The following is a 57671-nucleotide window of genomic DNA, read 5'->3' as shown; positions in this document are numbered from 1 at the left end:
GGAAAGCGTCTGTTATCGCCACGGCCTTAAATCCGCCAAAAAATGTATAAAACACAACGATACAAATCGTCGCAATCGCGCCGTAAGCGAAATTTAGCCCGAAAAATGTCTCAAAGCTCTTTCCGCCTGCGATGATTCCGCTAGAAACATAGAGTGTGAAAAATACGATAATCAAAAGTCCAGAGATTATGCGAAGAGATTTTGTTTTATCTTTAAAACGATTTTCCAAAAAATCAGGGATTGTAATGCTATCGCTTGCGACTTCGGTGTAAATTCTAAGCCTTTTTGCGAGAAATTTATACGCGCACCACGCACCGATACAAAGCCCGATTGCAATCCAAATCGTGCTAATTCCAGTAGCAAAAAACGCCCCAGGAAGCCCTAGAAGCATCCAGCCGCTCATATCGCTAGCACCTGCGCTAAGTGCGGTTACAAAGGGATTTAATCTGCGATTGTCGATGAGGTATTCGCTCAGGCTTGCGTTTTTGTCGTAGTAGTGTCTGCCGATGATGACGAGGGCTAGGAAATACATAGCGATCGAGGCATAGATCCAATAACTCATTTTCCACTCCTTAAAAGGTGCGATTTTATCAAAATTTACTTGAAATTTATCAAAATTTTAGTATGCTTTTAGGCTAAATTTTAATTTAAAGGCTGGGGATTGAACGAGAGAATTTTAAAGATTGTTTTTTCGTTGATTATCATCTGCGCAGGAATTTATTTTTGCTATCCAGATAACTTAACAGACGCGCGCAAAATGGCGCTTGTAAATGCTTATGGCGTCACGCTAATACTCACAAGTGGCGGTATCGCGCTTGGTATAGTTTTGGGATTTATTTTGGCGTTTTTGAAATTTTTGGATAATAAAATTTTAAATTTTATTATCGACGAGTATGTCGATATCATCCGCGGCACGCCGATAATCATACAGCTTATGATTTTTGTTTTTGTCGTTTTTGCGACTTGGCAAAACAATATTTTTGCAGCCATTGTCGCGCTAGGTCTTAACAGCTCAGCCTATGTTTGCGAGATCGTCCGTAGCGGAATAAACAGCGTCGATCGCGGTCAAATGGAGGCTGCGCGCGCTATGGGCCTGTCGTATTCGACAGCGATGAAAGTCATTGTTTTCCCGCAAGCGATAAAAAATATCTTGCCGGCTTTGGCAAACGAATTTATCAGCCTTTTTAAAGAAACTTCGGTCGTGGGACTTGTGGCGATTACGGATTTGACATTTTATTCAAAAAGCCTGCAAGCCTCGCTATATACGGTTCAGCCGATACTTTTCGCTGGTGTGATTTATTATGCGAGTGTGAAATTTTTCTCGCTTTTGGTTAAAATTTTAGAATCAAGGCTAAATAGACATGATTGAAATTTCAAATTTAAGCAAAAATTATGGCGAGCTTTGTGTTTTGAAAAACATTTCAAAAACCATAAACAAAGGCGATATTGTCGCAATCATCGGACCAAGCGGGAGTGGAAAATCGACATTTTTGAGATGTTTAAATTTGCTCGAAACCCCAAGCGAGGGCAGTATCAAAATCGGTGGCGCAGATATTACTGATAAAAAAACCGATATCAATAAAATTCGCCAAAAAGTCAGCATGGTTTTTCAGCATTTTAACCTTTTTGCGAATAAAAATGTTTTGCAAAATTTAACCCTAGCCCCGGTAAAAGCTGGAATTTATACCCCAGAAAAAGCCAAAGAAAAGGCTATGGAGCTTTTGCGAAAAGTGGGTTTGGAAAGCAAGGCGGAGGCTTTCCCGCACAAACTCTCAGGCGGGCAAAAACAGCGCATCGCAATTGCTAGAAGTCTAGCGATGAACCCAGATGTGATACTTTTCGACGAGCCGACAAGCGCGCTAGATCCTGAGATGATAGGCGAGGTTTTAGCTCTTATGAAAGAGGTTGCCAAAGAGGGCATTACAATGCTTGTCGTAACCCATGAAATGGGCTTTGCGCGCAATGTGGCAAATAGAATATTTTTTATGGACGGCGGAAATATTTTAGTCGATGATACGCCTAAAAATGTTTTTGAAAATCCGCAAAATCCGCGCTTAAAAGACTTTTTAAATAAAATTTTAAACCATTAAAAGGAGCAGAAATGAAAAAATTTCTTAAATTTATGTTGGCAGCTAGCTTGGTTGGCTCAATTGCTTGTGCAAAAGATGTCTATGTAATGGGCACAAACGCCGAATATCCGCCTTTTGAGTTCGTAGATGAAAACTCAACTATCACTGGATTTGATATTGATTTGGTAAATGAAATTTCAAAAAGAGCCGATTTGAAAATCGAAATTTTAAATATGAGCTTTGACGGCTTAATCCCAGCGCTAAAAAGCGGCAAAATCGATCTAGCAGGATCAGGTATGAGCGCGACAACAGAGAGAAGAAACGCTGTGGATTTCACAAACTCATACTATGAGGTCGAAAATTTATATATCAAACACAAAGACGACGATAGCCTAAAAACCAAAGACGATCTTAAAGGCAAACGCCTAACAGCGCAACTTGGCACAATCCAAGAAAACGCAATTCGCGAAATTCCTAGCGCAGATGTCAATCCAGCCGAGACCGTGTTTGCTGGCGTGCTACTAGTAAAAAACAAAAAAGTTGATGCGCTTTGCGTGGATTCATCTGTGGGCGTGGAGTATTTGAAGAAAAACGACGATATCGTGGAGTTTATGAGAGAGTCTGACGGAAGCGACGGATTTGCCTTTGCTTTCGATAAGGGCAAATATCCTGAGCTTGTGGAGAAATTCAACAAAGCAATCGACGAGATGAAGGCTGATGGCTCATACGACAAACTTTTAGAAAAATACAATCTAAAATAATCCAAATTTGGCGCAAAATTTAGCCTTTTAAATTTTGCGCTTTTTTCTATTTAAAGGGCTTTTATGAAAAAACTGATTTTTATATTTTTATCGCTTTTGGTTACGAGTGCGTGTGCGAGAAATGATGTGATGTATGCGAAATTTTTAGCTTATGTTCAAGATGAAAACCTTTTTTTGTTTAAAAAAGGTGATCGCAGATTTGTTTGCACGCCAAATCAAATTTATTTAATAAACGAGAAAGACTTAAATAGATGTAAAGCGAATAATCAAGAGATTAAAAATTTTATTAAAAATCAAAAAAAAATGATAGAAAATATTATTAAACCGGGCGCAAGATATTTCGTAACCATACGCAAGCAAACAGCTAAAAAATTATATTGCGATTTTAGTACAGATAAAAAAAATCTCAGTTTAGAACTTGTAAGACAAGGTGTTGCGAGCTTAAAAAATGATGATAGCGAGGCGCTAATAGAGGCTAGTGTGTATGCTATGGAAAACAAGCGCGGTTTGTTTGGAAAAAAATATGAAAAACTCACCAAATGTGCTCTTGGGATTAAAGATGAGCCAAAAAAAGTAAAAAATGAAGAAGAAAATAATGCTAGTCAAAATTTAACTATCATTAATGCAGAAGAAAAACCAAAAATAGAAATGTCAATCAATGAGTGAAATTTACGCCCTTACCGATGATGTTTTGACGCCAAATTCTAGCGTTTTTTCGCAGGTGCGTGAAATTTTAGATAGTGGCGTCAAACTCGTGCAGTATCGCTCCAAACTCCCGCGCCAAGACGAAACTCTCATCGCCTCGCTAATCTCGCTTTGCGAGGATTACGGCGCGAAGTTAATCATCAATGATAATGTCGCTTTGGCGAAAAAACTCCGCGCTCACGGCGTGCATATCGGCATAGATGACGCAGATCCCGCCACGGCGCGCGAATTTTTGGGCACAAAGGCAATCATTGGCGTGACATGTTATAGCGACATAAAAAGGGCTAAAATCGCCCAAAGTTGCGGTGCAAGTTACGCTGCGTTTGGGGCGATGTTTGCAAGTTCCACCAAAAAAGAGGCCCCGCTTTGTCCGCACGAAATCGTGCAAATGGCAAAGCGTGAGCTTGAAATCCCAGTTGCGATAATTGGCGGGATTAGCGGGGAAAATTTAGCCCAAATTTTGGAGTTAAACCCCGATTATATCGCGCTTGTGAGTGCGATTTACAGACCAAATAGCATTTCGCAAAACATAAAAAATTTACAAGGCATAATCAATGGATATAATTAGTGCGATAATTTTAGGCGTTGTCGAGGGGCTGACCGAGTTTTTGCCCGTAAGCTCGACCGGACACATGATTTTGGCGTCGCATTTTTTGGGCTTGGAGCAGACAGACGCGCTAAAATGCTTCGAGGTCGTGATACAGCTAGGCTCGATTTTAGCGGTAGTTTTTATGTTTTTTGAGAGGCTTAAACAAGATTTTTCGCTTTGGGTAAAGCTTATGGTCGGATTTTTCCCCACAGCAATCATCGGATTTTTGATGTATAAGACGATAAAATCGCTATTTTCGCCCGCCACGACCGCGTATATGCTTGTCATTTGGGGCGTGATTTTTATCGTGGTCGAGCTACTTCGCAAGAAAAATCCGCCTAAAAAGCAGGGCGAACATTTCAGTGAAATTTCATACAAACAAGCCTTTATAATCGGGCTTTCACAGTGTTTTGCTATGGTGCCGGGCACTTCTAGATCGGGAGCGACCATTATCGCCGGGCTTCTTTGTGGGCTTAGCCGAAATTTAGCTGCCAGATTTAGCTTTTTACTAGCGATTCCTACGATGTTTGCGGCGACTTTGTATGATACTTACAAAAACCTCGACACCTTCGCGCAAAATTCGCAAAATATTTGGATTTTTCTGCTTGGTGGAGTGGTTGCCTTCGTGGTCGCGCTAATTGCAATCAAGCTGTTTTTGAGCTTTGTTAGCAAATTTGACTTTATCCCGTTTGGAATTTATCGCATTATCGTAGGAATTTTGTTTTTGTTTGTGATTTTGTGATTTAAATTTCGCCAAATTTCGCTTCGCAAATTTTGGGATACTGCGCCGAGAATTTTGCTTAATCTGTCATAGCGAGCTGATTTATAAAATTTGCTTGATTTGTCATTGCGAGACGGCAACGCCGTCGAAGCAATCTACGAGTTTAAAATTCCAAAACCCAAATTCCGTGTCATTGCGAGAATTTTTGCGAAAGCAAAAATTCGTGGCAATCGCCAAATTTTAAATAATCAAAATCCAAATTTGCAAATTCTTGATTTAAACATTGGCGATTGCTTCGTTCGTTTCACTCACCCGCAATGACAGATTAGGCGTCATTGCGAGAAGTTGTGTATAGAATTGGAATTATAGAGATTGTTTTAAATCATCTATCAATTGATTTAAATTTGCAACTCGGTTGTTGCCGCCAAAAAACATTGTCTTTTTTATACTCATACCGATTTCAAACCATTTTGTTGCTTCATTAAGATCTCCGAGATAGTAATGACAATTCGCTAAACCATAACAAGAGTCGGAAATTTTTAGAGTATTTGTTCCAAGTTTGATTACTATTGTATAATAAAATATCGCGTTCTCGTAATCTCTAATAGCATGCAAACAAAAAGCTAAATTATAATAAAGATCAACAACCTTCTTCAAAATATCAATCGAATCGATTTTTAAAAATTTATCTTTGTATATTTCAAGTGATTTTAAATAATATTTAATTGCTTTTTCATAGTTATCAAAAGAAAGCGAATCAGTTTTTTTAATTTCATTTTTTGTTGTTTCTTTGATTGCTTTTTCATAGTTATCAAAAGCATGAGGAGCAATTTTTTTTATTTCATTTTTTATTTCATTTTCTCTTGTTTCATCTAATTTTGAATCTTCCATTATGGATTCTAGGAATTGATAGCTTTTTGCTTTTATTTGATATCCCATACCGATACTTGTAAAAATATCTTCTAATCTATAATCAATATTGCTATCTGCTACTTTTGTCAAAATATCTATAAAATGATCAGATTTATTATAATTTTCAACTTGTTCTAAAAGCCAGTCTATGGCTTTTTCTATGCCGTCAAAGTTTTCTTTGTGATAAAATGCTTCATTTACATAATTTTCTTGATCCTCATCTACATAAAAATCTTTATCGTGTTGCTTAGCACGCTCGTGTTGCTTAGCACGCTTTTGCATTGCTTTTTCAATTATATGTATCTGATAAGCCGTATCCAACGTTCTAGGATCGGGAGAGTCAGAGATACTAAGTTTGGCATTAAAATAGTCAAAAAGCAATTTATGAACTTCGCTTTTTAACTCAGTGTCGCACTGGTTTTTTAGGCACTCTTTCATAAGCCTTTGTATATAGTATCGTCCATCGTTTGGTGAAATAAACGAAAATTTGGCTAGTTCGTTTATCATCGTAGCGGGGTAGCCAGTGGAGAATTTATCTATGATTAATTTAAAAATTTCCTTGTCAAAGTAGTTTGCTACCGATAGTAACTCCAAAGTCGCTCTTTCGGTTTTATCAAGGTAACGCAAAAGTCTTTCCGTAACATCAATTTGCTTTAAATTTTCGAAATTTTCAGCCCCATTATTGCTCTCGTAAATTTCAACGCAAATATCTAGATAAAATGGCACTCCACAGCTACATTTTATGATATTATCTTGGATTTTTTCATCTGTTATACCACAATGACTTAAAAAATATCTACAATCATCACTGCTTAACTCTTTTAGCCTAAACTGTGTTAAAACTTCCTTCCAATCATTTTCTAAATCCCAGATTAGCTTTTCTCTACCGCCTATGACAAATAGCGTTTTATCATTTTGGGCGATAAAATTTCTAACCCACTCATCTTGTTTTAGTGTGTCGGCATCGTTTGGTTGTTTTTTGCATAAAAGCTCGTAAGTATCGAGAAATATAACGACCTTTTTGTCGGGATTTTTCTCTTTAAATTTATCTAAATCATAGGCAAAAAATCTAGGAAGTTCGGCTTCGATTTCGTAGTGTTCTTTATTTTCAAGCTTTTCTAATTCTGCTTTTAGTGTGGGGTTTATAATATCTGCGAATTTTTTATACAAATATCCCACAAGCTTGGTCGCTAGTCCAGCCACGCTACCTGCATTTTGGCTTAGAAACATAACTGCGCTTGAAATAATATCCCCCTCTTCTAAAAACGGCAAAGTCTCTTTTTTGAACTCAAAATTTGGATTTTGTTTTTTTAGATAAATCAAATGCGCCAAAGAAAAGGCACTAAATTTGACTTTAAAATTTATGCTAAATCTATCTGCTAGTTTTTTATACACTTCGCTTGGTGTGAAATTTTGGTCTTTTTCAAAATCATAATACGAATAAATTATTTCGTTTTTTAGCTTTTCATCTTGTTTTATCATATCCCAAAAATGCTCTTTTAAGCCCGTTTTACCGATACCACCGACACCATAAAAGGCTAAAACAGAATAATCTTTTTGGTTTAAATTTTCCAAAGCTTTTAAAAATGCCTCTTTTGGCTCTACTCTATCTGTGAAAATTCGCTCAGCTCTTGGTTTGGGGTTATCGCTTCCGATTTTATTTGGTTTTGGCGCCATACTAAATTCCTTATAATATTTAAATTTTAAACCCGAAATTATACAAAATCTAATTTAACGCTTGAAATTTATCGTGCGTGCGGTTCGGTGCAGTATTTCCGCCTTGCGGGGGCGATTAGCAACGATATTTTCCGCTTACGAAATTTATCTTTGTGCGGATTTTGACGATTTCTTTGAGCGCGTGGGCGAGGTAGGCGATATCGTCCTCGTCATTGACCCATGAGAAGCTTGCCCGCACCCAGCTTGGTTTGGTCTGATTTACGGGATCTGGCGCAAGCCCCGTCAGATCAAATCCATACGGTGCTGCGCAGTCGCACCCAGAGCGCGTTTGGATTTCGAATTTAGAGCTAAGCACGGAGGCTAGGGCATCAGAGGCTAAATTTTGCATATTAAACGCAAAAATCGGCACCCTTGGCGCGCTTAAATTTCCGTAAATTTTAATCTCTTTGATTTTTGAAATTTCATCGATAAATTTCGCATTTAGCGCGCTCTCTCGCTCTTTTATCGCCGTAAATCCCACCTTACGGCGCAAATCTAGCGCCAAATACGCCCTAATGAGTGCCGTAATCCCCGGCGTGCCTGGCTCTTCTAGTCTTTCTTTGTCGATGACGAAGCTTTGCGTGCTAAAATCAGCGTATTTTACCGCGCCACCGCCCGCAAATGTGGGCTCTGCGCTTTCTAAAAACTCTTTTTTCAGCGCCAAAATCCCGCACGCACCCACTCCGCCGATGAGTTTGTGTGCGCCAAAAAACAGCCCGTCGCAAAAGCCCAAATCCACATTATCGTGCGCCACAAGCGCGCTAGCGTCGATGAAAAGCTTCGCGCCGTGCATTTTCAGCGCCAAAAACACCCGCTTATAATCGACTAAAATCCCAGTGGCGTTCGAACACGCGCTAAATACACCATAAATTTCGCGCCCTTTGTTTGCGCCTAAAATTTCATTTAATTTGCCAAAATCCATAAGCCCGTCTGCACCCAGTGGCACGCGCACGAGCTCGCACAGAGCCTGACGCAGGCTGATTTCAACTGAGTGGTGCTCGTATGGAGAGATCACGATTAGTGGAAATTTCGCGCGCTCATTTGTGGCGAAATTTGTCAAATTTAGCCGTTTTTTGGTATTTGGCGGTAGGTAAATGCCTAAAATTTCCCATAGCTTCTTAATCGCGGCTGTCGCGCCAAATCCGCACGAGATGAGGTAGTATCTGCCAGCGCACCCTAGCATTTCTTTGATTTTAGCGCGCGCGTTTTCGTAGTATTCGCTCGTGGTGTGGGCGTTTTCGCCGCCGAGCGAGTGCGTGTTGGCATAAGTGCGCAAAACCCGCTCGATTTCGCGCTCGACGCTATTGCAGGCTAGCCCAGACGCGGCGAAATCGAAGTATTTGAGCCCCTCTTTTAGTATTAAATCATTTTTTATTTTTTCGATTTGCATTTTTTACTCCAAAATTTTGTAAATTATACCTAAACTTGCTAAAATTAGCCGTTTTAGGAGGGGTGAAATTCTAGGGTTAAAACAGACGGCTAGCAAATTTGGCCATTTAGAACTGGGTGAAATTTTGAAATTTCACTTCGTATTCGACGCTTTTGATATTTGCGCGAAATACGACGATGTATTTAGCGCGATAGAGGCTGAAATTTTGCCGAATTTTAGGGAGATTGGCGAGAGGTTTAGTTTCGGCGGCGAGTATGAAAAAGAGCTAAAACAAGCGTTGATGAAATTCGCCAAATCAGATCGCAAAAAAATCGGTGTCGCAAAGATACTGCCCCGCTTCACCGCGCAAAAAATCACGCAAATTTTGCTAGAAGCTGGGTTTTTAAATTTAGAAAAATCGCACGAAAAACGCCCTGTAAAACTGCATAAAAATGATAAATTACCACGAATTTTAAGACGCTATCAAATCACAGACAAAGTCCATTTTAACGATAATTTCTCGCGGTTTTGGTTCAGGTTTATCGAGCCAAATTTGCAAATTTTGGCGCAGGGCGAATACGAAAAAGTCATCGGCGAGATTAGGGAGGATTTCGATAATTACGCGAGTTTTGGCTATGAGATACTCTGCCGCGAACTGCTCGCAAACTACCTAAATATCGACATTTCGCAAATTTCGAGTTATTGGGATAAAAATAGCGAGATTGATATTTTCGCGAAATTTGAGGGGTTTTTAGTCGTGGGCGAGTGCAAATACAAAGAGCGCAAAATCTCAAAAAATGTCCTAAACGAACTGCTCGTAAAGTGCGAAAATTCCGCGCTTGCGCCTGATATGGTGGCGCTGTTTTCGAAATCTGGGTTCTCAGGCGAGCTAGAAAAAATCAAAAATGATAGAATTTTGCTTTTTGATATAGAGGATTTTAAAATTTTACTTTGATTAAATTTGGCTAAATTTAAAGCTAAATTTAGTATAATCGCAGTTTTATGCAACCAAACTAAGGAGAAAAAATGGCTTATTCAATGGGCGATTTGAAAAAAGGTCTTAAAATCGAAGTTGATGGAATTCCGTTTAAAATCGTAGAGTATCAACATGTAAAACCGGGCAAGGGTGCGGCTTTCGTGCGCGCAAAACTAAAATCCTTCATCGACGGTAAGGTTTTGGAAAAAACTTTCCACGCAGGCGATAAATGCGAGGAGCCAAATTTAGAGCAAAAAGATATGCAATACCTTTATGATGACGGCGAGTATTGCCAATTCATGGATACAGAGAGCTACGAGCAAGTGGCAATCGCTGACGAGGATGTGGGCGAGGCGAAAAAATGGATGCTCGATGGCATGATGGTTAGCATTATGTTTTACAACGGCAAAGCGATCGGTGTGGAAGTTCCGCAAGTAGTCGAGCTAAAAATCGTCGAAACTGCGCCAAATTTCCGTGGCGATACACAAGGAAGCAACAAAAAACCAGCGACCCTTGAAACTGGCGCGGTCGTGCAAATCCCATTTCATGTGCTTGAAGGCGAGATTATCCGCGTAGATACCGTGCGTGGCGAATATATCGAAAAAGCAAACAAATAATTCTTCCTTCCCTGATTAAATTTGGCGAATTTGCGAAAATTGTTAAATTTGCCGAATTTAGCGGGGAATTTTAAATTTAATCCTTAAAATTTATTGTTAAATTTTGTTAAATATTCTTGCGCTTTTAAACACTGCGCCGAATTTTGCTTTGGGTTTTGATTTTGCTTTGGGCTAATACTGCGCCGAAATTTGTGCGATATTTTTAAGCGCGTTTGCGTGGTTTGCGTGGTTTGCGTGGTTTGCGTGGTTTGCGTGGTTTGCGTGGTTTGCGTGGTTTGCGTGGTTTGCGTGGTTTGCGTTGTAATGTGTCGTGATTTGGCGCCAAAATTTGCGTGCGCGGGTTTAATATGAGTATCGCATGGCAAAAAATTTGGCGTTTGGCGAAATTTTGCGCTTTAACTAAAATTTAAGAAATTTTTTGTAAAATTACAGCTTATCCAATTTATTCAATCGGGCTCATAGCTCAGTTGGTTAGAGCATCCGGCTCATAACCGGATGGTCCCAGGTTCGAGTCCTGGTGAGCCCACCACCGCACAATTTCAGCCTTTTTTAAAAGCTTTTTTAAAACGATTATATAAAATTAAAAAATAAAATTCAAAGCCCCGAATTTGGGGCTTAGTGGTTATAAATTTATCGAAAATGTAAAATTCCCATGCAGGTTACAGCGAGAGATTGCTTTTAGGGTTTTGACATCTTTTAGATTTAGTCTTGCGCTCAAAAATCCCCTGCTTGCGACCGGTTCTAACGAGGCTTTGGCTACGAGTTTATCATCTGCGTAAAGCTCAATCGCATAAATCCAGTGATCGGCGTCGCTTGGGTGGATTATACCGCCTTGTCCGATTTTAAATTCGCCAAATTTATGGTGCAAAATTTAGAAAACAAACGAAATTTTAACCTTTCGTTATAAATTCAGCCCTAATTAAATTTGTTCTATGCAAATTTATTGTAAAATCGTAAGAACATTATATTTAAAAGGGGAAAAAATGTCGCAAAGTGACGCTAATGCGCCTAAAAAGCGCGGTATATTTGCATGGTATTTTGAGTCAAGCCTACTTTGGCGCATAATGATTGCGCTTGTTTTGGGTTCGGTTTTGGGTATAATTTTACCGCAAAATGCCACCGTTGGCGATACCACTTGGGTATCGATTTTAACGCCGTTTGGTGATCTTTTTGTGCGAATGCTCAAAATGATTATGGTGCCTGTAATCGTCTGCTCACTGATAATTGGCACAAGTTCGATTGATCCAGCTCACCTTGGTAAAGTTGGCGTCAAAACGATAATTTTCTACGCGATTACGACGCTGTTTGCGATCGCGATAGGTTTGGCGTGCGGATTGATTTTCAGCCCTGGTAGTGGGCTGGAGCTAGACGCTGCCAAAGCTGTGGAAAAGAGCGCAAACGCTCCTGCGATGAGCCAAATTCTACTAAATATTATCCCTACAAATCCGTTTGAAGCTATCGTTAAGGGCGAAATTTTGCCTATTATCGCGTTTTGTATTTTTGTAGGAATTGGCCTAGCGTATTGTAAAAGTAGCGACGATGAGCGCATTGCGCGCAGTGCAGATACTGTGTATGCGTTTTTTGATGGTATGAGCGAGATTATGTTTAAGGTTATCCGCTGGGTTATGCAATACGCACCAATCGGTGTTTTTGCGCTAATGTTCGTTGTGTTTAACAAAGCTGGAATTGGCGCGATTAGTTCGCTTTTGACCGTTACGATTGCGCTATATGTGGGACTTGCGGTGCAGGTGTTTGCGATATACTGCGTGGTTTGTATGCTAATTGGCATAAATCCTGCGAAATTCCTCAAAAAAGTCCGCGCGCCTATGCTTACAGCGTTTGTTACCAGAAGCTCGAACGGCACGCTTCCGATTACAATGAGAACGGCTGATGAGGAAATGGGAATTCCAAAATCAATCTACGGCTTTGTTTTGCCTGTGGGTGCGACTGTGAATATGAACGGAACGACCGTATATTTGGGCGTTTGCACGCTTTTTATCGCTAATGCGTGCGGTATCGATCTCACTGCTCAAAACTATTTTACGATTATTATCACTTCTATGCTAGCAGCTATCGGAACAGCCGGCGTACCTGGTGCTGGCGCGCTAATGCTACTTTTGATACTAGAATCAGTAGGTATCAGCGTAACTGGAACCGTGGCAGTGGCTTATGGTATGATACTAGGCATTGACGCGATACTAGATATGGGAAGAACATCTATGAATGTCACAGGTGATGTCGTGGCTTCGCTATATGTGGCTAAAACAGAGGGCAAACTAGATACCTCAAAATGGGAGAATTAAATGCGTAGAGTCGGAGTAATCGGCGGTATGGGACCGCTAGCAAGTGCTGATTTGTATCTAAAAACGATAGAATTAACGGGGGCTAGAAGCGATCAAGAAAATATTCCGCTTCTAATCGATAGTTATCCGCAAATCGAGGATAGGACGGCGTGCATTTTCGGCGAGGGCGAGGATCCTACGCCAAAGCTAATCGAAAGCGCAACTCGCCTTAAAAATGCAGGTTGCGAGGCGTTTGTCATGGTTTGCAATACAGCGCATTATTTCGCGCCAAGGGTTTTGGAGGCTGTGGATTTGCCACTAATCCATATCGCAAAAAACGCAGTTAGCACGATACAAACCCGCTATCCAAATGCCAAAAAAATCGCAGTTTTGGCTACTTCTGGCACGAAAAAGGCTAGGGTGTATGATGAGCACTTAGAGAATGCTGGATTAATCAGCGTAGAGCTTGGCGAGGAAAATCAAGCCAAGCTAATGGATTGCATTTACAAAGGTGTGAAAGCCGGCAAAACCGCAGAATATGTGGAGCTTTTTAAAAGCGTGTTAGATAGCATTGACGCGGATGTTTATATCGCTGGTTGCACGGAGATTCCGCTGTTTTTGCCACTTATTGAGACGGATAAGGTTTTCCTTGACGCTACGCTTGAACTTGCGCGTGCGATTGTGGAATTTGCCCGTTCGTAGCCAAATTTAATCAAATTTAATAAATTTAGCCCAAATTTTGGGCTAAATTTAAAATTTCAAAATTCTTAAAATTCGTAAATTTCAGAAATTTCACGCAGCTAAAATTTCGCCCACTTTCTCGCTAAAATCGTCGCCGACGATGTATTCGGTAGGATAGATCAAAACCTCGTTTTCAAACCTCACGCGCAAAATTAGCCGTTTGGAGTTTTTCAAATCCCTGTCGTTGAAGGCTAGGGAGTAGATTTTTTGAATTTTGTCGCGGTTTAGCTCGCTAGCACTTATTTCAAACTCGAAATCCACAGCCTTTTTGCGCTGTTCTTCGCGTTCTTTTTTGCTTTGTTGCAAGGCCACAAGTGCGGCGTTTTCGCCCTTTTCAAAGCCGTTATCGCCAAAATTTCGTCTCTCTTTGCGCGCAGAGCCGCCATAAGCCTTCGCTTCGCTAGGGGCGTAGTTTTCGACATTTCGCGCCTCATCGAGCGATAAAATTTCATCTAGGTAAATTTGATATTTTCCGCCGTAAGTTCCTGTGTTTTTCGCAAGCCTTACCCAAAATGCCAGCGGGCGTTCTAGGTCGCTATCGTTTAGGGCTAGCACGCTTTCGCACACATCGCCAAATGCCACGACTTCGAAGCTTCCTGATAAATCGAGTATGGTTAAATTCGCCATTTGCGAGCCAGATTTTGTGGTGCGAGAATTTACGCTTTCGATTTTGCCGATACACAAAAGCTTCATTGATGAGCCATCATTTTGCAAAATTTCATCAAATTCGCTCGATTTGCTGTGTGCGATAGGCGAAATTTCGCTTTCGAAAACTTTGAGCGGATTTCCCTCTAAAAATACGCCAGAGCGCGGTCTAAATCCAGCGTCTTTGGCGTTTTCTAGGCTTAGCATTGAAAGGAAGGAAACTTGATATGCTCCCTCGCCAGCGGCACTTTTGCTGATTTTTATCATAAAAGCGTATGGTTTTTCAAGCTCAGCAGGGCTTAAATTTTCGATAGTTTTTAGCGTGTTGTCAAATACGGCTAGTTCATACGAGCCGTGCAAATCCAAAATGGTCAAAATTCCCATTTTTTTGCCGGTTTTTGTGATACGAGTAGTGATATCCTCGATCCGCCCAACGCTTAAAATTTCGGCATTATCGCCCGTGATCTCGCCAAATTGCGATGAGAGCAGGTAATCTATACCGCTCATTTGCTCTTTATAATCATCGAGCGGGTGGCCAGAGAGATACACGCCTACGGTTTGTTGCTCGAATTTTAAAATTTCACTTTGCGCAAATTCTTCTGCGTTTTCCACGAAGCTTACTTTTATCCCCTCGGTCATCTCCTCATCTTCGCCAAATAGCGAGCTTTGAGCGTCTTTTTTGATTTCTGTGATTTTTTTCATCACATCTAGGATATTTTCCATGTTTTGGATAATCGCAAGCCTAGTTTTACCCAAACAATCCATCGCGCCGCCGTAGGTTAGGGACTCGATAACCTTTTTATTGACCTTGAAATTATCTACTCTGGTGGCAAAATCATCGATATTTTCAAAAAGCCTTTCGTTTTGAAGCTCCAAGATATTTTCAATCGCAGCAGATCCTACGCCCTTAATCGCGCCAAGTCCGTAGATGATAGACTGGCCCGATTCGCTTGTCTCATCGTCGATTACGCTAAATCCGCGCAAACTTTGGTTGATTGAGGGCTGTTTAAGGCCGATTCCTAGGCGCTTGGCTTCGTCTATGTATTTGGCGACTTTATCTGTGTTTCCCTCCTCAGATGTGAGCAAACCAGCCATAAATTCAGCAGGATAGTAGGTTTTGAGATAGGCTGTTTGAAATGTAATCATCGAATAAGCCGCCGCGTGGGATTTGTTAAATCCATAAGAGGCAAATTTCATAATCATATCAAATAGCTCGTTTGCCTTAGCGACATCAAAGCCGTTTGTCTTAGCCCCCTCTAAATACTGCTCTCTCATGTGAGCTAGCTTTTTTTCGTCCTTTTTACCCATTGCTCTACGCACCAAATCAGCTTCGCCAAGCGAAAATCCACCGATAGTTTGCACTAGCTGCATGACCTGCTCTTGATAGACAATGATTCCATAAGTCGGCTCTAAAATTTCCTTGATTTGCGGGAACATATACGAGGCTTCCTCGCGTCCGTGTTTGATATCGATAAAGCGCGGGATTAGATCCATTGGACCTGGGCGATATAGCGAAATCATCGCGATGATATCCTCAAATCTATCTGGCTTTAAATTTACGGCTAAATCCTGCATGCCAGCGCCCTCGATTTGGAAAATTCCAAGCGTGTTGCCTGATTGGATTGTTTTATAAGTCGCAGGGTCGTTGAAATCTATTTTTTCCCAGATTATGTCTTTATCATATCGCCTTTTTATGAGTTTTAGCGCGCTGTCGATGACATCGAGAGTTTTAAGCCCCAAAAAGTCAAATTTGATGAGATCCACATCTTCTAGGTAGTTTTTCATATACTGCGTGACGATACGCGCGTCATCGCCTTTATCTTGCTTGAAAAGCGGGGCCTTGTGCCATAACTCTTCGTTTGAGATAACCACGCCTGCTGCGTGCATGCCAGCGTTGCGGTTTAAGCCCTCTAATTGAAGCGCGAACTCCCATACTTGCGCGGCTGTGGGATCGCTTTGCAAAAGCTCGGCGATTTTTGGCTCTTGCTCGTAAGCACCCGGTTTGTATTTATCGCTAGCGGGATCGCCGACGCCAGTTAGAGTTACGCCGGGGCCTTCTGGGATTAGTTTTGCCATTTTATCAGCTTGCGAAAGTGGCATATCGCACACCCTAGCGACATCACGGATTACGCCACGAGCTAGCAATTTACCAAAGGTCGCTACTTGGGCGACATTGTATTTGCCATACTGCTTTATGACATAATCAATTACTTCGCCGCGCCTTGCTTGACAAAAATCCACATCAATATCTGGCATAGAGATACGAGCAGGGTTTAAGAATCGCTCGAAAAGCAGGTTATAGGGTATAGGATCTAGGTCGGTGATACGAAGCGCATACGCACAAATCGAGCCAGCCGCAGAGCCTCTGCCAGGCCCTACTGGGATATCGTGGTCTTTGGCCCAGTTGATGAAGTCTTGCACGATAATCATATAGCCTGAGAAATGCATACTTTTTATGATTTCAAGCTCTTTGTTTAATCTTTCTTCGTAAATTTGGTGTTTTGCCTCATCAATAAATTTTAATCTCTCTTTCAAACCCTCACGGCATAGATAATCAAACAAAAAATCATCATTGGCAAAGCTATATCTAGCCTCTGGCTCAGGCAGGCTTAGGCCGTGCTTGCTAGCGTATTCGAGGGTAAATTTGAAATTTGGCGGTGTGGGCGCGTAGCCCTTTTCCTCGAAAGCAAAGTGCAAATCGCATTTTTCGACTATTTCAGCAGTATTTGTGATGACCTCTGGCATATCAGCAAAGAGCCTTTGCATTTCCTCATCTGATTTGACATAAAATTCGCTTACGACATGTTTTAGGCGATCTCCGTCGTTTATGGTTTTGCCCATGGCTATGCACTGATACACATCGTGGGCTGTGGCGCGCTCTTTGTAGGCGTAGTGGGCGTCGTTGGTGGCGATGAGTTTGATATCAAGCTCGCGCGCTATGCGGATTAGATCTTTTTCGACATTTAGTTGCTCGCCGATACCGTGTCGCATGATTTCTAGGTAAAAATCATCGCCAAAAATTTCTTTGTATTCTGCGGCGGCCTTTTTGGCGGCTTCGTATCCGCCTGCGCCTCGTTTTAGGTTTCGTTCGCTTAAATTTAGGTGAAACTCAACCTCGCCCGCAAGGCAAGCAGATGAGCAAACAAGCCCCTCGCTATGCTCGCGAAGTAATTTTTTGTTTATGCGTGGGTAGTAGTAAAATCCGTTTAAAAAGGCTTGCGAGCTAAGATACATTAGGTTTTTGTAACCGATTTCGTTTTTGGCTAGCAAAATTAGGTGGAAGCGATTTTTGTCGCTTTTATCGCCGATATCATCGTGGTTGTGGATATAGGCTTCGATACCGATTATCGGCTTTATGCCGTTTTTGCGCATGGTTTGGTAAAAATCGATCGCCCCAAACATATTGCCGTGATCTGTGATTGCGCAGGCTTTGGCGCCGCGCTCGGCTAGGATTTTGGCTAGTTCGCTGACTTTGTTGGCCCCGTCAAGCAATGAGTATTCTGTATGCAGGTGTAAATGTGTGAATTCGCTCATAAAATGTCCTTTGATTTTGCGCTCATTTTAGCAAAAAGGGGTTAAATTTTGGCTTTTTGAAATTTGGAGAATTTGCTTTGTGTTATCGCTGTGTTTTGGCAGACACTGCGCCGAATTTGTTATGCAAGCAAGCAATTGATTTGCCTTTAATTTGTCATTGCGAGAATTTTGCGTTAGCAAAATTCGTGGCAATCTACGAGCTAAAATCACCAAAACATTTACAAGCGTGTCATTGCGAGCAAAAGCAAAGCGTCTTGACGCTTTGCCGAAGCAATCCAGAAAATTTAAATTCAAATTTCAACCTAAATTTAGCATTGAATTATTTTCTAAATTTTAGACTAAATTTTCTTTTCTCGTAAGGGGGAAGGGGGGCTTGAATTGCGAGGTCGCGCCCCTTCCCCCTTACAATCCCCCAACCCCCGACGACGCTTTTAAGGTGGCTAAATTTAGAGCTTCGCTCTAAATTTAGCTAGTTTTATTTTACGGAAATGCTTTGCATTTCCTTGCAATGACAGATTGATGATTAGGGAATTTTACTGGATTGCCACGGCGACTGCGTCGCCTCGCAATGACAAATTAAACAAATTTTACTCGCTATTGTCATTGCGAGGCGATTTATCGCCGAAGCAAAACAAGCGTAGCGGTGGCGTGCGAAGCACGACAGGTTTGGACGAGCCGTAGGCGAAGTCAATCAACGAGCATAAAATTTAAAGCGTGTAAATTTGCTGTCATTGCGGGCTTTCGCAGAAAGCGAAGCAATCCAGGGGAATTCAGATAAATTCCAATTCAATTTTCTAACACTCTCTAAATTTTACTGGATTGCTTCGTCGCTTTGCTCCTCGCAATGACACGGAATTCGCATGCTCTAAATTTAAAGTCGTAGATTGCCATGAATTTTGCTAACGCAAAATTCTCGCAATGACAGATTTAGGATTAGGGAATTTTACTGGATTGCCACGGCGACTGCGTCGCCTCGCAATGACAGATTAAACAGCAATTGCGAGCGAGTGAAATTAGTTAAAAAGTAGCTCGGATTTTAGTGTGCTAAAAGCTTGCTCGCCTTTTAGTTCTCGCACGATTGCGAGTGCGAACTCCATTGCAGTGGCTGGACCACGAGAGGTAATGATATTTTTATCTATTATGACATTTGCGCTAGCGGTGTAGCCAGTGTGCGCGACCGTGCCCTCGAAGCCAGGGTAGCAGGTGTAGCTATCTTTTAGCACGCTGGCTGTGCCCAGAGCCCAAGGTGCAGCGCAAATTGCGCCGATTTTTTTGCCGGCTTTGTCAAATTTGCGTAAAATTTCGCCTAGTTTTTCGCTTTTTGCCAAATGCTCGGCACCCGGCAATCCACCGGGCAAAACTATCATTTCGTATTCGTTAATGTCTAAATTTACGAGCAAATCATCGGCGATGATTTCCACGCCGTGAGAGCCTGTAACGCATTTTTTCTCTAAACCGAGAAATTTAGCGTCGATTTCGGCGCGTCTTAGCAAATCAACCACGCTTATTGCTTCGATTTCCTCGAAGCCATTAGCTAAAATAACGGCTACTTTCATTTTTTTCCTTTATTTTAGATATGAGCCTTGTTCGCTCGGAGTGGTTGAAATATCGGTATTACCGCCACGCGCAGAGCTTGAACCGCCAGGCAAAAATGAAGTGTCGCCCTTCAAAAATGCGATGATATAGCCTATCTCTGTCGAGGTTGTAGATAGTGCGATAGGGTTCATTAAAAACGCTTTTTTGCCACCATATTCATAATCTGAGCCGTAGTTGCTAATCGCCATAGCAATCTCGCCTGCGGATAGATTTTTGATTTTTTTAGAGACGCCGTGAGCGCGCTTTTCGCCGTTTGAGCCGTGGCATGAGGCGCATTTAGCAGCGAAAAGCTTAGCTCCCTCTTCTTTGGCAGCGGCAGGGTTATGCTTAATAGTATTTAGCACGCGACCTTTTGAGCCGTCGTTTTTATAGACATTGACTGTGATATTTTCGTCTTTGGAATGCTTTTCGATGAGAGATTTTAGTTCTTTTGCAAACTCACCTTTTGCCTCAAATACATAGCTTTCTTCTTGTTCATTAGCTCCAAAAAGCGTAGCCATACAAAAACATGCTAAAAACGAAAGTTTTAAAATTTTCATTTGATACCTTGTCGATAGAATTTAAAAAGGGCGAGGTTTTGCCCTCGCCCTAGGATTATATCTAATCAGAGTAAATGATTAGAAAGCGTATCTAGCTTGGAAGCGGATAAAATCTTGTTCTTGATCTTTGCCGTCCGCGCCATTTTTTTCTAGCTCAGCGTGTGACCAGAAAGTTTTGAAGCTAAGTTTTTTGTTGTATTTGTAATCAGCTCTTACAACTGTTTCCCAGCCATCTGTATCAGTTCCGTTCATACCCTCAAATTCGCCAGCTACATAATCAACACCTAGTCTTAGACCAGTATCTGGAATAGTGTAGCCAAGTGTAGCATACCATGCCCAGTTGTCGCCTGCGAAATCTGTATAGCCGATTAGAGCTTCGCCTGCGCCAAGGAAAGAAGTGTCATCTTCAAATGATACTCTTGAATGTGTGCCTGCATCTGTGTCGTATTTAACATAACCAACGCTTGCATCGAAACCAAACAAATCTGCGCTAGCCTCTACACCGAAGTAATCAGCATCATCAACAACGCCACCGCCTTGGATGCTTGTGTATTGTCCGTCGAAATCAGAGAAAGCGTATTGAGCTGTCAAGCCTAGGTTGATATCCTCTGTAACATCGAAGCTTAGACCAGCTTCAACTGCGAATAAATCAACAACATCTTCTAAGCTAGCATACCATAGTTGGAAAGATACCGGATCATAAGAACCGATAGCTGCTACACCCCATAGGTTGTGTTGATCTAGTTTTTTACCATCTGGTGCAAGTGTCGCAACTTCTGCATTCATAGCAATATCGCCATCTGGCTCCAATGCATCCATATATAGAGCAGCAAGAGTTAAGCCCTCGATATCTTGATTAACGACTTTCAAACCATCGCCATACATATCGTCTGTGAAGAATGCGCCTATTTTTTGGCGACCTAGTTGAACTGTTGTGCCACCAATTTTATATCCTAGGTATCCTTGGTATAGATCAAATTTTGTTGTATCTGCATTAGCTGTTCTGCTCTCTGCCCAGTCGCCATCGTGAGCATAGCGAATACCAGCTACGAAGAAGAAGTTATCATCGATTTTTGTATTTACATTAACAACGCTTTTGAATCTCCATCTGTGATCATTGCGTCTTGCAGCATCGGCTTTATCGCCAGCTTCGCCAGCAAATTTATTGTCATTTTTAGTGCTATCAATACGCATCCAAGCGAAACCGCTTACATCTACATCTTTGATTGCATCTTCTAATGCCACAGCACTTGCTGATGTAGCAAATGCACCTGCTGCTAATGCAGCTGCTAAACTAAGTTTGAATAATTTCATTTGAACTCCTTGTAAAAGTTATGGTCGTAATAGTAGCACAAAATACTAAATTATTTGCTTAAAACAATCTTAATTTTACTGAAATATAACCATTTTGTTACCGAGTATTAACCAAAATCGCTGAATTTTGCATAAAAAAAGCGAAGTGCGCTAACACTTCGCAAATATTGAAAGGAGTTTGATTTCGATAGGGTAATTGTAGCTAAATTTGAGTAAATATATGGCAACAAATGAGAATTATTTTTAATAGTGAAAAATTTGCAGTTAAGCTAAATTTGGCTGATAAAATTCGTAAAATTTATGCGAAATTTATAATTTTTGGCGCGAAATTTGCCCTTTTTGTTAATTTTGCGTTAAATTTTAAAGGGCGAAATTCGGGCGTAAGTTATCAAAAACTGATTTTTTCTTCGGTTGGGGCTTTGATATTTTCGTTTTTGTGGAGCTGTTTTTTGATGATTTTGGTCGGCGTGTAGCTCTCTTTCTTGCCCGGGGTGATTTTGCGAGAGAGTATTTGCGCGCTAGAAACGGTGCCGTTTGTAATGCTGATGAGTGCGACATCGCCTGGGTTGGCGAAGTATTTATTTGATTTGGCGGTGCATTGCTCGCTACCATTTATAAATTTATATGTATATGCGACTTTGCTCTGTCTTGTGTAGCTAGAAATCTGCATTTTGCTGGCGGTGGTGTCTGGGCAAAGTGGCGTGGTGCGTGGCGCGAAAAAGGCGCAACCTGAGAAGCTTAGCGCGATTAGGCAGGGTAGGATTAGGTTTTTCATTTTTTTCCTTTTTTAAATTTTGGTTTTTAATTTTAAAATTTTTTCGGAAAAATTGCAAATTTTGGCTATTTTGTCATTGCGAGTTTTCGTAGAAAGCGAAGAAACTACGACTTTAATTCCTTACGCTAAATTTGCTGTCATTGCGAGAAAACGAAGTTTTCGAAGCAATCTAGGGAAATTTAAATTCAAAATTCTACTTAAATTTAGCATTGAATTATTTTTTAAATTTTAAGCAAAATTTTGCTTTTCTCGTAAGGGGGAAGGGGGCTTGAATTGCGAGGTCGCGCCCCTTCCCCCTTACAAACCCCCAACCCCCGACGACGCTTTACAAGGTGGCTAAATTTTAAAAAAGCGTTGCTTTTTTAAAATTTAGCTGATCTTATTTTTCGTTACGGCTTCGCCGTGCTGGATTGCTTCGTCGCTGTAAAACAGCTCCTCGCAATGACACGGATTAGAGTTTTTAAAAACGCTAAAAAGAGACAAATTTGTGCAATAGTTATGTAAATTTGTCTTTGAATTTTATTCTCCATACATGACGGATTAGGTGCAAATTTAATTATTTTTCTTTTTTATATGGCAACATAGAGTAAAGAATAGTGCAAAATACAACTATCGTAGCAAAAAAATAGAGAATTTCAACAATACTTTTTTGAGCCAAATATGTAATAACATAAGAAAAAGAAATTATTAAAAAATCCATTATTTTCCTGCGATTTCTTTTGCGATTTTGTCGCGCAAATCTAAAATTTCATCTCGTTTGATGACAAAGCTGTTTTTGTTGGCGATGAGGTGCGCTGAGCTGTGCATGATGACCTCGGCGACTTTAAGGCCGTTTTGCTTCATCGTAGCGCCTGTTTCGACCACATCGACGATAGCGTCTGATAGCCCTATAATCGGAGCTAGCTCGATCGAGCCGTATAGTTTGATGACCTGAGTGGCGACGGCTTTGGTGGCGAAGTATTCGCGCGTGATATTTGGCATTTTGGTTGCGATTTTGATACCTGGGGTGTTGTAATCAAGCTCGGTTTCGTTTGGCACGCCCACACAGACTCTGCATTTGCCGATTTTGAGATCTAGCAGGCGCAAAACATCTGGTTTGTGCTCTTCGAGCACATCTAGCCCCACTACGCCGATATCTGCTGCGCCTCCGACGACATAGGTAGGAATATCTTGGTTGCGGACATAAAGAAATTTAAAATCACCCTCTTGCATGATTAATTTGCGGTCTTCAAAGGCAAATTCTAGCCCAAAAATGCTTTTGAAAATTTTGAGTGTATCATCGGCAATGCGACCCTTTGGTAGCGCAATCGTAATCATAAAAGTCCTTTTTGTGAGATTAAATTTTTCATAGCGCGGAAAATCAAATCCCTATCATAAACGCCGTTTTTGAAATGTCGCATTAAAAACGCGCCGTCCCCGCCGGTAAAGTGTATGCGTTTATCGCCAGCAATGTCGGCTATGGCTAGGATTGTTGGTTTGAAAATGCCGTAATTCACGGCGTCGCTTGTTTTTTGCGGAAGCGAGTCTAGGGAAATTTTCGTCGAGAGATTGACATCTAAAACAGATGAAATTTCGCCATAAGTGCGAAGCATAGCGTGGATTCCAGGCAGGATAAATCCGCCAAGGTGGGTGCCACCCTCCATGACATCGACCGTGATAGCACTGCCTGCATCGACGATGACGCCAGTTTCGACCATACTGCACGCGACGATTCTATCTATTCCTAGCCCTTGGTAGGTGGTGTTTATGTGGAAATGGTGCGTAATGTCGATAAATAGGGGGTTGTTTAGCTTGCGTTGCACTCTGGCATTTACATTTATACAATACACTCTCTCGATTGGTTCGTAGTTCAAAAACTCGTCGATACCCATAGCAAAGGTTGCGCCGTTATCATAAAATTTGGCATGTGTGTTGCCGATATCACATAAAAGCATAGGTTTTAAATCCGTTTTCTTCTAAAAATTTTTTACTTTTTGAGCAAATTTGGCTGTTGTGAAACAAAACTCGTTTTTTGATAGTTTTGCCTAAATTTGCGCAAATTTGTTCGGTTAAAGTTAATAAAAATTCGCTATCTCGCATAATGAAGTGAGATGATGCCTCGCGCATGAAAATCAGGGTATTAAACCCAGATAAATCCACGCCAAAATAGGCGCTGTATGCGCGGGAGCGAGTGAAAATTTTCAAATCTATGGTTTTGAAATTTTTAAGCAAAATTTCACGGCTAACCATGAGATTGGAAATTTTACTTAGCAAAATTTAGCACTTTATCATCGTAGTAAAATGACGAATTTGCGCTAAATGCGCGAGAGTCAATCTCATCGCTTAGCTCAAAAATCGCCTCACTTTGCAGATTTTTATCCGTGCGGATAACAAAACCTGTGCGCTCTACGATATAAAGGTATTCCCCGCTAAATACACCCTCTAATAGCTGAGCGAAGGTAAATTTGCGAGATTTTATTAAATTTAGGTTTTTATCCAAAAGCTCGACCGTGCCGTCTTTTAGCAAAAGATAGATTTTATCGCCGTCAAATAGGACATTTCTAATGTCGCGGTTGTAGGTTTTGTTGCCATTTGGGCTGATGAGAACTAGCCTTGTGCCTGTGCCTGCATAAAGGTCGTCGCCACGGGCTTGAAGCGTGGTTATGTTGTTAAAAAATGGTTGATTTGATACGACGAAATCCCTCACAGAGCGGCCACCTGTGCGCTCTACGATATTTACTAAGCCGTCAAGTGCTGGGTAGGCTACTAATTGGTTGATAAAAAGCGGAGCGGCTGTGCGTGAATCTATGGCAAATGCGTCGCCGATTTTATCATCTAGCACCATAGCGCCCGAGCTTAGGCGAAAGAGCATTACGCTATTATCGCTCATTACAAGTGCTAAATCATCGCCGTCAATCGCGCCACTTAGGGCATAGCGTTTGAGATCTCGCTCAAATTTCACACTGCCATCTGCGCCCAAAACCCTAGTAGTGCCGTTTGTGTCTGTGGCGATGAAATTTCCATTATACTCGCCTAAAAATCGCTCGTTTTCGTTAAGTTTGATATTTTCATTTACGCCTGATTTAGTGATAACTGCGCCGTTTGATAGCGTGGCGCCCTCTTTGGCAGCATAGACGATTTCGGCTGGAAGCGAGCCGTTAAAGGCCATTTCGCCTGTGATATTGTCATCGCCTGGGTCGAAATACTGGCGTTTGGTCGAACAACCGAAAAATAAAAACGAAAGCAGAAGTGTAAATATGATTGATTTTTTCATTATTTATTTCCTTTGTAATGTTTTAAATTTAACGCTAAATTTCGCACTGGCGAATCTATGGCGATTTTGTCAAATTCGGCGTTTGCGGCCTCGATTTGACCTGTTTTTAAAAGCTCGTATCCCTTTACGATAGCGTCGTAATCGTTAAGCAAAAGTGGGCTTTGTTTGCCGTTTTGCACGCTGATAATCTCTTTTAGCAAGTAATCGACCTTGCTATCGCTTCCAAGAGCTGTCAAATCATCGGCTGTGCCGTGATTTAGCATATATAACGCGTATAGATTGAAATCTTTGTCTTTTAGCTTGGCTAGTTTTGCGTCATCTCGCGCCTCTAAAAGCTCTGAGTATAGTTCGTTCGCGCTGTTTATGCGAGAATTTTGGATAAATTCGTTTGCCCAGTATCCTACGAAAATCACCATTATAAGGGTAGCGAAAAAGATTAAAGGTTTTTTGTATTTTTTAATGAAAATTTCGCTTTTGATAACGCCTTCTAAAAACTGCTCTTCTGTGCCTATTTCTTTTTTAACGCCTTCGATGTCGTCTTTTAAAGCCAAAGTAGTATCCTTTTGTGATTAAATTTGGCGGTAATTGTAGCATAAAAAAATTTAAATATGCCCAAAGACAAGAATTTTTATGATATAATGTCGCATTTATCAGAAAAGGAAAATTTATGATAATAGATGAAATTTTATTATCAAGGCTCGAAAAATTAGCTGCTTTAAAAATCCCTGATGAAAAACGAAATGAGTTTATCGGTCAGTTAAATAAGGTAGTAGATTTTGTCGAAATTTTAAACGAATTAAAATTAGATGGTGAGGAAGTAGCCATAACTACTTTAAAGGGCGGAACTCCGTTTCGCGAGGATGAGCCACGCGCTAGCGATGTTCGCTCTATTATTCTGGGACATGCACCTTCAAGCGAGGGTGATTATTTTGTCGTGCCTAAAATTATTGATTAGAAAGGAAAAGTATGGAAGATCCAAGAAAAAATTTAGTAGATATCGAAACCTTATTAAAGACAGTTGTTTTTAATAAAGCTTCTGACTTGCACCTAGTTTCTCGCTCAGCACCGCAAATCCGAATAGATGGAACACTTCGTCCTTTGGCTATGGATAGCCTTAGCGGAAGTGATATCGAGTATATTTGCTACGCGATGATTACAGATCAACAAAAAAGCGATTTAGAGGAAAACAAAGAGCTTGACTTCGCGATTGAGTTGCCAAATATCGGACGCTTTCGTGGAAACTACTATTACACTATGAACGGCGATTTGGCTGCTGCGTTTCGTATTATTCCTATCGATATCCCTAGTCTTGATGATTTGAAGGCTCCAAGCATTTTTAAAGAGGTTGTAAAACGCGAAAAGGGTATGATTTTAGTCACTGGTCCGACAGGATCTGGTAAATCAACGACTTTGGCGGCTATGTTAAATGAAATCAACGAAAAAGAGCGCAAGCACATTATTACAGTTGAAGACCCAGTCGAGTTCGTGCATCAAAACAAAAAATCTCTATTTTCTCACAGAAATATCGGCACGGATACACACTCTTATGCGCAAGCTTTGAAATTCTCGCTTCGCGAGGACCCTGATATTATCCTAGTCGGTGAGATGCGTGATAGGGAGACGATTTCTATCGCGATTACTGCGGCTGAGACAGGACACTTGGTTTTTGGCACACTTCACACAAACTCAGCGATCCAAACAATCAACCGTATTATCGATAGCTTCGACGGCGGCGAGCAACTTCAAGTGCGAAACATGCTTTCGGTTTCACTAACTGCGGTTATTTCACAATCTTTGCTTCCAAAGCTTGGTGGCGGTCGTATCGCAGTGCATGAAATTTTGATTAACAACAACGCGGTTGCCAACCTAATCCGCGAAAACAAAGTTCATCAAATTTACTCACAAATGCAACTTAACCAACAAAGCACTGGTATGATTACGCAAACACAGGCTATGGTTAAGGCAATCAGAGCAAATCAAATCGCCAAAGAAACAGCATTGCGCTATTCTACAAATTTACAAGAGCTTATCGGCGTTGTGGGTGCGTGATTATGGAAGGTATAAATTGGTTTGACGCCATTGTAGTGGGTCTGATAATCCTTTTTGGATTAAGGGGTCTTACAAATGGCATTATGAAGGAAATTTTTGGAATTTTAGGTTTGATTGGTGGTTTGTGGATTGCTGTGCGCTACAAAGAGATGGCAGGGGCGTGGATAGCTAGCAAAGTCCCTGCATTGCAAAATGCAAATGGAATTTTCTCCGGCGATACTACTCAGACTTTAATCGGATTTTTGGCTGTGCTTTTTGGCGTGTGGATTATCTGCCTGATTTTGGGCGAGATTATCTCAAAACTCTTTAAATGGAGTGGGCTAGGATTTGTCGATAGAATCGGCGGATTTGCATTTAGCGTGGCTAAAATTTTCTTAATTTTTGCCGTTATCGTAACCTTTGCAAGAGGTCCTATGATGCTAAATGAGCAGACAAAGAAATTTTTCGAAACTAGCGCAGTTGCCCCAGTGCTACTAAGCGTGGGCAAGTGGATTATGGATTTAAAAGACGACCCAGTAGTCAAAGAAAATTTGCAAAGTTTAGAGCAAAAAGCTAGTGAAATTTTAACCCCAAGCGAAGATAATGCGACAGAAATTCAAAACAATATTTCAAACGAGGTTTTTGATATCAATCAAAGCTTGGATTTAAATGTAAGTGAAGGGAGATTGTAATGGACGCTAAAATCGAAAATTTAGAATTTGACGCGCTTTTGCTTGAATTTAAAAAAGCACTTAGCGATAATGGCTTAAAATACACAAAACAGCGCGAGGTTTTGCTAAGAACGCTTTATAATAGCAATACGCACTTTACGCCAGAGGCTTTGCACAGCGAGATCAAGGCGAAAAATCCTGAGCTAAATGTAGGTATCGCCACAGTGTATCGCACGCTAAATTTGCTCGAAGAATCAGGCATGGCGACATCGATTACTTTCGGCGCGCAAGGCAAAAAATTCGAACTTGCAAACAAACCACACCATGATCACCTAATCTGCAAAAGTTGCAATAAAATCGTCGAATTCCGCGACGCTAGTATCGAGAAAAAACAAATCCAAATCGCCAAAGAAAATGGCTTTGTCCTAACTGGCCATATTATGCAGCTTTACGGAATTTGCGCTGATTGCGCGGCAAAAAGGAAATAATTTGTTCGACTCACAATTAGAAATCCAAAGAATAGATAAATCAAACGAATTGCGAAATTTAGGGGTAAATCCATACCCTCATTTTTTAAAACGAGATATGAAAATCGTCGAATTTCGCGAGAAATTCGCTAGTATTGCAAATACAGAAGAAAAAAAATCAGATGAGATTGTAGTTTTGGCAGGTCGTTTGAAATTAAAAAGAGTTGCGGGAAAATCGACATTTGCAAATATCGAAGACGAAAGCGGAAATATTCAAATTTATTATTCGCGCGACAGTATCGGCGAGGAAGATTACGCTAAATTTAAGAAAAATCTCGAAGTAGGCGATATCATCACCGTTACAGGATACGCCTTTATCACGCAAACTGGCGAGTTTTCGATACATGCTTCAAATATCAAACTAGCTTCAAAAGCGATTTCTCCACTACCTGAGAAATTCCACGGCCTAGTAGATATCGAAATGAGATACCGCCAACGCTACCTCGATATGATAATGAACCCAGAGGTTAGAAGCGATTTTATCAAACGCTCTGTCATAATCCGTGAAATTCGCAACTTTTTCGAGGCGCATGGATTTTTGGAGGTCGAAACCCCAATGATGCACCCAATCGCAGGTGGCGCAAACGCCAAGCCTTTTATCACGCACCACAACGCTCTTGATGTGGATAGATACCTGCGAATCGCACCTGAACTTTATCTAAAACGCCTAATCGTAGGCGGTATGGAAGCTGTTTTTGAAATCAATAGAAATTTCCGCAACGAGGGCATGGATTTAACGCATAATCCTGAATTTACCAGCATTGAGTTTTATTGGGCGTGGCATGATTATAATGATGTTATGGATTTGACACAAAATTTAATCTGGGCTGTGATGGATAAGCTAGGGCTTGATAAAAAGCTTCAATACGATGAGCTTGAAATCGACTTTACTAAGCCTTTTGCGCGCATAAAATACCTTGACGCGCTGGTCGAAATAGGTGGATTGGATCCTGAGATTATAAATGATAAAGACAAAATTTTAGCAAAGCTTAAAGCCGATAAATTCGAAGTCAATGAAAAGCTAGATTTGGGTCACTTGCAAAGCGAACTTTTCGATAATTATGTCGAAGCCAAGCTCATAGATCCGACCTTTATCGTGGATTTTCCTATCGAGATTAGTCCGCTTGCAAGAAGGAGCGACGAAAATCCAAAAATCGCTGAGAGATTTGAGCTATATATCGCTGGCAAGGAGATTGCAAACGCATTTAACGAGCTAAACGATCCGCTTGATCAATTCGAGAGATTTAAGGCGCAAATCGACGCAAAAAATGCAGGCGATGACGAAGCGCACGAAATGGACGCTGATTATGTCAAAGCACTAAGTTATGCTATGCCACCTACCGCTGGTTGGGGGCTTGGGATTGATAGATTGGTGATGATTTTATTAAATAAAAAATCGATTCGCGATGTTATTTTGTTTCCAGCTATGAAACCGTTAAATTTAGATAAGGAGTAAAAATGTTGGCAGATTTTGATAAAGAAATTTTTGATTTGATGAGCAAGGAGCTAGCTCGTCAATGCGACCATTTGGAGATGATTGCAAGCGAGAATTTTACATATCCAGAAGTTATGCAGGTAATGGGCTCAGTGCTATCAAACAAATACGCAGAGGGCTATCCTGGTAAAAGATATTATGGCGGCTGCGAATTTGTCGATGAAATCGAAACTATCGCTATTGAGCGATGTAAAAAGCTTTTTGGTTGCGAATTTGCAAATGTTCAGCCAAATTCAGGCTCGCAAGCAAATCAAGGCGTTTATGGAGCGTTTTTAAAACCGGGTGATAAAATTTTGGGCATGTCGCTAAGTCACGGCGGACACCTAACGCACGGCGCAAAGGTTTCAAGTAGCGGAAAGTATTATGAGAGCTTTGAATACGGCGTCGAGCTAGATGGTCGTATAAATTACGACCGCGTAGCCGACATAGCAAATATCGTAAAACCAAAAATGATAGTTTGTGGCGCAAGTGCCTACACAAGAGAGATAGATTTCGCTAAATTTAGAGAAATCGCAGATAGCGTGGGTGCGTATCTTTTTGCCGATGTGGCTCATATCGCAGGTCTAGTTGTAGCAGGAGAGCACGCTCATCCGTTCCCACACTGCCATGTAGTTAGCTCTACCACTCACAAAACACTTCGCGGACCACGCGGCGGTATCATTATGACAAACGATGAAGAATTCGCTAAAAAAATCAATAGCTCGATTTTCCCAGGCATTCAAGGTGGTCCTCTAATGCATGTCATCGCAGGAAAGGCTGTCGGCTTTAAACACAATCTAAGCCCTGAGTGGAAAGTTTATGCAAAACAGGTCAAAGCAAATGCAAAAATTTTAGGCGAAACTTTGGTAAAAAGAGGCTTTGATCTAGTAAGCGGTGGCACAGATAATCACTTGATTTTAGTAAGTTTCCTAAATAGAGAATTTAGCGGAAAAGACGCCGATATAGCACTAGGAAACGCTGGAATCACCGTAAATAAAAACACAGTTCCAGGCGAGATTCGCAGTCCATTTATCACAAGCGGTATTCGCGTAGGAAGCCCGGCTCTGACATCTCGCGGTATGAAAGAGGCTGAGTTTGAGTTTATCGCAAATAAAATCGCAGATGTGCTTAGCGACATAGCAAACACTGAACTTCAAGCAAAAGTCAAAAAAGAGATTGTTGATTTGGCGCATAAATTTATCATTTACGATAAAGCGATGTATTGATTTTAAGGCGCTTCGTGCGCCTTATTACCCTTTTTAAAAGATTTGTTAAATTTTTTAAAAAGGGTAAATAAATTTTTAGGAGATATTATGACAGATAAATTTGATATGAGCGATATCACTATGAACGGAGCGCCAGGAGACGGCACAGCTAGCCTAAAAAAGCTTTTGACTATTGCGGCCGGAATTATAGTTTTGTTTTTGATAGTTCTTATAATAATGAAAGCTATCAACAAAAACGACATTGACACAAACGCAGCCCTAACAATGCCTAGCGAAGAAGAACTAACTAAAAAAGAAGAGGTAAAAAAAGAGCCAGAGATCAATGTGGTTAGCAGCGATACTTCTAACGCGCAGTCTCAAACCCCGGCTCCAAAGGCAGAGCCAGCCCCTGCGCCAAAACCAAGCGAGCTTCAAATTTCAAAGGTTGAAATCAAAAATGAAGTAAAAGATGAGCCAAAACCAGTGGTGCAAAACACTGCCCCTCAAACAAAGGTAGAGATTAAAAAACCCGAGGTCAAAGAAGAGCCAAAACCAGTAGAGATAAAAAAAGAAGAGCCTAAGCCTGTCGTAGTCCAAAGAATCGAGGTTAAAAAAGAAGAACCAAAACCAGAAGAGGTAAAAACTGTAAAAGAGCAGTTGCAAGCTCCAAAGGTTGAAATCAAAAAAGAAGCTCCAAAAGTCGAAGTAAAAAAAGAGACCCCAAAAACCGAGCCTAAAAAAGCAGAGGTGAAAAAGGTTGAGGTTAAAAAAGATGAGCCTAAAAAGGTAGAGGCGAAAAAACCTGAACCTAAAAAAGAGGAAGTCAAAAAAGCCGAAGTCAAAAAAGAGGCTCCAAAAACTGAGCCTAAAAAAGAACCTGCCAAAGTAGGCACTGCGGCAAAAACTGCAAATTCGAGCGTGGGGGCTGGAAATTATATCCAAGTTTTCGCTTCGAACTCTTACGATCCAAACAGCTCAGATGTGCGCAAAATCACAGCCAAAGGCTATAATCCAGTTGGTTTAAAAACCCAAGTAAATGGCAAAGATGTGGTTAAAATTTTGGTCGGTCCATTTAGTGGAGAAGAGCTAAACAAGGCTATTAGCGACATGCGTGCGGTTAATAGTGGCGCATACATTTACAGAGTGAAATAATGCACAAATTTGCCGTTTTTGGCAATCCGATATCCCACTCCATATCGCCTTTAATGCACAATTTGGCGATTAAGCAGCTTGGGCTAGACGCCTTTTATGGGCGGGTTTTGTTAGAAACAGCCACGGATTTGAAACAAAAATTTCTGAATTTAGGTTTAAATGGCGCGAACATCACCGTGCCTTTTAAGCTAGAAGCTCACAGGATAAGCGATGAGCTAAGCGAGGCGGCGCGCGAGATTGGCTCAGTGAATACTCTCGTGCGAAAAAACTCCAAATTTTACGGATACAATACTGACGCGCCCGGGTTTTACGAGGCGATTAGGGAGTTTGGAAGCTTAAAGCGCGTGCTTGTTTTGGGTGCTGGTGGCACGACGCGAGCGATTAGCTATATTTTGGCTAAAAATGGCGTTAAATTCGACATTTTAAACCGCAGCGAAAAAGAGCCAGAAAATTTTAAATGCGAGAATTTTTATACCTATGAAAATTTCAAATTTCAAAGCTATGATTTAGTCGTAAATTCCACAAGTGCAGGGCTTAAAGATGATTTTTTACCAGCCCCAGCCGAAATTTTAGACGCTGTTTTTAAGGAAGCAAAATTTGCATTTGACGCAATTTATGGCAAGATTACGCCGTTTTTGGATTTGGCTAGCACTCAGGGCGTTCGCACAAAAGACGGACGCGAAATGCTAATCAACCAAGGCGCATTAGCGTTTAATCTTTTTTATGACAATAAATTTGACACTGCGCAAATTGCCGAATTTATGGCGCGCGCAGTATCGCTAAAAGGCTAAATTTACTTACTTTTTCGGATTTAAAATCGCGATAAACGGCTCTTTTGCGATTAAATTTGCCCCAAATTTCACATCATCGTTGCTAAGGGCGTTTATGCGCGCGGCATAAATTTTATCATCGTAAAACGGATAGCCAAAAAGCTCGTGCGAAGCGATGTTACTTAGCCAAAAATCGTTGTTTTCGCTGGCTCTTTTCATGGATAAAATTTGCGCTTTTTTGAAATTTTCTAGCTGATCTGCGCTAGTGCCGTTGTGCGCGATATCAGCGACGATTTCTTTGATTCCCTCAATCACCGCTTCTTTGTCCTTTTCGTTGCACGAAAACGAGATATTTAATCCAGATTTTATCTGTGGAAACTGCGCGTATGAGGCACTCACGCTGGCTGAGTAGATTAGCCCTTTGGCCTCTCTGATTTTTTCGGTGATTTGCGTTTTTACGGCACTTTCGAAGGCTTTGAGCTTGTATGAGTTTAAAATGTCAAACTCGCTCAAATCGTAGTTTAGATAAATCATTCTAACCTCGCTTTTATCGCTATCGCCGTAGTTTTCCTCGATTTTTACGGCGTTTGCGCTAAGCTTTGTTTGGGTAATTTCGCCCCTGCCAGCTTTGCCTTTTAAATTTCCTGCGTATTTGGCTAAAATTTCGGTGATTTTATCCTCGTCAAAATCGCCACTTATTACAAACAAATACTCGCCCCCATTAGCGAAAATTTCATCTGCTAAGCCCCCAAAATGCGCTAAATTCGCGCTTTTTACATCGCTTATTTCAAGCGGAGTTTTAAAGCGCAAATCCCCGCTAAATAGCGAATTTACGATTTGTTTGTTGAAGCGAAAATCTATCGTCTCATCTCTGAGCGCAAGGTTAGAGATGGCGCTACTTTGGTATTTTTCTAGCGAATTTGCGTGGATTTTTGGCGTGCTCATTTTCACAAACAGCTCCCTCATCATCGCCTCGAAATCCTTGCTAGCGCTCTCTCCGCTAAACCCGCTAGAAAGCTCGTTTATGCCAAAGCGCAAAGAGTAGTTAAACCCGCTAGTAAGCCGCTTAGCCTCGTATTCGTTAAACTCGCCAATAGTGCCTGAATTTAGCAATGCGCTTAAAATTTCAGCCTCAGCCTTGCTCGCAAAATTTGAAATTCCACCTAGTTTTTTTACGCTGATTTGTATGCTATTTTTTTTGCCCAAATTTCGCTTTAAAATCGCCTTGACGCCATTATCGAAATTTAGCGTGGTTATGTTTTTATCGCTATCGAAATTTTGGCTAAATTTAGCTGGCAAGGGCTCGTTTTCTAAAAGTTTTTTCTCGCCCAGGCCGTTTTTGCTAAAATCAAATGGGGTTGCGTTTTGATAAATTTTATCTATTTCCTCCGCGCTTAAATTTAGATCTTTCGTCGAAATTATCTCCGTAAAGTGCGCCCCGCTCGTGATTTGCTTAAAGTATTCATTGACATCGCTAAGCGAAATTTCGCCCAAAATCGCAAGGCTTAAATCGTGTTTATCCTGCTTGCCAAGCTTAGTGTTGCCGTTTATCACAAAATCCAAAATTTCATAAATTTGCTTGTTTTGCGTGTCGTTTTTGATGAGATTGGTTTGGACGGAGTTGATAAATTCCGCCTTTGCACTCTCAAAATCCCCAGCCGAAAATCCATGCTCCCTAGCGCCCTTAATCGCGCTAAATAGGCTAGTCAGCGTGGCATTTGCGTCGAAATCAAAAATGTTTGCGCCAAACGAGTAAAGTCTGCGCTCACCGAATAAATCATCGCTGTCAAATCCCGCTTTTATGGGGATTTTCGCGCCTATATTTAGGGCATCGTAGCTAAGGCTAAGAAGTTTTGCGATGTAGGTATCAAGCCATGCTTTTTTCATTTCGCCTACGCTGTTTAAGGGGCTGTGCTCGCCGGCAAACACGATATTTACGGCATTTGTGCCAATCTGGGGCTCTACGATGTTTGCATAACCTGCGCCGAATTTTTGCAGGCTCGTATCGCGCGCGATTTTTTTAGAGCGAGGTTTTAAATCGCTAAATTTGGCTTTGATTAAATTTTCGATTTGCGTCGAATTTACATCGCCCACGACGATGACGCTCATTAAATTTGGCGCATAATTTCTATCATAAAACGCCCGCAAACTCGCACTCGTCGCACCCGCTATGGCTTCGTTTTTGCCTATTGGGAAGCGCCTTTGAAAGATCGAGTTTGGATAGAGTGATTTGGCTCTTTGTTCGTAAAATCTGGTTTTATAATCCTTTTTTGCTTCTTCTAAAATCACGCCTTTTTCTTTTTCGACCTCGGCTGGGTCAAATTTCACGCCCCTGGCGTAATCCCTAAATACCGTGAAAATGTCGTTTAAATTTTCATCGCTCACGCTTGCTTGGATATTGTAGGTCGTGTTTTGAAAGCTAGTTTGCGCGTTTAAATCTGCGCCAAATTTCACGCCTAGGCTTTCTAATTTTTTGACTAGTTCGTTTTTGTCGAAATTTTCGCTGCCGTTAAATGCCATGTGCTCGACAAAGTGCGCAAATCCCTGCTCATCGTCGTTTTCGTCGATACTGCCAGCATTTACATTTAGGTAAAAATATGCGCTGTTTTTTGGGACGGGGTTTTGTTGTATGAAGTATTTTAGACCGTTTTCTAGGGTGCCTGTGGTGACATTTGCGTCGAATTTTAGCGCTAAATTTGGATCAAGTGATACGGCGAAATTTAGGCTAAATGCCGCGCAAAGTGCGAAAAATATTTTTTTCATAAATTATCCTTTTTAAAAAAGCGAGATTTTAACTGAAAATAGTAAATTTTAAATGAAAAAAAAGAGAGCTTTTAAAGGCTCTCTTAAAATTTCAATTTTATGGGGATACATAAAGGTGGAGCCTTAGGGGGAAGGCCCCATGCGCACGCGTTTGCGTGATAAATTTGGCGCAGGGGGCTGCGCCAAATTTAGAGTTTTATAGTTTGTCTGAGTTTTTGCCTAAATACTCGGCTACGCCTTGTGGGTTAGCTTTCATACCAGCATCACCTTTATGCCAGCCAGCTGGGCAGACCTCGCCGTGCTCGTTAGTAAATAGCATAGTATCTACCATACGAATCATCTCGTCGATATTTCTGCCAAGTGGAAGGTCGTTGATGACAGCGTGGCGGATTGTGCCGTCGCTATCTAGCAAAAATGAGCCTCTTAGTGCAACTGCATTGCCAAAAAGCACATCGAAGCTTCTAGCGATATCTTTTGTGATATCTGAAACTAGTGGGAATTGGACTTTGCCGATACCGCCTTCATTTACTGGTGTGTTTTTCCATGCAAGATGAACGAACTCGCTATCGCAAGATACGCCGATGACCTCTACGCCTCTATCTTTAAATTCTTTATAGCGTTTGTCAAATGCGATAATCTCGCTAGGGCAAACAAATGTGAAATCTTTTGGATAAAAGAACACAACTGCGCCTTTTGGGCCGATGTTTTTGTAAAGGTTGAAATCCTCTACAATGCTGTTGTCGCCAAGAACGGCTTGTGCTGTGAAATCTACTGCTTTTGTAGTTACTAACATGATATTTTCTCCTTAATAATAAAATTTATCATTTGCGAATTATACACATTTTATCTTATAAAAAATTTAAACCAAATTTACACGCAATATAAAATTCAAATCTAATCAAAATTTTTAATGACTTTTTAAAAATAGTGTGTTATTATTTAGGGTATTTTTTGATAAAGGAGAAAATATGGCAGTAAAAATTACTGATATTTGTATAGCATGCGGTTCTTGTATCGATGAGTGCCCAGTTAGCGCGATTGTTGATGATAGCGATAACCCAACAGGGGCAGACACATACTATGTATATGCTGATAAATGCGTAGAGTGTGTAGGCCACAATGACGAACCAGCCTGTGCAAACGCCTGTCCAACTGACGGCTGTATCGTTTGGAGCGAAGTTGTCGCTGGACAACCAAGCAAAGCTGAAATCGGCGCAGAATTGCGCGGTGGCGATACTCCGGTAGTCGCATAAATACAAATTCAAAATTTTCATGGCTTAAATGCCATGAAAATTTAATTCTTAAATAAATTTTAACCTATTTTAGATATAATCACCCTTTTACAATAAAGGAGTTCGTATGCAACAAACACTATCAATAATTAAGCCAGATGCCGTAAAAAAGGGCGTTATAGGCAAAATCATAGATAGATTTGAAAGCAACGGTTTGCGTATAGCAGCAGCAAAAAAATTGCAATTAAGCGTAGATGACGCAAAAGCGTTTTACGCAGTTCATAAAGATCGCCCATTTTTTGGCGAATTAGTTGATTTTATGGTTAGTGGCCCAGTTGTGGTTATGGTTTTAGAGGGCGAAAACGCAGTAGCTAAAAACCGCGAACTAATGGGTGCAACAAATCCAAAAGAGGCAAAGCCGGGCACAATTCGCGCTGATTTCGCCGAAAGTATCGATGCAAACGCAGTCCATGGTAGCGATAGCCTAGAAAACGCAGCTATCGAGATTGCATTTTTCTTTGCTAAAAAAGAGATTTGCTAAGGTAAAATTTTGAAAATTAGCTTTGTAAAAATCACAAAAGAACCGATTAAATTTGATACCCAAAGTGGCGGTGTTAAATTTAGCGGCGAGTTGCACAAATCAGGAGAAAGCCTGTATAAATGCAACGCCCAAATTTGCGGAGCGATACCATATATTTGTGATCGTTGTGGAAGCGAATTTGAGTTAAGTTTAGATGAAAATGTCGATTTAACGCTAAGCGACGGGATATACAAAGGCTCTGATAGCTTAGATGTAATCGAGTTTTTCGAGGGCAGTATTGACATAGATGAAATTTTACAAAGCGAAGTAGAAGCGATAAAGAGCGACTACTTTTATTGCGACAAATGTAAAGAATTATAAATTTTATAAAGGAGAAAAAATGGCAGTTCCTAAACGAAGAGTGAGTAAAACTCGCGCAGCAAAAAGAAGAACTCATTACACTGTAACTCTACCTGTGCCAGTCAAAGACAAAGACGGTAGCTGGAAGATTCCTCACAGAGTAAATAAAAATACAGGAGAATACTAATCCCATGACGTCGATTGCTATCGACGCAATGGGTGGCGACTTCGGTTGCGAGCCTATTGTATGCGGAGTTATTGAAGCGCTAAGAGAGCAAAAATTCAAAGCTTTCTTAGTAGGCGACGAGGCAAAAATCGCCCCTTTTATCCCGGCAGAATTTCAAAAATACATAGAGTATGTCCAAACTGACGAAGTTTTCGAGATGAAAGAGGGTGCGACAGATGTTTTAAAGCGCAAAAATTCCACCATTTATCAAGCAGTAGATTTGGTCAGAAATGGCACCTGTAAGGCCGTGGTCTCAGCTGGTCATAGCGGGGCTACGCACAGCCTAGCTACGCTTAGAATCGGTAGAATTCCAGGTATTTCGCGCCCAGCCATTGCTACGCTTTTTCCGACTAGTCAGGGTGGTAAAACGCTGGTTTTAGATGTCGGGGCAAATGTGGATTGCAAACCTGAAAATTTATTCGAATTTGCCGTTATGGGCGAGGCTTACGCAAAAGAGATTATGGGGATTAAAGCCCCTAGGATCGGGCTTTTGTCAAATGGCGAAGAGGATAGTAAGGGTAACGAGGTCAATAAAGAAATTTTCCCAAAACTCAAAAAAATGCAAAATTTCGTCGGTAACGCCGAGGGGAATCAGATTTTCGACGGCTCGGTAGATGTCGTCATCACTGACGGATTTATCGGAAATATCGTCCTCAAAACCAGCGAGGGCATAGCCAGCGCTATGAATAAGCTTATCAAAAAAGAGGCGAAAAAATCGCCGATTGCGATAGCTGGTTCGATTTTGATGAGGCGAGTATTTAAGATAATCAAAAAATCGACCGATTACGATGAAACTGGTGGTGCGCCACTTTTGGGCGTGAAAGAGTGCGTAATCATAAGCCACGGCAAAAGCACGCCAAAAGCGATAAAAAACGCAATTTTTCAAGCGCTTAAATTTTCGGATTCAAACATAAACTCAGTTATCCAAACCCAACTTAGCAACTACAACCAAGGATAAAGATGAAGGCTTCGGTGGTATCCATAGGCGCCTACGCTCCAAAGAGAGTTCTAACAAACCACGATTTGGAGGGTATGGTCGATACCAGTGATGAGTGGATTACCCAAAGAACGGGCATTAAAGAACGCCATATCGCAGATGCGAATGAGGCTACCAGCGATATGGGCGCAAAGGCCGCTGCTTTGGCGCTTCAAAGAAGCGGGCTAAGAGCAGAGCAAATCGACGCTGTGCTTTGTGCCACAATCACGCCTGATTATTTTTGTATGCCATCAACTGCGGCTTTGATTGCTGATAAATTGGGGCTTAAATTTGGCGTTATGGCGTTTGATATAAGTGCGGCGTGTAGTGGATTTGTATATTTACTAGACCTAGCAAAATCGCTTATCGAAAGCGGAGCGAAAAAGCATATACTAATCGTCGGAAGCGAAAAACTAAGCGCGATTACGGATTATAGCGACAGGAGCACCTGCGTGCTTTTTGGCGATGGCGCTGGCGCAGCAGTAGTGAGCGAGGGCGATGGCGAGGGTATAATCTACACAAACAGCGCTAGCGACGGCGCAAAGGCTGATTATTTGATCACACCAGCACCTGGTAGCGCAAATCCTATCTCGCAACAAATTTTAGACGATAAGCTCGGATTTATCAAAATGCGCGGTCAAGATGTCTATAAAATCGCAGTTCCAACGCTGATAAAATCGGTCGAAGAGGCATTGGAAAAAAATAGCCTTAAAGCTAGCGATATTGATCTGTTTGTCCCGCACCAGGCGAATTTGCGCATAATCGAGGCAGTGCGCGAAAAGATAGGCTTTACGGAAAATCAATGTGTCGTAACCGTGCAAAAATACGGCAACACAAGCTCGGCTTCAATCCCAATGGCGCTAAACGAAGCTTATGAGGCTGGCAGGCTAAAAAATGGCTCGTTAGTCTTGCTAGACGCCTTTGGCGGGGGATTTACTTGGGGTTCTGTGCTATTTAAATTTAACGCTTAAATTTTAAAATTTATCAAATTTAGACATTAATTGTCGAATTCTTATTGTAAAATTCACTAAAATTTTAAAGTAAAGGAAAAATCATGTCTGAGATCAAATGTCCAAACTGCGGCGAAATTTTCGCAATTGATGAGAGTGAATACCAAAAAATCGTAAGCCAAATCAGAAATAGCGAATTTGAGAAAATTTTAAACGAGAGATTGCAAAACGAAAACGCAAAATTCCAAAGCGAATTAGAGCTTGTAAAATCCCAAGAAATCGCTAGGGCAAAAGAATATATCGCAAGTTTAAAAGCGCAAAAAGATAGTGAAATTTCACAACTTAAAGAAATTTTGGCGAAATCACAGGCCGAACTAAAAGGCAAAGATGAGAATTTAACGCAAAAATTTGAGATTGAAAAAAGCAAAATTTCTCTCGAAAATGAGGCTAAAATCGCCGAGTTAAACCAGAAAATTACCGAGTTAAACGCCAAAATCAGCGCAAGTGAAAATGAAAAAAAATTGGCTGTGAGCAACGCTATTTCGAGCAAAGATAGCGAAATTTCCGAGCTTAAAATCACACTGAGCGAAAAAGAGAAAAATTTCGTCGAAAAAGAGCAAATTTTGCGTGAAAATTTCGAAAAAACAATCAGCGACAAAGACGCGATGATAGATTATTACAAGGATTTAAAGGCGAAATTATCGACAAAAATGGTTGGCGAGAGCTTGGAGACCCATTGTAGCACGGAGTTTGAGAAGCTCCGCACCACCGCATTTGCAAACGCTTATTTTGAAAAAGACAACGAGGTCAAAGAGGGCGGCAAAGGCGATTTTATATTTCGCGATTTCAAAGACGGCGTAGAGTATATTTCGATAATGTTTGAGATGAAAAACGAGTCCGATACGACCGCGTCAAAGCACAAAAACGAGGAATTTTTTGCCAAATTAGACAAGGACAGAAAGGCGAAAAACTGCGAATACGCGGTGCTTGTCTCGCTACTTGAAAGCGATAGTGAGCTTTATAATACCGGTATCGTCGATGTTTCGCACAAATATGAAAAAATGTATGTGATCCGCCCGCAGTTTTTCTTGCCGATAATCTCGCTACTACGCAATGCTGCGCTAAATTCGCTCGAAGATAAAAAGCGTCTAGTAGAGTATCAAAACCAAAATTTAGATATCGAAACCTTTAAAAGTAATATTGACGAATTTAAGGATAAATTTGGCAAAAATTACCGCCTAGCAAGCGAGAAATTTCAAAAGGCAATCGATGAAATCGACAAAACTATAAGCCACTTAGAAAAGGTAAAAAATGAGCTTTTATCTTCTGAAAATAATCTGCGCCTAGCTAATGATAAAGCCGAAAAACTAACTATCAAAAAGCTAACCAACAACGCTCCAAGCGTGCAAAAAATGTTTGATGAAGCAGGGCAGAATTCGGACGAGTAAATTTGGCGAATTTGGCGCAAAATTTAGCAAAATTTGGGTGAAATTTAAACAAAATTTTGCGCCACAAATCTGCTAAATTTTAGCAAATTTTATTTTTCGCCAATTCCTAGATTTTCCCTCTTTACGATTATTTCTTTGATTTTTTTCAAAAGCTCGATCGAAGCCTCGATTTCAGCCTTTTTGGTGCTGACGCTCTCTACATTTGCCCCTACGCTAATGCCCTTTGCAAGCGAGTATTTGTAGATGAAATCAAACAGCTCCACGCACAGGCTCACCGAGCTTTGCAAGATATCGGCGCTGGTTTTTAGGCGATTTTCCAAAAAATCCGGCACGCTAATGCCAAGCCACTTCATAAATTCGAGCGTTTTTTCGCTTCCACACGGCGTGAAAGTAAAGATTATAGGCACTTTTTTGCACCCAAGATTAGCATAATCATCTATGAAATTTTTCACACTCTCGGCGTCATAGACGGCTTGGCTTATGAAATACTCGCACCCGCTTATGCTTTTTGACGCGATTTTTAGGTGCTCGGTGCGTGTTTGTTTGTGGCGCTCGGCTATGCAAATTCCGCCCAAATGCAAATCGCTAGCAATCTCTTTTTTTATCTGATACGCCCGTTTTAGCGGGATTTTCATCGTATCGTATTTCGATGAGGCACCCACAAATACGCCAAAATTACTCGCTCTTGCATTTAAAATTTCGCCAAATTTATCCTCATCGTATTTGCCCACAGCGCGGTAGATTATGGCTGGTTTGACCTCGCGCAGGTGTTTGGTGTAATACATCGCTGGATCTAGCGTTTCGATAAATTCATAAGTGCGCGCCTCGCTCGTCCTTGCGCTCTCATCTTGCAAATCATAAATGACTATGCCGTCGCATGGCATGGAGCTTATGCGCTCTCTCCAAAGCGCGCCAAGTCGCTCGATTTTTTCGGGCTCGAAACTGATTTTTGGCGGAACGATACCATAGAGCAAAATTCCGCTAGCATTGTTTTTAATTTTTTGTTCCAACATTGGTAAATTCCTTAAATTTAGGATATTGTAGCAAATTTAAATTTAAAAATTTAAATGATATAATGCGCCAAATTTTACGAAGGAAAATTTATGAAAACTTTGCAAGAAAATTTGAAGCTTTTTTATTTGGGGCTCGAAAATTCTGAGCCGTATTTGTATAAAAACAAAGATCTCACAACCCACGCGCTAATCATCGGTATGACTGGTAGCGGTAAAACCGGCCTTGGAATCACGCTTTTAGAAGAGGCTGCGATTGATAATATCCCGTCTATCATCATCGATCCCAAGGGCGATTTGACAAATTTAGCTCTTACATTTCCAAATATGAGCGCGCAGGATTTTTTGCCTTATATCGACGAAACAGAGGCTGCGAATAAAGGCCTTAGCGTGGAGCAAATGGCGCAGGAGACTGCGCAAATGTGGCGAAATGGCATAGAAAATTCTTATCAAAATTTAGACAGAGTCGAGCTGCTTAAAAACAGCGCCGAGTTTAAAATTTATACGCCAAAATCAAGTGCTGGGCTAGGAGTTAGCCTGCTTAGCGACTTTGAAGCACCGAAAAATTTAAACGATGAGGATATGAATAATTATATCTGCGGTATCGCTTCTAGCGTGCTTAGCCTAGCTGGCATTACTAGCGATAATCTAAGCTCACCGGAATTTTTGCTGATTTCTCAAATTTTTAGTTCAAATTTCAGCGAGGGTAGGGGCGTGAGCGTGGTCGATCTCATCAACCAAATCATCACTCCGCCATTTGATAAAATCGGCGTTTTTGATGTCAATAACTTCTTCCCTAGCGACAAACGCATGGCGCTAGCTATGAAAATCAACGCCCTAATCGCAAGCCCAAGTTTCAAGCTTTGGTGCGAGGGCGAGAGGCTAGATATCGCAAAAATGCTATTTAACGAGAGTGGCAAGGCTAGGGCAAATATCTTTTGTATCGCGCATTTAAACGACGATGAGAGAATGTTTTTCGTAACCTTGCTTTTAAACGAAATGGTTAATTGGATGCGCCAAACGCAAGGCACCAGCGCACTTAGAGCGATTTTGTATATGGACGAGATTTATGGATTTTTCCCGCCAAATGGCAATCCGCCATCAAAAACCCCTATGCTAACCCTGTTAAAACAAGCGCGCGCTTTTGGGCTAGGCTGCGTTCTTAGCACGCAAAACCCTGTGGATTTGGATTACAAAGGCCTTAGCAATATCGGCACTTGGTTTATCGGCCGCCTCCAAACCGCCCAAGATAAAGAGCGAGTAATCGGCGGACTTAGCGGAATTGGCTCAAATCCTGTGGATAAATCTGCGCTAATGGAGCAAATCTCAAACCTCAAAAAGCGAAATTTCTTGGTCAAAAATATCAACGAAGATAGCCTAAAAACGATAGAAACTCGCTTTGCACTTAGCTATTTAAAAGGCCCTTTAAGCAATGAGCAAATTTCAAATTTAATGAGCGAAAAAAAGGGCACACCAGGCGCGAACAGCACTGGAAACAAAGTAAAAAGCGCAAGCAGTGCCAAACCAATCGTATCAAATGAAATTTCGCAAATTTACAGCTACGGCGCCTCTCGCGAGCTAAGCCCGTATCTATACGCCACAGCTAAGGTGCGCTATGCTGACAAAGAGGGCGAATACACGAGAGATTACGCGTATTTGCTTGATATCGCTGATGCTAGCGAGATCAACTGGGACGAGGCAAGCGATAGGGCTATTGATAATATACGAAGTGATGAGTTAGAGGATTCGTCGTATTGCGCTTTGCCAAGCTTTATTGCTAGTGCGAAAAATTTCGCCACTTTTATTCGCAATTTCAAAGACTGGGTTTATCGTAATCAAAGGCTAGAATTATACAGCGCACTTGATATGCACAGCGCGCCAGATGAGAGCAAAGAAGAGTTTTATCAAAGATTGCAAGATAAGGCAAATGAAATTTTAGAGCAAAAAACAGATGAAATTCTAGCTAAATTTGAAAAAGAAAAATCTACGCTTCAAACCCGCATAAACCGCGCCGAAGAGAAGCTAGAAAAAGAAAAAAGCGATGTTACTAGCCAAGGAATTAACGCAGCCCTTAGCATAGGAAGCGCGATACTAGGCTCGCTTTTTGGCAGATCGCGCACGAGTGCGACTACGATTAGCAAAACCGTAAGTGGTGTGCGAAATGCTCACCGCGTGCTAACCCAACGCAACGAAGCCAAAAACGCAGAAGCTAGCGTAGATGAGCTATACTCGCAAATGCAGGCCCTGCAAGAGAGATTTGATGAGCAAATCGCGCAGTTAAAAGAGAGCTTAGATCTCAAAAATATCGAGCTTGGCGTAGTCTCGCTGGCTCCGAAAAAGACAGATATTTATGATGAGAAAATTTCGATTTTGTGGAAGAGTTAGGGTAAAAAATGATATTAGATGTGATTTTAGGACTTTTTAAGGCGCCAAATTTTTGGTGCTATTTAATAGCGTATTTGCTAGGAGCTGTGCCGTTTGGACTGCTTATCGGCAAATACTTTGGCAAGGTTGATATCAAATCTGCTGGAAGTGGCTCGATAGGGGCCACAAATGTCTTGCGCGTGCTTAAAGAAACAGACCTCAAAAAGGCTAAAATTTTATCGATTTTGACCGTGGTTTGTGACGCTTTAAAGGGCATGGTGCCAATTTTGGTGGCTCGGGCTATGGGTTTTGATGAAAATGTGCTTTGGGGCATGGCTGTGTTTGCTGTGGTGGGGCATTGCTTTTCGCCATACCTTGGATTTAGCGGTGGCAAGGGCGTAGCCACGGGCGCTGGCGTGCTAGCATGCTTCGTGCCAATCGAGCTAATCATCGCGCTTGTTGTTTGGTTTATTGTGGGTAAAGTGCTTAAAATTTCGTCCATAGCCTCGCTATCAGCGGCGCTTGCGCTAATTGTGGCTAGCTACATACTCCACGCAGATATGCCAGCAATCCACACTCACGCGCCGATTTTTATCATAGTTTTTATCGTCTTTTACAAACATATTCCAAATATCGCAAGATTGCTTCGTGGCGAGGAAAAACGGGTAATATGATTCGGGTTTTGATTGAGGATTTGAAATTCGACGCGATTGTTGGAATTTTGGATTTCGAAAGAGAAAAAAAACAAGAAATTTTAGTAAGCGCAAAATTTGGCGCAGATGAATTTATAGACTACGCCAAGGCGTGCGAATTTATAAAATTTAGCTTTGAGAGGGAGAAATTTTTGCTCGTCGAAGACGCGCTAAATTTCTTCGCCCAAAGCTTTAAAACCCAGTATAAAAGCCTGAATTACTTCTATATGAAAATTTACAAAACCCAAATTTTAGCTGACGCAAAAGTCGGCGCGCAAATCGAAATAAATTTTTAAAATTTCTTTAAAAAAACTTGAATTTTGGCTTAAAATATGCTACAATCACGCCAAATTTTATTATGAAGGAAAATCAATGAGAATTTTAATTGTCGAAGATGAAGTTACTCTAAACAAAACTATCGCCGAGGGTTTGGCGGAGTTTGGTTACCAAACAGACAGTTCAGAAAGCTTTAAAGACGCTGAATATTACATAGGCATACGAAATTACGATTTAGTTTTAACCGACTGGATGTTACCAGATGGCAGTGGCGTCGATCTAATCAACATTATAAAACAAAAATTCGCTCGCACAGCGGTCGTCGTGCTATCTGCAAAAGACGATAAAGAAAGTGAGATAAAAGCCCTAAAAGCTGGCGCAGATGATTATATCAAAAAACCATTTGATTTCGATGTTTTGGTGGCTAGACTTGAAGCTAGACTTAGATTTGGCGGCTCAAATATCATCAAAATCGACGATCTTATTATCGATCCAGATGAGGAGAAAATCACATATCTTGGCCAAGAAATCGAGCTAAAAGGCAAACCTTTCGAGGTGCTAACTCACCTAGCTCGCCACTCAGACCAAATCGTAAGCAAAGAGCAACTACTTGACGCTATTTGGGAAGAGCCAGAGCTAGTAACCCCAAATGTAATCGAGGTCGCAATCAACCAAATCCGCCAAAAAATGGATAAACCACTAAATATTTCTACAATCGAGACAGTTCGTCGTCGCGGATATAGATTTTGCTTTCCACAAAAAGCCTAAGAACCCGTTTCATAATCCAATTAGCATCTGCTTCGGCGATGCTAATTTTGATTTTTTCCGTAATGCTTTATAACTACATAAGGATTACGATTTTCGAAAATTCAGTCCATGGACTTTTAGTAAGGGCTGAAAATATCACAAAACTGCCAAAAATTCCAGTCGAAAAAATCCCAGAGTATCTGCCAGACCCCAAAGGCGAGTTTATCACGAGTTTCGTTTATGGCGAGAAAATCACCAAGCCTAAATTTTACGAGAGCCAAGAGGGCGAAAGCAATTTTTTGACCCTTCAATACCCATATAGCAATGAGGAAATTTTGCAGATCAAAACCGATGTAACGGTCTATGCAAATATCGCAAATCAGATACTTGTGGATATTATTATCCTAAATTTGACAATGATATTTTTGATAATTTTTTACGCTATGTTTCTATCGCGCACGCTTTTGATGCCAATTAAAGTGATCTCGCAAAAGCTAGCTAGTCTCGATGAGAAATTTCTAGCCCCACTTGATATGGAGAGGTGCGAGAGCGAATTTCGCCCGATTTTGACAAACATAAACCGCCTAATCGATCGAATTCAGACCTTCATAATGTATCAAAAAGAGCTATTTATCGGTATCGCGCACGAGTTAAAAACCCCGCTAGCAGTGATGAAAACCAAAAACGAAGTAACGCTCATAAAGCCAAGAGAGGCGGAAAAATACATCGAGGCACTCCAAAACAACAACAAATCAATCGACGATATGAACAAAATGATAATCTCGATTTTAGAGATTGGTCGCCAAGAGGGCGCGCAGTTTGAGAGCCCGGAGCAGCTTGATATCGTGCAGTATCTAGGCGAGCTGTGCGTGAATTTTAAAATTTTGGCTAAAAATGAAAAAAAAGATGTCGTAAGCAAAATTTCGCCAAAATCCCTAGAAGTGAGTATTCAAAAAAATCTTTTTATGCACATTATCCAAAATTTCGTCCAAAACGCGATTAAATTTTCCCCAGAAGGCGAAGTAATCGAGGTTTTCAGTGAAATTTCGGGCGATTATTTTATCGTGCGTGTGGAAAATTTAGGCGAGAGTATCGACGAGAGTCAGGACTTTTTCGCGCCGTTTAAACGCAAGGGTGGCAAGCCTGGCGCTGGGCTTGGGCTGTTTTTGGCCAAAAACGCCGCGCAGGCTATGGGCGCATCTGTGAGCCTTAAAAATTCGCCCGCCAAAGACAAAATTGTAGCGACCCTTACAATTCCGCTAAAAAATCTCAAAAAATAGCGTAAATTTGGTATTTTTTAAAATAAAATTAAAAGTTTTTAGTGTATAAATGCACTAATTTTTTTTGTAAAGGTTAAATTTATGTCTTTGATGATTACAGACGAGTGTATTAGTTGCGATGCGTGTCGCGAAGAGTGCCCAAATGAGGCGATTTTCGAGGACGAGCCGACATATATGATTGATTCAGATAGGTGCTGCGAGTGCGTGGATCAATACTCAGAACCAGCCTGCATCGTAGTCTGCCCTGTCGAGTGTATCACCTACGATCCTGATAATATCGAAACCGAGGGTGAGCTCAAATACAAACACGCTCACATGGATTATTAATGCCAAAACGCGTTGGAGTGATTGATTTAGGCTCAAATTCTGCCAGATTAGTGATTTTTGAGCGAACGAGCAGATTTGGGTTTTTTATCCTTGCAGAGCACAAAATCAAAGTCCGCCTAGGCGAGGGCGCGTATGAAAATGGCGGAGTTTTGCAACCAGCGGCTATGCAAAAATGTCTCGACGCGTTTGTGGAATTCAAAGAGTTACTCCAAAAATACGGCGCCAAAAGGGTGCTTTGCGTAGGCACTTCTGCACTGCGCGACGCTCCAAATGGGGGCGAGTTTATCAAGCTAGTTTTCCAAAAAACCAAAATCGCAATCCGCAAAATAGATGGCGAGAGTGAGGCGTATTTTGGAGGATACGCCGCACACAATCTCCTTAGCGATTTCAAAGACGGCGTGAGCGTGGATATCGGCGGAGGCTCGACCGAGCTTGCGCGCATTAAAAATGGCAAAATCGAGGCTAAAATTTCGCTAAATTTAGGCACCGTTCGCCTAAAAGAGCTATTTTTCGACAAAGGCGATATGGCTGGGCTATATGGCTATGTAAATAAGGCAATCAGCGCGGTTGGCGATGAATTTGCTAGCTCAAATTTAATCGCTATGGGCGGTTCGGCAAGAGCGCTAAGCAATGCCATAATGGCGATTGAGAATTATCCGATTAAAATCGTGCATAATTACTGCTATGATTACGAAAAATACGCGCCGTTTTTTAGCAAATTAATCGGCGCAAAAACCCTAGAACTAGCCAAATTTCCGATAAAAAAAGAGCGTTACGATACGATTAGAGAGGGCGCGATAATTTTTAGCGAGATTGCTAAAAAAATCGGCGCAAAAAGCGTGATTACAAGCGGTGTGGGTGTGCGAGAGGGTGTGTTTTTGGGCTCGATTTTGCATGGGGTAAATTTGCCAAAGAATTTCAACCCAAGCCTAAAAAGTCTGCAAGATAGATTTGCTAGCGAAAGCTCGCACGCAGACAAGTTCGCCAAAGCCCTTTTTAGCGTGCTTTTCTCCCTTCACAAGCTAGAAGACAGATACATTAGCCCGCTTTGCTACGCCGCCAAACTTTGCGAGATTGGCGCAAGGCTTGGCTTTTATGCCAAACACGAAAGCGCAGCTTCCATGGTGCTAAATGGGCTAAACTACCGCACGAGCCACGAGCAAAAAGCCCTAATCGCGGCGATTATCGCAATGCACGGCAAGCCAAATTTAAGCCCAAATTTTGCAAATTTAAGCGAAATTTTACCAAATGAGCGAACATTAGCGTGGCTTAGCTTTTTGTGTGAATTCGCACGGATTTTGAACGAAAATGCGCTTAAAAATTTGGAGTTTAAATTCGAAAATTTAACCCTGCAAATCGCGGGCGCAAAAAACAAATTAATGCTCAAAGACAGCCTACGCAAACTCCCAAAACCAGCTGTTTTTGCGATAAATTTTATATAAATTTGAATTTGGCAAATTTGCAAAATTTAGCCAAATTTCACTACACTACGCAAAATCAAAATTTAAGGAAATGTATGAAAACTATCACGATTATCGACACTTTTGGCTTTTTTTTCCGCCTGTATTATGCGATGAGTAGCTTAAAGACCAAAAGTGGCAAGCCAAGTGGTATGGTGAGTGGATTTGCGAATTTTATCGCAAATTTGGAGCGAGAGTTTAAAAGCGATTATATAATTTTCGCCCTTGATAGCAAGGGCAAGACCTTTCGCTCGCAGATTGACCCAAACTACAAAACAAACCGCCAAACCCCACCAGATGCGCTTTTGGCACAGCTTCCGGTTTGCATAGAAATGATAGAGAAAATGGGCTTTTGCACAGCGCAGAAAGAGGGCTTTGAGGCCGATGATTTAATAGCAAGCGTGGTTAAAACCTACCGCGACACGCATAAAATCAATATCGTAACCAGCGACAAAGACCTTTATCAGCTAATTGGTGGCGAGACGCGCATTTATAGCTATGCTAAAAAAATGCTCTACGGCCGCGATGAGTGCTATGAAAAATACGGCGTCTATCCCGAGCAAATCATCGATTTTTTGGCTATTTGTGGTGACAGCGCAGATAATATCCCGGGCGTGAAAGGCATAGGCGAAAAGGGGGCGAAAAAACTGCTTGATGAGTGGGGGAGTTTGGAGAGGATTTACGAAAATATCGAGCTTTTGCCGCCAAACAAACAGCGCGAGTATCTCATAAACTCCAAAAACGAAGCTTTTATGAGCCAGAAGCTTGCCACGCTTTGCGATGAGGTCGAAATTTCGCCACTGCAAAACGCCGTTTTTCCCGAGCAAAATCCGCTTCATAAAATCAAAGAAATTTTGCGCGAATACGAGCTACACAAGCTTCTTTCTGCGCTCGAAAACGAAGGCGGTAAAAGCGAAGAGAGCCTAGCTTTTAAGCCAGTGTGCGTGAGGGACGAGAGCGAGCTAGCGCGCCTTTGCGAGGGCATTAGCGAGGATACTATCGTGGCGTTTGATACCGAAACCACTGGCCTAGATAGCAAAAACGCCAAAATCGTGGGCTTTTCGTTTTGTTTCAACGAGCAAAAGGCGTATTATGTGCCGCTTACGCATAATTACTTAGGCGTGGGCGAGCAAATTTTGCTAAATTCGGCGAAAATGGCGATTGAGCGGATTTTTTCTGGCTTTGTCGTGGGGCAAAATTTAAAATACGATTTTAATATCATAGAGCAAAATTTCGGTATCAAACCGCCACGCAAATTCGCTGATACGATGATTTTAGCGTGGCTCATAAATCCTGGCGAGAGCGTGGGTATGGACAATTTAGCTAAGAGATATTTTGATTATGATACGATTAAATTTGAAGATATCGTGGCTAAGGGCGAGACTTTTGCGAGTTTGGAGTTTGATGAGGCCACGAAATACGCAGCCGAAGATGCGTGGATAACTTTGAAATTTTATTTTAAATTTCAAAATTTACTCTCGCCAGAGTTGCTAAATTTGGCAAAAACGCTAGAATTCCCATTTGTGCGTGTTTTGCGCGATATGGAAAATGCAGGAATTAAAATTTCAAAGCCAAATTTAAGCGAGCTGATTTCTCGCAACGAAAGCGCGCTTAGGGTGCTGACAAACGAAATTTACGAGCTTAGTGGCGAGAGTTTTAACATAAACTCCACAAAACAGCTTGGTGTGGTGCTTTTCGAGCATTTGGGTTTGCCGTGCCAAAAAAAGACCAAAACAGGTTACAGCACCGATGAGAGCGTGCTGGCCCTGCTTATACAGGCGCACCCAGTAGTCGAAAAAATCCTAGCTTATCGCGAGCTTTACAAGCTTCAAAGCACCTATTGTGAGCCACTTTACGCCCTTGCGATGAAAAACGAAAATAGCAGAATTTACTCAAATTTCATGCAAACAGGCACCAGCACCGGCAGGTTATCTTCCAAAAATCCAAATTTGCAAAATATCCCCGCGCGTGGGGCTTTGGCGAAGGATATGCGAAACTGCTTCATCGCGCAGGAGGGGTATAGCCTGCTTTCGCTGGATTATTCGCAAATCGAGCTTAGACTTTTGGCACATTTTAGCAAGGATCCTGCGCTTTTGCAGGCATTTGGGGCGGGCGAGGACATACACTCGCGCACTGCAATCAGCATTTTTGGCGATAGCGAACCTGCACACAGGGCGATTGCAAAGAGTATAAATTTTGGTTTGATTTATGGCATGGGGGCAAGCAAACTAGCGCAAAATTTGCAAATTCCGCGAAATGAAGCAAAGGGCTATATCGAGCGATATTTCGCCTCGTTTGCGACGATTAAGGAGTTTTTGGAGGGGCTAAAAAACAGCGCCAAAAACGACGGATTTATCACTACGCTTTTTGGGCGCAGGCGGTATTTTGATTTCGCTAACGCTTCGCCGCTTCTTCTAGCCACATACGAGCGAGAGGCGGTAAATACGAAGTTTCAAGGTTCGGCAGCGGACATTATCAAAAAGGCTATGGTTGAGATTTCGCCACATTTAGGCGATGAGGCAAGGCTAGTTTTGCAAATCCACGATGAGCTGATTTTCGAGGTAAAAAGCGAGTATGCGCAGGAATTTGGCGCGAAAATTAGGGAAATCATGCAAAATGTTGTGAATTTAAATGTCCCGCTCGTAACGAGCCTAGATATCGCTACTAGCTGGGGCGAGTTGAAATAAATTTGAAATTTTGCAAAATTTTATTTATAAGCGCAATTGCAAAGAATTTTGCGTAAGCAAAATTCAGTAAATAAACGCGTGCATAGCACGCCACAGTATGGGCGTCGGCCCGGTGGGGGTGCGGGGGCGGGCGGCCCTCGCAACTCTGAGCGCCGCCCCCGCATAAAAAGATTAGACTTTAAAAATCCTAGCGGATTGCAATTATCAAAAATTTGAAATTCTAGGAAATTTAAAATTCTGCTATTTACCCTGCCTTTAATTTTAGCTTTGTAGATTGCTTCGGCGTTATCACGCCTCGCAATGACACTTAAATGCAAGATTTCGGGTGCAGTATCCAAGCTTGCGGACAGCGGAATTTTAAAATTCGGCTAAATTTAGCGTTCTCTTGCGATTAAAACTCCGCTTACGATGACGACCAAAATCCCCAAAAACGCCATTAAATTCGGCAAACTATCGCCTAGCATGACGCCTAAAATCAGCGTAAAGATAATGTCTGTGTAGCTAATCGCAGCCGCAACGCCAGCCTTTTTGGAGGCTGCGTAAGAGCGCGTCATGTATTTTTGGAAATAAATTCCGCTAATTCCTAGCAGTGCGACCAAAACCCAGCCAAAGAGATTTGGCATGTTAAAATAGGCAAATTTGCTTAAATTTGCGCTCGAAATCACGCCTAAAATTTCAATTTCGCGTCCTCTTAGCGCAAATTCCGCGCACATTAGCGCAGAGCTTACAAGCGCAGCACCAAAGACGAAAACTAGGATTATGATATCCGTGGCGTAGTATTTGCGAAGCTCCCTGACGCTAGTGTATGCTAGTCCCGCGCACATACCGCCAAAAACGCCGATGATATCAGTCGGCGCAATGCTAATGTGAGGCTGGATAACGAGCAAAATCCCGCCAAAACCTAGCATTATGGCGCACCAGCCTTTAAAGCTAAGCTTTTCGCCTAGGAAAATCGATGAAAAAAGTGCGGTGAAAATCGGGGCTGTTTTTTGGAAGGTAAAAGCCGTGCCAAGCTCGATGTGAGCGATATTATAAAAGGTCGCTATAATCCCGCAGCTGCCGATAAATGCGCGGAAAAAAAGTAGCCACGGCTTCCCGCCCACGCCGAAATTTTTTAGCCTTTTTAGTGAGATTAGCACGATAGCTAGCCCTACGGCGTTTCTGAAAAACACGATTTCTACGCTACTCATTTGCTCTGCCATGACCTTGGCTAGCGCCCCATTTAGCGCGAAATAAAAGCTAGCTATTAGCATATAATAGACGCCTAAATTTTTAAGCCAAAATTTAGAATAACCCAAAATTATCTCCTATTTGCTATTAAAATTCCAGCCGCAATTATCAGCGCGATTCCGCAAAGTGCGGTGAAATTTGGGAGTGTATCTCCCAAAGCTAGCCCAAAAATCATCGAAAAAATAATATCCGTGTAGCTTAGTGTGGCGACGATCCCTGCCTTTCTGGTAGCAGCGTAGGCTTTGGTGAGATAGGATTGATAATACAGCCCGCAAACGCCCAAAATCGCGCCAATTCCCCAGCCCATGAGATCTGGCATGACAAATTTGCTAATCATAAAATTTAGCGCAGGAATTTCGATAAATTCGGCAATCGCCATGAAAAATATCGGCATTAGCGTGCCTGCAAGCAGGGCTGAGAGTATGATTACATTTGCGCTGTAATACTTGCGCAGCTCCCTGACAGCCGTGAGCGCAATCGCGGCAAACAGACCGCTTAAAATCCCAAAAATATGTCCAGCATGAATCCCAAAGTGAGGCTGTATCACCAAAACGATACCCACAAAGCCCAAAAATACGGCAAACCAGCCAAATTTGGATAATTTTTCTTTTAGCGCAAAATATGCAATCACGGCGATAAAAATCGGCGCTGTTTTTTGGAAGGTAAAGGCCTCGCCTAGGCTTAGTTGCGTAAGGTTGTAAAAAAATACGATTAAGCCCAAAATCCCGATAACTCCGCGCGTAGCAAGCATCCACGGATGTCCGCCACGGCTTGGTTGTGCTTGAATTTTGCGGTTTTTGCGCATGATGTATAAAATGATAAAAAGGGCTAATAAATTTCGAAACAGCACGACTTCAATGGCTGGGATTTGCATGGCCAAAATTTTAGCAAATGTCCCTGCAATGGAGTTGTAAAAGCACGCAAGCAACATATAATAAATGCTTAAATGGTGCAATAAAAAGCTGTTGTATTTCAAAATTTGACCCCTCAAAAAAGCCTATAATTATAGCTGTTTTTAAATTTTGATTTACTTAATAAAATTTGGCTATAATGAGAAAAATCAAAGGAAGTATTATGAAAACAGTGATGATAATAGGGCGCCCAAATGTGGGAAAATCGAGCCTTTTTAACCGCTTCGCAAACGCAAGAATTGCCATTACTAGCGAGGTTTCAGGCACCACGAGGGATACGAACAAAATTGCCGTGCAAATTTATGATAGAAATGCGATGATAGTCGATTCTGGCGGACTTGATGATACGAGCGAGCTTTTTGCGCGTGTGCAGGCAAAAACCCTAGCCGAGGCGCAAAATGCGGATATTATTCTTTTTATGGTCGATGGCAAACTGCTCCCAGATGAGCAGGATCGCAAAATTTTCTTTTCTTTGCAAAAGTTAGGCAAACCGATAGTTTTGCTCGTAAATAAAGTAGATAGCAAAAAAGATGAAGAAAGAAGTTGGGAATTTAACGAATTTGGCGCGCAGATGTTTGCACTATCTGTCAGCCATAATGCCGGTATTGACGAGCTTAGGGATTGGATTTATACTCACCTAGATTCTGCGCCTGTGCGAGGGGACGAGAGCGAGGATTTCGATGATTTTTTAGAAAATTTTGACGATAATGGCGAAATCAAAGAGAGCGATGAGAGCGAGTATTACGAGAACAAAACCATAAATGTAGGCATCATCGGGCGGGTAAATGTGGGCAAATCTAGCCTTTTAAACGCCCTTGTGAAAAACGAACGCTCGGTGGTAAGCAGTGTGGCTGGCACGACGATAGACCCTGTCAATGAAAGCTATGAATTTGAGGGAAGAAGGTTTGAGTTTGTGGATACTGCTGGTATCAGAAAGCGCGGTAAAATCGAGGGGATAGAGAGGTTTGCGCTAAATAGAACGGAGAAAATTTTAGAAAATTCAGACATTGCGCTTTTGGTTTTGGACTCTTCTGAGCCATTTAGCGAGCTAGATGAGCGAATTGCTGGGCTTGCGGCTAAATTTGAGCTAGGCGTGATAATCGTGCTAAATAAATGGGATAAAAGCGAGGCTGAATTTGACGCTATGGTGCGCGATTTGCGCGATAAATTTAAATTTCTAGCTTACGCGCCGGTTATTAGTGTAAGCGCGCTTGGTGGCAAACGCATACACAAGCTCTACCCGCTGATTTTGCAGGTTTATAAAAATTACACGCAAAAGATAAAAACCGCTCATTTAAATGCACTAATCGAGGAAGCGACCAAAGCTCACCCGCTTCCGCACGATAAGGGCAAGAGCGTGAAAATCTACTATGCGGCGCAGTTTGGCTTCGCTCCGCCTAAAATCGCGCTTGTGATGAATCGCCCGCGAGCTCTTCATTTTAGCTATAAACGCTATTTGGCGAACAAACTTAGAGAGAAATTCGATTTAAGCGGGACGCCTTTGGTCATAATCCCTAAAAATCGCGGAAACGACGACGAGGGCGAGGCAAATTTGAAAAAAGGGCAAAAATGAGCGCAAAAAATATAATCTTAATCGGCTTTATGGGCGTTGGCAAGGGGACTTTCGCGCGAGCTTTGGCTGGGGCTAGCGGGCGCTTTGCGATAGATTGCGACGATATGATCGAAAGCTACGCAAACAAAAAAATTCGCAAAATTTTCGAGGAGCAGGGCGAGGTGGAATTTCGCAAAATAGAGAAAAAACTCGCTAAATTTTTGGAAAAAAATGTGAGTGGCGCGATAATCTCGACTGGCGGCGGGTTTTATGCTGTTAAAAATTTAAACAAAATTGGCACCGTAATCTACCTAAAATCGAGCTTCGATGCGATAATTAAGCGCATAAATTCTAGCCAAAACGCTAGCAAAAAAATCGCAAAACGACCGCTTTTGACTGATTTAAAAAAGGCGCGCGCCCTGCATGAGCAAAGGGATAAAAAATACAGCGCCAAGGCCGATTATATCGTAAATGTAGAGAAAAATTCGCAAAAAGAAGTTATTGAAAAATTACTAAAAATTATCAAAAAAGAGGTTAAAAAATGAGTGAAAAATCTAAAATTTCAAATCCGCGCACACTAACTGGGCTTCAACCCTCAGGCAGGCTACATTTAGGGAATTATTTTGCCAGCATTAAGCAAATGGTAGATGCGCAAAATGCGGGCGAGGAGCTGTTTTTGTTCATCGCAAACTACCACGCGCTCACCTCTGTTAGCGAGGGTGCGAAGCTCAAAGAGAGCACTTATGAGGCGGCTGCGGCGTTTTTGTCTTTGGGAATCGATCCAGAAAAATCGACATTTTGGGTGCAAAGCGATGTGAAAGAGGTTTTGGAGCTTTACTGGATACTTAGCGGATACACGCCAATGGGGCTATTAGAGCGCGCTCACGCTTACAAAGACAAGGTCGCAAAGGGCTTTGAGAGCAAGCACGATTTGTTTTCATACCCTGTGCTAATGGCGGCTGATATTTTGCTATATGACGCTACGAGCGTGCCTGTGGGCAAAGATCAAATTCAGCATGTCGAAATCGCGCGCGATATCGCTTTGAAATTTAACAACGCGCATGGCGAAATTTTAACCCTGCCAAGCGCTAGAATCAGCGAAAATGTCGCAATAGTCCCTGGCACGGACGGCGCAAAAATGAGCAAAAGCTACGGAAATACGATTGATATTTTTTCTTCGCCAAAGGAGCAAAAAAAGCAAATCGGCTCGATTGTTACGACATCTGAGCCGCTCGAAGCGCCAAAGCAGTGGCAAAACTGCAATGTCTATAATATAGCAAAACTCTTTTTAGACCAAGAAGGACAAAAAGCCTTGCAAGCTCGATATGAGCGTGGTGGCGAGGGACACGGACACTTTAAGATGTATCTTGGCGAGCTTGTGAGTGAGTATTTCGGACAGGCGCGCGAAAAATACGCTGAGTTGCTAGCTGATAAGAAAAAGCTAGATGAAATTTTGGCTTATGGTGCGCAAAAGGCGCAAAAAATCGCAAGTGAAAAAATGCGCCTAATACGCGAAAGTGTGGGGATTTATAGATAAATTTTAGTTAAATTTCGCCAAGCAAAATTTGGCGAAATTTATAAATTTTGCAAAATTTTAAATTCCTCCTTCTCTTTAATCTCTTTTTAAGCAACCCTTGAATATAATCCACTTTCCGTTTTTGAAATCTAACTTCTGTTATTTTCCAATGCGTGTTATTTTATTTATTATTGTCAAAAACT

General features: G+C 41.5%; 59 protein-coding genes and 1 tRNA gene (1 of these 60 running past the window's edge). 39 read left to right on the top strand and 21 right to left on the bottom strand.

Translation table 11 applies throughout. The features are described 5' to 3' along the window. Positions 1 to 562, bottom strand: partial view of a sodium/proline symporter PutP gene (putP, locus tag OFN98_RS07050; protein ID WP_270874982.1) — the 5' portion only. Its footprint begins 944 nt before the window's first position; the window shows 562 of its 1506 coding nt (coding positions 1–562); it begins with the start codon at positions 560 to 562; its stop codon lies beyond the left edge, outside the window. Positions 563 to 661: 99 nt separating this feature from the next. Here putP and OFN98_RS07045 point away from each other — a divergent pair, with 99 nt between their 5' ends. The 7 genes from OFN98_RS07045 (at position 662) to OFN98_RS07015 (ending at position 5166) form a co-directional block, all read left to right on the top strand. Next, the gene (locus OFN98_RS07045) at positions 662 to 1369 is read left to right on the top strand and encodes an amino acid ABC transporter permease (RefSeq protein WP_270859767.1); all 708 of its coding nucleotides are present in this window, start codon (positions 662 to 664) and stop codon (positions 1367 to 1369) included. Then, the gene (locus OFN98_RS07040) at positions 1362 to 2090 is read left to right on the top strand and encodes an amino acid ABC transporter ATP-binding protein (protein WP_270870051.1); all 729 of its coding nucleotides are present in this window, start codon (positions 1362 to 1364) and stop codon (positions 2088 to 2090) included. Before OFN98_RS07045 ends, OFN98_RS07040 begins: the two co-directional genes overlap by 8 nt. Before the next feature lie 11 nt (positions 2091 to 2101). After that, positions 2102 to 2830, top strand: coding sequence for a basic amino acid ABC transporter substrate-binding protein (locus tag OFN98_RS07035; protein ID WP_270874983.1), 729 nt, complete (start codon positions 2102 to 2104; stop codon positions 2828 to 2830). Between the two features lie 63 nt (positions 2831 to 2893). Further along, complete coding sequence (locus OFN98_RS07030; RefSeq protein WP_270862777.1) at positions 2894 to 3496, top strand: hypothetical protein; 603 nt, start codon at positions 2894 to 2896, stop codon at positions 3494 to 3496. Beyond that, entirely contained in the window at positions 3489 to 4103 is a 615-nt protein-coding gene (gene thiE, locus OFN98_RS07025) for a thiamine phosphate synthase (protein WP_270874984.1), read from the top strand. The genes OFN98_RS07030 and thiE overlap by 8 nt, the downstream gene beginning before the upstream one ends. Continuing rightward, the gene (locus OFN98_RS07020; RefSeq protein WP_270874985.1) at positions 4090 to 4866 is read left to right on the top strand and encodes an undecaprenyl-diphosphate phosphatase; all 777 of its coding nucleotides are present in this window, start codon (positions 4090 to 4092) and stop codon (positions 4864 to 4866) included. The genes thiE and OFN98_RS07020 overlap by 14 nt, the downstream gene beginning before the upstream one ends. A 90-nt stretch (positions 4867 to 4956) precedes the next feature. Then, positions 4957 to 5166 carry a hypothetical protein gene (locus tag OFN98_RS07015; protein ID WP_270874986.1) on the top strand — a complete coding sequence of 70 codons (210 nt, stop codon included), beginning with the start codon at positions 4957 to 4959 and terminating at the stop codon, positions 5164 to 5166. Between the two features lie 42 nt (positions 5167 to 5208). Here OFN98_RS07015 and OFN98_RS07010 read toward each other — a convergent pair whose 3' ends face one another. Further along, a complete protein-coding gene (locus OFN98_RS07010; RefSeq protein WP_270874987.1) occupies positions 5209 to 7434 on the bottom strand; it encodes a tetratricopeptide repeat protein in 2226 nt (741 codons plus the stop codon). A gap of 115 nt (positions 7435 to 7549) precedes the next feature. Continuing rightward, entirely contained in the window at positions 7550 to 8863 is a 1314-nt protein-coding gene (locus OFN98_RS07005) for an aminotransferase class V-fold PLP-dependent enzyme (protein ID WP_270874988.1), read from the bottom strand. Between the two features lie 124 nt (positions 8864 to 8987). Between OFN98_RS07005 and OFN98_RS07000 the strand changes: the two genes are divergently transcribed. Next, positions 8988 to 9797, top strand: a complete 810-nt coding sequence (locus OFN98_RS07000) for a DUF234 domain-containing protein (RefSeq protein ID WP_270874989.1) — start codon at positions 8988 to 8990, stop codon at positions 9795 to 9797. A 71-nt stretch (positions 9798 to 9868) separates the two neighbouring features. Further along, entirely contained in the window at positions 9869 to 10435 is a 567-nt protein-coding gene (efp, locus tag OFN98_RS06995; RefSeq protein WP_270874990.1) for an elongation factor P, read from the top strand. Between the two features lie 83 nt (positions 10436 to 10518). Here the strand turns inward: efp and OFN98_RS06990 are convergent, their stop codons facing one another. Beyond that, positions 10519 to 10800 carry a hypothetical protein gene (locus OFN98_RS06990; RefSeq protein WP_270876648.1) on the bottom strand — a complete coding sequence of 94 codons (282 nt, stop codon included), beginning with the start codon at positions 10798 to 10800 and terminating at the stop codon, positions 10519 to 10521. Between the two features lie 87 nt (positions 10801 to 10887). Here OFN98_RS06990 and OFN98_RS06985 point away from each other — a divergent pair. Then, positions 10888 to 10964 (top strand) — tRNA-Ile (locus tag OFN98_RS06985). Positions 10965 to 11057: 93 nt separating this feature from the next. Here OFN98_RS06985 and OFN98_RS06980 read toward each other — a convergent pair. Next, on the bottom strand, positions 11058 to 11303 hold the full coding sequence (locus tag OFN98_RS06980; protein ID WP_270874992.1) for a desulfoferrodoxin family protein: 246 nt from the start codon (positions 11301 to 11303) through the stop codon (positions 11058 to 11060). 115 nt (positions 11304 to 11418) lie between these two features. Here OFN98_RS06980 and OFN98_RS06975 point away from each other — a divergent pair, with 115 nt between their 5' ends. After that, positions 11419 to 12738, top strand: coding sequence for a dicarboxylate/amino acid:cation symporter (locus tag OFN98_RS06975; RefSeq protein ID WP_270862762.1), 1320 nt, complete (start codon positions 11419 to 11421; stop codon positions 12736 to 12738). After that, positions 12739 to 13419 carry an aspartate/glutamate racemase family protein gene (locus OFN98_RS06970; RefSeq protein ID WP_270859755.1) on the top strand — a complete coding sequence of 227 codons (681 nt, stop codon included), beginning with the start codon at positions 12739 to 12741 and terminating at the stop codon, positions 13417 to 13419. Between the two features lie 90 nt (positions 13420 to 13509). Here OFN98_RS06970 and dnaE read toward each other — a convergent pair whose 3' ends face one another. Continuing rightward, complete coding sequence (gene dnaE, locus OFN98_RS06965) at positions 13510 to 17637, bottom strand: DNA polymerase III subunit alpha (protein WP_270876647.1); 4128 nt, start codon at positions 17635 to 17637, stop codon at positions 13510 to 13512. 27 nt (positions 17638 to 17664) lie between these two features. Then, the gene (locus tag OFN98_RS06960) at positions 17665 to 17931 is read right to left on the bottom strand and encodes a hypothetical protein (RefSeq protein ID WP_270874994.1); all 267 of its coding nucleotides are present in this window, start codon (positions 17929 to 17931) and stop codon (positions 17665 to 17667) included. Between the two features lie 225 nt (positions 17932 to 18156). On the opposite strand from OFN98_RS06960, the gene OFN98_RS06955 reads away from it, so the two are divergent. Next, the gene (locus OFN98_RS06955) at positions 18157 to 18318 is read left to right on the top strand and encodes a hypothetical protein (protein ID WP_270874995.1); all 162 of its coding nucleotides are present in this window, start codon (positions 18157 to 18159) and stop codon (positions 18316 to 18318) included. Positions 18319 to 18650: 332 nt separating this feature from the next. Here OFN98_RS06955 and OFN98_RS06950 read toward each other — a convergent pair whose 3' ends face one another. From OFN98_RS06950 to OFN98_RS06910, 9 genes are all read right to left on the bottom strand, one after another. Next, positions 18651 to 19193, bottom strand: a complete 543-nt coding sequence (locus OFN98_RS06950; RefSeq protein ID WP_270874996.1) for a DJ-1 family glyoxalase III — start codon at positions 19191 to 19193, stop codon at positions 18651 to 18653. Positions 19194 to 19202: 9 nt separating this feature from the next. Further along, a complete protein-coding gene (locus OFN98_RS06945; protein ID WP_270874997.1) occupies positions 19203 to 19772 on the bottom strand; it encodes a c-type cytochrome in 570 nt (189 codons plus the stop codon). A gap of 78 nt (positions 19773 to 19850) precedes the next feature. Continuing rightward, entirely contained in the window at positions 19851 to 21086 is a 1236-nt protein-coding gene (locus tag OFN98_RS06940; RefSeq protein ID WP_270874998.1) for an OprD family outer membrane porin, read from the bottom strand. Positions 21087 to 21474: 388 nt separating this feature from the next. Then, positions 21475 to 21861, bottom strand: a complete 387-nt coding sequence (locus tag OFN98_RS06935; protein ID WP_270874999.1) for a hypothetical protein — start codon at positions 21859 to 21861, stop codon at positions 21475 to 21477. A 699-nt stretch (positions 21862 to 22560) separates the two neighbouring features. Then, entirely contained in the window at positions 22561 to 23178 is a 618-nt protein-coding gene (hisG, locus tag OFN98_RS06930) for an ATP phosphoribosyltransferase (RefSeq protein ID WP_270862753.1), read from the bottom strand. Next, positions 23175 to 23795 carry a type III pantothenate kinase gene (locus OFN98_RS06925; protein WP_270866574.1) on the bottom strand — a complete coding sequence of 207 codons (621 nt, stop codon included), beginning with the start codon at positions 23793 to 23795 and terminating at the stop codon, positions 23175 to 23177. The genes hisG and OFN98_RS06925 overlap by 4 nt, the downstream gene beginning before the upstream one ends. After that, on the bottom strand, positions 23782 to 24114 hold the full coding sequence (locus OFN98_RS06920) for a hypothetical protein (protein WP_270875000.1): 333 nt from the start codon (positions 24112 to 24114) through the stop codon (positions 23782 to 23784). The genes OFN98_RS06925 and OFN98_RS06920 overlap by 14 nt, the downstream gene beginning before the upstream one ends. Beyond that, positions 24104 to 25114 (bottom strand): L-seryl-tRNA selenium transferase, encoded by a 1011-nt coding sequence (locus OFN98_RS06915; RefSeq protein ID WP_270875001.1) that lies wholly within the window; start codon positions 25112 to 25114, stop codon positions 24104 to 24106. Before OFN98_RS06915 ends, OFN98_RS06920 begins: the two co-directional genes overlap by 11 nt. Next, complete coding sequence (locus tag OFN98_RS06910; RefSeq protein WP_270865388.1) at positions 25114 to 25665, bottom strand: hypothetical protein; 552 nt, start codon at positions 25663 to 25665, stop codon at positions 25114 to 25116. Before OFN98_RS06910 ends, OFN98_RS06915 begins: the two co-directional genes overlap by 1 nt. Positions 25666 to 25781: 116 nt before the next feature. Here OFN98_RS06910 and gatC point away from each other — a divergent pair, with 116 nt between their 5' ends. The 8 genes from gatC (at position 25782) to OFN98_RS06870 (ending at position 32962) form a co-directional block, all read left to right on the top strand. After that, a complete protein-coding gene (gene gatC / locus OFN98_RS06905) occupies positions 25782 to 26069 on the top strand; it encodes an Asp-tRNA(Asn)/Glu-tRNA(Gln) amidotransferase subunit GatC (RefSeq protein WP_270859743.1) in 288 nt (95 codons plus the stop codon). An 11-nt stretch (positions 26070 to 26080) separates the two neighbouring features. Next, on the top strand, positions 26081 to 27163 hold the full coding sequence (locus OFN98_RS06900) for a type IV pilus twitching motility protein PilT (RefSeq protein ID WP_270859742.1): 1083 nt from the start codon (positions 26081 to 26083) through the stop codon (positions 27161 to 27163). Positions 27164 to 27165: 2 nt separating this feature from the next. Next, positions 27166 to 27834, top strand: coding sequence for a CvpA family protein (locus tag OFN98_RS06895; protein WP_270862748.1), 669 nt, complete (start codon positions 27166 to 27168; stop codon positions 27832 to 27834). Then, on the top strand, positions 27834 to 28301 hold the full coding sequence (locus OFN98_RS06890; protein ID WP_270865390.1) for a Fur family transcriptional regulator: 468 nt from the start codon (positions 27834 to 27836) through the stop codon (positions 28299 to 28301). Before OFN98_RS06895 ends, OFN98_RS06890 begins: the two co-directional genes overlap by 1 nt. A gap of 1 nt (position 28302) precedes the next feature. After that, on the top strand, positions 28303 to 29796 hold the full coding sequence (gene lysS / locus OFN98_RS06885) for a lysine--tRNA ligase (protein ID WP_270875002.1): 1494 nt from the start codon (positions 28303 to 28305) through the stop codon (positions 29794 to 29796). Between the two features lie 2 nt (positions 29797 to 29798). Beyond that, positions 29799 to 31040: a serine hydroxymethyltransferase gene (locus tag OFN98_RS06880; RefSeq protein WP_270875003.1), complete on the top strand. Its 1242-nt coding sequence runs from the start codon at positions 29799 to 29801 to the stop codon at positions 31038 to 31040. Between the two features lie 87 nt (positions 31041 to 31127). Continuing rightward, a complete protein-coding gene (locus tag OFN98_RS06875; protein ID WP_270875004.1) occupies positions 31128 to 32171 on the top strand; it encodes an SPOR domain-containing protein in 1044 nt (347 codons plus the stop codon). After that, the gene (locus tag OFN98_RS06870; RefSeq protein ID WP_270876646.1) at positions 32171 to 32962 is read left to right on the top strand and encodes a shikimate dehydrogenase; all 792 of its coding nucleotides are present in this window, start codon (positions 32171 to 32173) and stop codon (positions 32960 to 32962) included. Before OFN98_RS06875 ends, OFN98_RS06870 begins: the two co-directional genes overlap by 1 nt. Before the next feature lie 6 nt (positions 32963 to 32968). On the opposite strand, the gene OFN98_RS06865 is transcribed toward OFN98_RS06870, so the two are convergent. Further along, on the bottom strand, positions 32969 to 35704 hold the full coding sequence (locus OFN98_RS06865) for a M16 family metallopeptidase (RefSeq protein ID WP_270875006.1): 2736 nt from the start codon (positions 35702 to 35704) through the stop codon (positions 32969 to 32971). A gap of 196 nt (positions 35705 to 35900) precedes the next feature. Further along, on the bottom strand, positions 35901 to 36497 hold the full coding sequence (locus OFN98_RS06860; protein ID WP_270859734.1) for a peroxiredoxin: 597 nt from the start codon (positions 36495 to 36497) through the stop codon (positions 35901 to 35903). A 175-nt stretch (positions 36498 to 36672) separates the two neighbouring features. Between OFN98_RS06860 and OFN98_RS06855 the strand changes: the two genes are divergently transcribed. The 7 genes from OFN98_RS06855 to OFN98_RS06825 all read left to right on the top strand — a co-directional run bounded on the left by OFN98_RS06855 (position 36673) and on the right by OFN98_RS06825 (position 41416). Next, the gene (locus tag OFN98_RS06855) at positions 36673 to 36957 is read left to right on the top strand and encodes a DUF362 domain-containing protein (protein WP_270859733.1); all 285 of its coding nucleotides are present in this window, start codon (positions 36673 to 36675) and stop codon (positions 36955 to 36957) included. Positions 36958 to 37063: 106 nt separating this feature from the next. Further along, the gene (ndk, locus tag OFN98_RS06850; protein ID WP_270859732.1) at positions 37064 to 37477 is read left to right on the top strand and encodes a nucleoside-diphosphate kinase; all 414 of its coding nucleotides are present in this window, start codon (positions 37064 to 37066) and stop codon (positions 37475 to 37477) included. Positions 37478 to 37486: 9 nt separating this feature from the next. Continuing rightward, positions 37487 to 37837 (top strand): hypothetical protein, encoded by a 351-nt coding sequence (locus OFN98_RS06845; protein WP_270875007.1) that lies wholly within the window; start codon positions 37487 to 37489, stop codon positions 37835 to 37837. 19 nt (positions 37838 to 37856) lie between these two features. Continuing rightward, positions 37857 to 38003 (top strand): 50S ribosomal protein L32, encoded by a 147-nt coding sequence (gene rpmF / locus OFN98_RS06840; RefSeq protein WP_270859730.1) that lies wholly within the window; start codon positions 37857 to 37859, stop codon positions 38001 to 38003. Between the two features lie 4 nt (positions 38004 to 38007). Then, positions 38008 to 39000: a phosphate acyltransferase PlsX gene (gene plsX / locus OFN98_RS06835; RefSeq protein ID WP_270875008.1), complete on the top strand. Its 993-nt coding sequence runs from the start codon at positions 38008 to 38010 to the stop codon at positions 38998 to 39000. A 2-nt stretch (positions 39001 to 39002) separates the two neighbouring features. Beyond that, positions 39003 to 39989, top strand: a complete 987-nt coding sequence (locus tag OFN98_RS06830) for a beta-ketoacyl-ACP synthase III (RefSeq protein ID WP_270875009.1) — start codon at positions 39003 to 39005, stop codon at positions 39987 to 39989. A gap of 83 nt (positions 39990 to 40072) precedes the next feature. Continuing rightward, positions 40073 to 41416, top strand: coding sequence for a DUF2130 domain-containing protein (locus OFN98_RS06825; RefSeq protein ID WP_270875010.1), 1344 nt, complete (start codon positions 40073 to 40075; stop codon positions 41414 to 41416). Positions 41417 to 41505: 89 nt separating this feature from the next. On the opposite strand, the gene OFN98_RS06820 is transcribed toward OFN98_RS06825, so the two are convergent. Beyond that, on the bottom strand, positions 41506 to 42429 hold the full coding sequence (locus OFN98_RS06820; protein ID WP_270875011.1) for a methylenetetrahydrofolate reductase: 924 nt from the start codon (positions 42427 to 42429) through the stop codon (positions 41506 to 41508). 90 nt (positions 42430 to 42519) lie between these two features. Here OFN98_RS06820 and OFN98_RS06815 point away from each other — a divergent pair, with 90 nt between their 5' ends. The 8 genes from OFN98_RS06815 (at position 42520) to polA (ending at position 52259) form a co-directional block, all read left to right on the top strand. After that, positions 42520 to 44811 carry a helicase HerA domain-containing protein gene (locus OFN98_RS06815; RefSeq protein WP_270875012.1) on the top strand — a complete coding sequence of 764 codons (2292 nt, stop codon included), beginning with the start codon at positions 42520 to 42522 and terminating at the stop codon, positions 44809 to 44811. 8 nt (positions 44812 to 44819) lie between these two features. Next, the gene (plsY, locus tag OFN98_RS06810; RefSeq protein ID WP_270875013.1) at positions 44820 to 45464 is read left to right on the top strand and encodes a glycerol-3-phosphate 1-O-acyltransferase PlsY; all 645 of its coding nucleotides are present in this window, start codon (positions 44820 to 44822) and stop codon (positions 45462 to 45464) included. Beyond that, entirely contained in the window at positions 45461 to 45778 is a 318-nt protein-coding gene (locus OFN98_RS06805) for a dihydroneopterin aldolase (RefSeq protein WP_270866595.1), read from the top strand. Before plsY ends, OFN98_RS06805 begins: the two co-directional genes overlap by 4 nt. Before the next feature lie 76 nt (positions 45779 to 45854). Continuing rightward, positions 45855 to 46526, top strand: coding sequence for a homeostatic response regulator transcription factor HsrA (hsrA, locus tag OFN98_RS06800; protein ID WP_270859722.1), 672 nt, complete (start codon positions 45855 to 45857; stop codon positions 46524 to 46526). 38 nt (positions 46527 to 46564) lie between these two features. Continuing rightward, on the top strand, positions 46565 to 47785 hold the full coding sequence (locus tag OFN98_RS06795; protein ID WP_270875014.1) for a sensor histidine kinase: 1221 nt from the start codon (positions 46565 to 46567) through the stop codon (positions 47783 to 47785). Positions 47786 to 47866: 81 nt separating this feature from the next. After that, the gene (locus OFN98_RS06790) at positions 47867 to 48112 is read left to right on the top strand and encodes a YfhL family 4Fe-4S dicluster ferredoxin (RefSeq protein WP_270859720.1); all 246 of its coding nucleotides are present in this window, start codon (positions 47867 to 47869) and stop codon (positions 48110 to 48112) included. Further along, positions 48112 to 49554 carry a Ppx/GppA phosphatase family protein gene (locus OFN98_RS06785; RefSeq protein WP_270875015.1) on the top strand — a complete coding sequence of 481 codons (1443 nt, stop codon included), beginning with the start codon at positions 48112 to 48114 and terminating at the stop codon, positions 49552 to 49554. The genes OFN98_RS06790 and OFN98_RS06785 overlap by 1 nt, the downstream gene beginning before the upstream one ends. Positions 49555 to 49628: 74 nt before the next feature. Next, positions 49629 to 52259, top strand: coding sequence for a DNA polymerase I (polA, locus tag OFN98_RS06780; RefSeq protein ID WP_270875016.1), 2631 nt, complete (start codon positions 49629 to 49631; stop codon positions 52257 to 52259). Between the two features lie 374 nt (positions 52260 to 52633). On the opposite strand, the gene OFN98_RS06775 is transcribed toward polA, so the two are convergent. Together OFN98_RS06775 and OFN98_RS06770 are read right to left on the bottom strand one after the other, a co-directional pair. Then, on the bottom strand, positions 52634 to 53557 hold the full coding sequence (locus tag OFN98_RS06775) for a DMT family transporter (protein ID WP_270875017.1): 924 nt from the start codon (positions 53555 to 53557) through the stop codon (positions 52634 to 52636). Positions 53558 to 53559: 2 nt separating this feature from the next. Further along, a complete protein-coding gene (locus tag OFN98_RS06770) occupies positions 53560 to 54465 on the bottom strand; it encodes a DMT family transporter (RefSeq protein WP_270875018.1) in 906 nt (301 codons plus the stop codon). A 98-nt stretch (positions 54466 to 54563) separates the two neighbouring features. Between OFN98_RS06770 and der the strand changes: the two genes are divergently transcribed. The 3 genes from der to trpS are packed head-to-tail and all read left to right on the top strand — an operon-like array spanning position 54564 to position 57489. After that, complete coding sequence (der, locus tag OFN98_RS06765) at positions 54564 to 55973, top strand: ribosome biogenesis GTPase Der (protein ID WP_270875019.1); 1410 nt, start codon at positions 54564 to 54566, stop codon at positions 55971 to 55973. Further along, the gene (locus tag OFN98_RS06760; RefSeq protein ID WP_270875020.1) at positions 55970 to 56497 is read left to right on the top strand and encodes a shikimate kinase; all 528 of its coding nucleotides are present in this window, start codon (positions 55970 to 55972) and stop codon (positions 56495 to 56497) included. The genes der and OFN98_RS06760 overlap by 4 nt, the downstream gene beginning before the upstream one ends. After that, positions 56494 to 57489, top strand: a complete 996-nt coding sequence (trpS, locus tag OFN98_RS06755) for a tryptophan--tRNA ligase (protein ID WP_270865411.1) — start codon at positions 56494 to 56496, stop codon at positions 57487 to 57489. The genes OFN98_RS06760 and trpS overlap by 4 nt, the downstream gene beginning before the upstream one ends. Positions 57490 to 57671: the final 182 nt, after the last annotated feature.

It is taken from the genome of Campylobacter sp. JMF_15 NE4, from assembly GCF_027737645.1.
Classification (GTDB): Bacteria; Campylobacterota; Campylobacteria; order Campylobacterales; family Campylobacteraceae; genus Campylobacter_B.
Note: the sequence above shows the minus strand (reverse complement) of the source record. Positions and strands in the feature narration are given on the sequence as shown.

Bases quoted from the DNA above. Each gene is read 5' to 3' on its own strand.
- OFN98_RS06805 (WP_270866595.1), top strand. From the start codon at position 45,461: ATGATTCGGGTTTTGATTGAGGATTTGAAATTCGACGCGATTGTTGGA.
- OFN98_RS07010 (WP_270874987.1), bottom strand. From the start codon at position 7,434: ATGGCGCCAAAACCAAATAAAATCGGAAGCGATAACCCCAAACCAAGA.
- trpS (WP_270865411.1), top strand. From the start codon at position 56,494: ATGAGTGAAAAATCTAAAATTTCAAATCCGCGCACACTAACTGGGCTT.
- OFN98_RS06950 (WP_270874996.1), bottom strand. From the start codon at position 19,193: ATGAAAGTAGCCGTTATTTTAGCTAATGGCTTCGAGGAAATCGAAGCA.
- OFN98_RS06790 (WP_270859720.1), top strand. From the start codon at position 47,867: ATGTCTTTGATGATTACAGACGAGTGTATTAGTTGCGATGCGTGTCGC.
- OFN98_RS06915 (WP_270875001.1), bottom strand. From the start codon at position 25,114: ATGAAAAAATCAATCATATTTACACTTCTGCTTTCGTTTTTATTTTTC.
- thiE (WP_270874984.1), top strand. From the start codon at position 3,489: ATGAGTGAAATTTACGCCCTTACCGATGATGTTTTGACGCCAAATTCT.
- OFN98_RS06900 (WP_270859742.1), top strand. From the start codon at position 26,081: ATGGAAGATCCAAGAAAAAATTTAGTAGATATCGAAACCTTATTAAAG.
- OFN98_RS06760 (WP_270875020.1), top strand. From the start codon at position 55,970: ATGAGCGCAAAAAATATAATCTTAATCGGCTTTATGGGCGTTGGCAAG.
- OFN98_RS06820 (WP_270875011.1), bottom strand. From the start codon at position 42,429: ATGTTGGAACAAAAAATTAAAAACAATGCTAGCGGAATTTTGCTCTAT.
- OFN98_RS06895 (WP_270862748.1), top strand. From the start codon at position 27,166: ATGGAAGGTATAAATTGGTTTGACGCCATTGTAGTGGGTCTGATAATC.
- hisG (WP_270862753.1), bottom strand. From the start codon at position 23,178: ATGATTACGATTGCGCTACCAAAGGGTCGCATTGCCGATGATACACTC.
- OFN98_RS06825 (WP_270875010.1), top strand. From the start codon at position 40,073: ATGTCTGAGATCAAATGTCCAAACTGCGGCGAAATTTTCGCAATTGAT.
- OFN98_RS06860 (WP_270859734.1), bottom strand. From the start codon at position 36,497: ATGTTAGTAACTACAAAAGCAGTAGATTTCACAGCACAAGCCGTTCTT.
- OFN98_RS07020 (WP_270874985.1), top strand. From the start codon at position 4,090: ATGGATATAATTAGTGCGATAATTTTAGGCGTTGTCGAGGGGCTGACC.
- OFN98_RS07040 (WP_270870051.1), top strand. From the start codon at position 1,362: ATGATTGAAATTTCAAATTTAAGCAAAAATTATGGCGAGCTTTGTGTT.
- OFN98_RS06785 (WP_270875015.1), top strand. From the start codon at position 48,112: ATGCCAAAACGCGTTGGAGTGATTGATTTAGGCTCAAATTCTGCCAGA.
- OFN98_RS06880 (WP_270875003.1), top strand. From the start codon at position 29,799: ATGTTGGCAGATTTTGATAAAGAAATTTTTGATTTGATGAGCAAGGAG.
- rpmF (WP_270859730.1), top strand. From the start codon at position 37,857: ATGGCAGTTCCTAAACGAAGAGTGAGTAAAACTCGCGCAGCAAAAAGA.
- plsY (WP_270875013.1), top strand. From the start codon at position 44,820: ATGATATTAGATGTGATTTTAGGACTTTTTAAGGCGCCAAATTTTTGG.
- OFN98_RS06830 (WP_270875009.1), top strand. From the start codon at position 39,003: ATGAAGGCTTCGGTGGTATCCATAGGCGCCTACGCTCCAAAGAGAGTT.
- OFN98_RS06865 (WP_270875006.1), bottom strand. From the start codon at position 35,704: ATGAAAAAAATATTTTTCGCACTTTGCGCGGCATTTAGCCTAAATTTC.
- der (WP_270875019.1), top strand. From the start codon at position 54,564: ATGAAAACAGTGATGATAATAGGGCGCCCAAATGTGGGAAAATCGAGC.
- OFN98_RS06970 (WP_270859755.1), top strand. From the start codon at position 12,739: ATGCGTAGAGTCGGAGTAATCGGCGGTATGGGACCGCTAGCAAGTGCT.
- efp (WP_270874990.1), top strand. From the start codon at position 9,869: ATGGCTTATTCAATGGGCGATTTGAAAAAAGGTCTTAAAATCGAAGTT.
- OFN98_RS06925 (WP_270866574.1), bottom strand. From the start codon at position 23,795: ATGCTTTTATGTGATATCGGCAACACACATGCCAAATTTTATGATAAC.
- ndk (WP_270859732.1), top strand. From the start codon at position 37,064: ATGCAACAAACACTATCAATAATTAAGCCAGATGCCGTAAAAAAGGGC.
- OFN98_RS06935 (WP_270874999.1), bottom strand. From the start codon at position 21,861: ATGAAAAACCTAATCCTACCCTGCCTAATCGCGCTAAGCTTCTCAGGT.
- OFN98_RS07005 (WP_270874988.1), bottom strand. From the start codon at position 8,863: ATGCAAATCGAAAAAATAAAAAATGATTTAATACTAAAAGAGGGGCTC.
- OFN98_RS06815 (WP_270875012.1), top strand. From the start codon at position 42,520: ATGAAAACTTTGCAAGAAAATTTGAAGCTTTTTTATTTGGGGCTCGAA.
- OFN98_RS06975 (WP_270862762.1), top strand. From the start codon at position 11,419: ATGTCGCAAAGTGACGCTAATGCGCCTAAAAAGCGCGGTATATTTGCA.
- dnaE (WP_270876647.1), bottom strand. From the start codon at position 17,637: ATGAGCGAATTCACACATTTACACCTGCATACAGAATACTCATTGCTT.
- OFN98_RS06945 (WP_270874997.1), bottom strand. From the start codon at position 19,772: ATGAAAATTTTAAAACTTTCGTTTTTAGCATGTTTTTGTATGGCTACG.
- hsrA (WP_270859722.1), top strand. From the start codon at position 45,855: ATGAGAATTTTAATTGTCGAAGATGAAGTTACTCTAAACAAAACTATC.
- gatC (WP_270859743.1), top strand. From the start codon at position 25,782: ATGATAATAGATGAAATTTTATTATCAAGGCTCGAAAAATTAGCTGCT.
- OFN98_RS06875 (WP_270875004.1), top strand. From the start codon at position 31,128: ATGACAGATAAATTTGATATGAGCGATATCACTATGAACGGAGCGCCA.
- OFN98_RS06855 (WP_270859733.1), top strand. From the start codon at position 36,673: ATGGCAGTAAAAATTACTGATATTTGTATAGCATGCGGTTCTTGTATC.
- OFN98_RS06955 (WP_270874995.1), top strand. From the start codon at position 18,157: ATGATTAGGGAATTTTACTGGATTGCCACGGCGACTGCGTCGCCTCGC.
- OFN98_RS07030 (WP_270862777.1), top strand. From the start codon at position 2,894: ATGAAAAAACTGATTTTTATATTTTTATCGCTTTTGGTTACGAGTGCG.
- OFN98_RS06890 (WP_270865390.1), top strand. From the start codon at position 27,834: ATGGACGCTAAAATCGAAAATTTAGAATTTGACGCGCTTTTGCTTGAA.
- OFN98_RS06795 (WP_270875014.1), top strand. From the start codon at position 46,565: ATGCTAATTTTGATTTTTTCCGTAATGCTTTATAACTACATAAGGATT.
- OFN98_RS06940 (WP_270874998.1), bottom strand. From the start codon at position 21,086: ATGAAATTATTCAAACTTAGTTTAGCAGCTGCATTAGCAGCAGGTGCA.
- OFN98_RS07035 (WP_270874983.1), top strand. From the start codon at position 2,102: ATGAAAAAATTTCTTAAATTTATGTTGGCAGCTAGCTTGGTTGGCTCA.
- polA (WP_270875016.1), top strand. From the start codon at position 49,629: ATGAAAACTATCACGATTATCGACACTTTTGGCTTTTTTTTCCGCCTG.
- OFN98_RS06870 (WP_270876646.1), top strand. From the start codon at position 32,171: ATGCACAAATTTGCCGTTTTTGGCAATCCGATATCCCACTCCATATCG.
- plsX (WP_270875008.1), top strand. From the start codon at position 38,008: ATGACGTCGATTGCTATCGACGCAATGGGTGGCGACTTCGGTTGCGAG.